The sequence below is a fragment of the Streptomyces sp. NPDC047130 genome (assembly GCF_040643475.1).
GTDB lineage: Bacteria > Actinomycetota > Actinomycetes > Streptomycetales > Streptomycetaceae > Streptomyces.
Genome location: NZ_JBEYUK010000004.1, coordinates 57,672 through 114,885 on the forward strand (window position 1 = coordinate 57,672; position 57,214 = coordinate 114,885).

Here is a 57,214-nt window from a genome sequence, read left to right on the forward strand (position 1 = left end):
GGCAGCAAGTACCTGCTCGAGGAGCCGATCGGACGCGGCGCCACGGGCACCGTCTGGCGAGCCCGCCAGCGCGAGACCGCGGGGGCCGAGGCCGCCGTCCCGGGCCAGCCCGGGGAGACCGTCGCCATCAAGGTCCTCAAGGAGGAGCTGGCGAACGACCCGGACGTGGTGATGCGGTTCCTCCGCGAGCGCTCCGTCCTGCTCCGGCTCACCCACGACAACATCGTCCGGGTCCGCGACCTGGTCGTCGAGGGCGACCTGCTCGCCCTGGTGATGGACCTGATCGAGGGCCCCGACCTGCACCGCTACCTGCGGGAGAACGGCCCGTTCAGCCCGGTCGCCGCCTCGCTGCTGACCGCGCAGATCTCCGACGCGCTGGCCGCCAGCCACGCCGACGGCGTGGTGCACCGCGACCTCAAGCCCGCCAACGTCCTGCTGCGGCAGACCGGCGGCGAGCTGCACCCGATGCTGACCGACTTCGGCATCGCCCGCCTCGCCGACTCCCCGGGCCTCACCCGCACCAGCGAGTTCGTCGGCACGCCGTCCTACGTGGCGCCGGAGTCCGCCGAGGGCCGCCCGCAGACCTCCGCCGTCGACATCTACGGCGCCGGCATCCTGCTCTACGAGCTGGTCACCGGCCGCCCGCCGTTCGGCGGCGGCAGCGCCCTGGAGGTGCTCCAGCAGCACCTCAACGCCGAGCCGCGCCGCCCTTCCACGCTGCCCGAGCCGCTGTGGACGGTCATCGAGCGCTGCCTGCGCAAGAACCCCGACGAGCGCCCCAGCGCCGTCAGCCTGGCCCGCGCGCTGCGCGTGGTCGCCGACGGCGTGGGCCTGCGGGCGAGCTCCGCGCAGATCGTCGCGGCGGAGAACGTCGGCGCGCTGCTCGCGCCCGACCCGGCCCCCGCGCCGGTGCCGGGCTCCCCCGAGGCACCCGGCGCCTCCGAGCCCACCCAGGTCCTCCCGCAGGGCCAGGGCCAGGGGGGCCAGGGCTTCGGCCAGGGCGGCTCCTACGACCCCAACGCGGCCACCACCGTGATGCAGCACCCCCCGGGCGGCCAGGGCGGCCCCGCAGGGCCGGGCGGTCCGGGAGGCGCCGACCCGACCCGGGCGATGCCGCAGGGTGGCGGGCCCGAGCAGCCGCACCCGTGGCAGAACCAGCTCAGCGCCGCCCGCGAGCGCAACGAGCAGACCCAGGTCCACAACTACGTGGACCCCGAGCAGGACCCGCTGCGCCGCCGCCGGCCGCAGCGGCAGGTCGCCCCGCGCCCGCAGCAGCCGCCGCGGCCCCAGCAGGGGCAGGGCTACGGCTACCCGCAGCAGAACCAGCAGCCGGTGCAGCAGCCGGTCCAGCGGCCCGCGCAGCGACCGGTCCAGCGGCCGGTGCAGCGCCCCGTCCAGCCGCCGCCGCAGCACTACGCGCCCCCGCGGCAGCCGCCCGCCGCCCCGCGCGAGCGGCGGCGCGGCGCCAACCCGGTGCGCATCCCGGGCCTGGGGTGCCTCAAGGGCTGCCTGATCGTGGTCCTGGTGTTCTTCGTGGCCGGCTGGATGGTCTGGGAGCTCTCCCCGCTCCAGGAGTGGATCGGCACCACCAAGGGCTGGTGGGACCAGCTCACCACCTGGATCGGCGACATCTCCGACTGGATCACCAGCATCGGCGACACCGCCCAGGACGTGCAGCAGGGCGTCAAGGACGCCCAGGACTCGCTGCCGTCGGGAGGGTGATTTCACCGGCTGCCGTGAGGGAGGGCCCCCGGGGCGCGTAGGTTGGGGCCAACACGCGTTCACAGGAGCTCTCTTGGCACGGAAGATCGGCAGCCGGTACACCGCCCACCAGATCCTCGGACGGGGCAGCGCCGGCACGGTGTGGCTCGGTGAGGGGCCCGAGGGGCCCGTGGCGATCAAGCTCCTGCGCGAGGACCTGTCCTCGGACGAGGAGCTGGTCGGCCGGTTCGTCGGCGAGCGGACCGCGCTGCTCGGACTGGAGCACCCCCGGATCGTCTCGGTCCGCGACCTCGTCGTCGACGGCAACGACCTCGCGCTGGTGATGGACCTGGTGCGCGGCACCGACCTGCGCACCCGCCTCGAGCGGGAGCGCCGCCTCGCGCCGGAGGCCGCGGTCGCCGTGGTCGCGGACGTCGCCGACGCGCTGGCCGCGGCGCACGCGGCGGGCGTCGTCCACCGGGACGTCAAGCCCGAGAACGTGCTGCTCGACATGGACGGCCCGCTGGGACCCGGCAACGCCCACCCGGCGCTGCTGACCGACTTCGGCGTCGCCAAGCTGATCGACGCGCCGCGGCGGAGCCGGGCCACGAAGATCATCGGCACGCCGGACTACCTCGCCCCCGAGATCGTCGAGGGGCTGCCGCCGCGGGCCGCGGTCGACATCTACGCGCTGGCGACGATGCTGTACGAACTGCTCGCCGGATTCACGCCGTTCGGAGGCGGCCACCCGGGCGCGGTGCTGCGGCGGCACGTCACGGAGACGGTGGTGCCGCTGCCGGGGATCCCCGAGGAGCTGTGGCGGCTGATCGTGCAGTGCCTGTCCAAGGCGCCGGCCTCGCGGCTGCGCGCCGCCGAACTGGCCGGGCGGCTGCGGGAGGTGCTGCCGCTGCTGGCCGGGATGCCGGCGCTGGACGTCGAGGACGTCGCGCCGGAGGAGGAGCCGGACGGCGCCGACGGGGCCGACGGCCCGGCCGACCCGGTGCCGCCCGCGCCCGCCTCCGCGCGGCGGGGCGTGGTGCCGCTGGTCCGCGGGTCACGGCCGGACCCGAACCGGGACACCCACACCTCGATGCGGGTGCCGGAGCCGGACGAGCTGGCCGGGGGCGCGCTGGGGACGGCGCGGGCGCCGCGGGCCGCGGGCGCGCGGCGGCCCGGGTCGGCGCGGAACCGGCCGGCGGCGGCGCGGCGGCGGGCCCTCACGGCGGTGGGGCTCGCGGTCGCCGCGGCCGCCGCCGCGACCGCCTGGTGGTTCGCCGCCCCCGAGGCCGCCCCCGCCCCTCTCCTCCCGTCCCCGGCCGCCCCCCGCTGACCCTCGCCGCCCCTCCGCCGCCCCTCCGCGGGGCGGACGGCACGGGCGGGGCCTGACGCCCGGGGGAAGGGGCGTGGCCCTGGCCGGGTGGGCGAGCCGTTACGCTGGAGGGCGTGGCAGTCGTCGACGTATCCGAAGAGCTGAAGTCCCTCTCCTCGACCATGGAGTCGATCGAGGCCGTCCTGGACCTCGACAGGATGAGGGCAGACATCGCCGTGCTCGAGGAGCAGGCGGCAGCGCCCTCCCTCTGGGACAACCCGGAGGAGGCGCAGAAGATCACCAGCAAGCTGTCGCACCTCCAGGCGGAGGTGCGCAAGGCGGAGGCGCTCCGCGGCCGCATCGACGACCTCGCCGTCCTCTTCGAGATGGCCGAGGAGGAGGACGACCCGGACACCAAGGCCGAGGCCGAGGCCGAGCTCGTCGCGGTGAAGAAGGCGCTCGACGAGATGGAGGTCCGTACCCTCCTGTCCGGCGAGTACGACTCCCGCGAGGCGCTGGTCAACATCCGCGCCGAGGCCGGCGGTGTCGACGCCGCGGACTTCGCCGAGCAGCTCCAGCGCATGTACCTGCGCTGGGCCGAGCGCCACGGGTACAAGACCGAGGTCTACGAGACCTCGTACGCGGAGGAGGCCGGCATCAAGTCGACCACCTTCGTCGTCCAGGCCCCGTACGCCTACGGCACCCTCTCCGTCGAGCAGGGCACGCACCGCCTGGTGCGCATCTCGCCCTTCGACAACCAGGGCCGCCGCCAGACCTCCTTCGCGGGCGTCGAGATCCTGCCGGTCGTCGAGCAGACCGACCACATCGAGATCGACGAGTCCGAGCTCCGCGTCGACGTGTACCGCTCCTCCGGCCCCGGCGGCCAGGGCGTCAACACGACCGACTCCGCGGTCCGCCTGACCCACATCCCCACCGGCATCGTGGTGTCCTGCCAGAACGAGCGGTCGCAGATCCAGAACAAGGCGACGGCGATGAACGTCCTCCAGGCCAAGCTGCTCGAGCGGCGCCGCCAGGAGGAGCAGGCCAAGATGGACGCCCTCAAGGGCGACGGCGGCAACAGCTGGGGCAACCAGATGCGGTCCTACGTCCTCCACCCGTACCAGATGGTCAAGGACCTCCGGACGGAGTTCGAGGTCGGCAACCCGCAGGCCGTCCTGGACGGTGAGATCGACGGGTTCCTCGAGGCGGGCATCCGCTGGCGCAAGCAGCAGGAGAAGTAACCGCCGGTCATCCCGGGTTTTCGAACAACTGCCGCCTTTGGGGCGGCAGTTGTCGTTTTGTGCACGTGACGTGAAGCAACTTGACGATGACTTGGTTTGTCGGAAGGGTTGGATCCGGCATGCGTATGACTGGGGCGCATGTGAACCGGGGGGCCAGTCGCACGGCGCCCCTCGTCGATCACCTCCCCCAGGCACGCGGCCTCCCTGACGACAGCTACTGGGGGTAGCAATCACATGACCAAGAGAACACGGGTTCGCATCGCGCGGATCGCCGCGGGTGCGGTGATAGCGGCCGGTGCGTCCCTGACGGCCGCGGGTGTGGCTTCGGCCTTCGACGGCTCCGGGGCCTCCGAGATCAGCACCGCGGAGACCGACGGCGGCACGTCGGACGGCGGCACCGAGGGCGGCAGCGAAGGCAGCACCGACGGCCTCGTCGGTGGCCTGGTCGAGGGCGCGATCGGCGGCGAGACCATCGAGGGCACCTCCGAGGGCGCGATCGGCGGTGACGACTCCGCGGGCACCTCCGAGGGCGCGATCGGGGGCGACGACTCCGCGGGCACCTCCGAGGGCGCGATCGGCGGTGACGACTCCGCGGGCACCTCCGAGGGCGCCATCGGCGGCGACGACTCGGCCGGCTCCTCCGAGGGCAACGGCAACGGCGGCAACGGCAACGGTGGCAACGGCGGCGGCAACGCCGGTGGCGGCAACGGCGGCGGCGACGGCGGCAACGGCAACGGTGGCGGTGGCAACGGTGGCGGCGACGGCGGCCTCGGCCCCGACGGTGGCCAGGCGCCCCAGGGCGGTGACGGCAACCTCGTCGACACCGGCTCGGACTCCACCAGCCCGCAGGGCGGCGGCGACGAGCTCGCCGAGACCGGTGCGGCGGAGACCACGTTCCTGCTGCTCGGCGCCGCGACGATGATCGCCGGCGGCATCGGCTTCCGCGTCCTCCCGCGCCTGATGGAGGGCCGCGGCGGCGCCGCCGCCTGACGGACGGCGACCGCATGACGAAGGGCGGGGCGGGACGGCACCAGCCGTCCCGCCCCGCCCCTTGTCGTCCGCTCCAGGGAATCGCTCCCTCGGTCCCGGTTCCCGCCGGGCGGGCCGCCTACACGCGGCCCCGCGCCCCGGGCGCCCTCGGCCGGCGCCCTCAGCGCACCAGCAGCGCCGCCGCCGTGGCCAGCACCAGCAGGAGCGCCACCAGGGCCGCCGGCGTCAGCCCGCCGAACGGCTGCTGCATCCGCTCGCGGTTCGCGCGGCAGACAGGGCAGCGCCCCTCGGCGACCGGCGCGGCGCAGTTCGCGCACACCAATCGGTCATAGGTCATGCGCCCGCCCTCCTCGCGCCGCTTCCGCCTTGCCCAACGTTCACGGGAACGATGCTGTTCCCTCTTCCACTGTGCCAGGTCCGGCGCGAGGCGGTCGCCCCGTTACCCCCTCATCGCTTCCACAAACTGCCCTCAAAGCGACGACAAAAGGGGCAAGGAGCGCGCAACCAGGTTCGGCGACTGCGGCCAGTACCCGCATTCGCGTATGGTCACGCACATCTACCCCCGGCGACTCGTGGTGTTTCCGTGATCCGATTCGACAACGTCACCAAGGTCTACCCCAAGCAGAACCGCCCCGCCCTGAGGGACATCACCCTCGAGGTCGAGCGCGGCGAGTTCGTGTTCCTGGTGGGCTCCTCAGGCTCCGGAAAGTCCACCTTCCTGAGGCTGATCCTCCGCGAGGAGAGGGCCACCCAGGGACAGGTCCACGTGCTGGGCAAGGACCTCGCACGCCTCTCCAACTGGAAGGTGCCCCAGATGCGCCGCCAGCTGGGGAACGTGTTCCAGGACTTCCGTCTCCTGCCGAACAAGACGGTGGGCGAGAACGTCGCCTTCGCACAGGAGGTGATCGGCAAGTCCCGCGGCGAGATCCGCAAGTCCGTCCCCCAGGTGCTCGACCTGGTCGGTCTGGGCGGCAAGGAGGACCGCATGCCGGGCGAGCTGTCCGGCGGTGAGCAGCAGCGGGTGGCGATCGCCCGGGCCTTCGTCAACCGGCCCAAGCTGCTCATCTGCGACGAGCCCACCGGCAACCTCGACCCGCAGACCTCCGTCGGCATCATGAAGCTGCTCGACCGGATCAACCGGACGGGCACCACCGTGGTGATGGCGACGCACGACCAGAACATCGTGGACCAGATGCGCAAGCGCGTCATCGAGCTGGAGAAGGGCCGCCTCGTCCGCGACCAGGCGCGCGGCGTCTACGGATACCAGCACTGATCCCCGTCCACGGAAAGGCCTGACAAGAGCCATGCGGCTTCAGTTCGTCATGTCGGAGATCCGTGTGGGTCTCCGCCGCAACCTCACGATGACCTTCGCGGTCGTCGTGTCCGTCGCCCTCTCCCTCACCCTCCTCGGCGGCGCCATCCTGCTGCGCGACCAGGTGAGCGCCATGAAGGGCTACTGGTACGACAAGGTCAACGTCTCGATCTTCCTCTGCAACAAGAGCGACGCCGAGTCGGACCCGAACTGCGCCAAGGGGGCCGTCACGGCCGACCAGAAGCAGCAGATCGAGGCCGACCTCAAGGACATGCAGATCGTCGACGACGTGGTGCACGAGACGCAGGACCAGGCGTACAAGCACTACAAGGAGCAGTTCGGCGACTCGCCGCTGGCGGCCACCCTCACCCCGGACCAGATGCAGGAGTCCTACCGCATCAAGCTGTCGGACCCGGAGAAGTACGAGGTGATCGCGACCGCCTTCGACGGCCGTGAGGGCGTCCAGTCGGTGCAGGACCAGAAGGGCATCCTGGACAACCTCTTCTCCCTGCTCGGCATGCTCTCCTCGGCGGCGCTGCTGCTGATGGCGGTCATGCTGGTGGTCGCCATGCTGCTGATCGTCAACACGGTCCGCGTCTCGGCGTTCAGCCGTCGGCGGGAGACCGGGATCATGCGCCTGGTGGGCGCCTCCGGCTTCTACATCCAGGCGCCGTTCATCATGGAGGCCGCGGTCGCCGGCCTGATCGGCGGCGCGCTCGCCTGCGTCTTCCTGGTGCTGGGCCGGTTCTTCACCATCGACAGCGGCATGGCGCTCTCCGAGCGGCTCACGCTGATCAACTTCGTCGGCTGGGACGCCCTCCTGACGAAGCTGCCGCTGATCCTCGCGATCAGCTTCCTGATGCCCGCGCTGGCCGCGTTCTTCGCCCTGCGCAAGTACCTGAAGGTGTGACGCATCCCAAGAGGGCCGCCGGGGCAACTACCCCTGCGGCCCTCTTGCGTTGTCCTAGACTCCCCCTCATGTCAGGCCCCGACCCGTTCTGTCAGACCCGCACCACCCGCCCGATTCGTCGCGGGGCGGCCCTGACGTCGTTGGCCCTCGCCGGTGTCCTGGTGGCGTCCGCCGCCGGCGGAGCCTTCCCCGAGGGGCACGGCGGGACGCAGGCGCCCCTGTCCGGCGAGCGCGGCGGGGCCGCGGACGACGCCGCGGTGGCGGCCCGCGAGGCCGCGGCCGAGGCGCTGATCGACGGCAAGTCCCCCGAGGAGGCCGCCGAGCGCGCCGTCAGCCGCAGCGGCGACCGCTGGGGCGTCGTCTACACGCCGGGGGAGTACCAGGAGTTCGAGGAGGCGCTGGACGGCCGCTACACCGGCGTCGGCGTCTGGGCGGCCCGGCGGGAGGGCGACGTCACCCTCACCCGGGTACGGAGCGGATCGCCCGCCGCCGAGGCCGGGCTGACGGCCGGGGACGTCGTGCTGAGCGTCGACGGGGAGCCCACCGAGGGCGTGCCCGTCACCGAGGTCCTCGCCCGGCTGCGCGGCGCCACGCCCGGGGCGGAGCCGGCGCCCGCCGGCAGCACCGTGCGCGTCGGCCTGGAGCGCGACGGGCGCCGCTGGACCGAGACGCTGCGCCGGGCCCTCCTCTCCACCGACCCGGTGACCGTCCGCCGGACCGCCGGCGGGGCCACCCTGATCAAGGTCAGCGCCTTCACCAAGGGCGCCGGCGACAAGGTCCGCGCCGCCGCCTCCGGGGAGCCGGGCGGCGGGATACTGCTCGACCTGCGGGGCAACTCCGGCGGCCTGGTCACCGAGGCCGTCGAGGCGGCCTCCGCCTTCCTCGACGGCGGCCTGGTCGCCACCTACGACCTGCGGGGCGAGCAGCGCGCGCTGCACGCCGAGCCGGGCGGCAGCACCGTACGGCCGCTGGTGGTGCTGGTCGACTCCGGCACCATGAGCGCGGCGGAACTGGTCACCGGGGCGCTGCAGGACCGCGGCCGCGCGGTGGTCGTCGGCTCCCGCACCTTCGGCAAGGGCGCGGTGCAGATGCCGACCGAGCTGCCCGGCGGCTCGGTGGCCGAGCTCACCGTCGGCCACTACCGCACGCCCTCCGGCCGGAGCGTCGACGGCAAGGGCATCACGCCCGACCTGGTGGCCGAGGAGAACGCCGAGCAGCGGGCCGAGAAGGTATTGACTGGCCTCGGGGGCCCCTCCTAGTGCCAAAATGGTCGGCACTATGGCCAAGGAAAAAGGGCGCAAGCTCATCGCGCAGAACAAGAAGGCGCGGCACGACTACCTCATCATCGACACCTACGAGGCGGGTCTGGTCCTGACCGGCACGGAGGTGAAGTCGCTGCGCCAGGGGCGGGCGTCCCTGGTCGACGGCTTCGTCCAGCTCGACGGCGGCGAGGCGTGGCTGCACAACGTGCACGTGCCGGAGTACAGCCAGGGCACGTGGACCAACCACTCGGCGCGGCGCAAGCGGAAGCTGCTGCTGCACCGGGAGGAGATCGACAAGCTCGCCGCGAAGTCGCAGGAGACGGGGCACACCATCGTTCCGCTCGTCCTGTACTTCAAGGACGGCCGGGCCAAGGTCGAGATCGCGCTGGCGAAGGGCAAGAAGGAGTACGACAAGCGCCAGACGCTGCGGGAGAAGCAGGACCGCCGCGAGACGGAGCGGGCGATCTCGGCGGTGCGCCGCAAGCAGCGGGCGTGACCCCGGCCTGACCTCGCTCTCCTCGCGGCGCCGCGTCGCGGGGAACAAGGTGGCGTCCGGCGGCGTTGCTCAGTACGATGGCACTTGCCTCCCCACGCGGGGGGCGATGATTGAAAAAACAACATGGGGATGATCGGTTTCGACAGCGGCTGTCGAAGCAGGGGAAGCGTGTCGAGGAAGCGGCCATGATCTCGTAAACCACAGGCCGAAAAAAATAATCGCCAATTCCAAGCGCGATCTCTCCCAGAGCCAGCTCGCTCTCGCTGCCTGATCCAGGTAGCGTGACGCAGCTCTCTACTTAAGGGAGTGTCAGCCCGGGGATGTTCCCGACCCGGATCCTGGCATCAGCTAGGGGACTAAACCTCGATCCCGGTCACGGGGTGAAGAGGGAAATCACACAGTGACTGAGCCCGTCGGAGACTTGTCCGCGTGATCTCCGGGGCCGAGAAAAGCGAAGCGGACTGCACACGGAGAAGCCCTGGTTCTGCACCGTTGGACGCGGGTTCGATTCCCGCCATCTCCACCAACCCCATGAGCGAAGCCCTCGACCGTACAGGTCGGGGGCTTTCGTGCGTTCTGTGCCGTGCGCTGCACTGCCCGTGCGGTTCCGGAGAAGAGGGCGGCGCCCCCGCCGAGGTGCCGGGGGCGCCGCCCTGAGCGCCAGGGAGAACAGGGTCAAGACGCCGAAGGCGGGCAGCCACTCCAGGTGCGGGGGAGGTGGTGCAGGTCGGCCATGAGGAGCATGTTCTCCTCGCCGGTGATCAGGCCGTCCACGGCGGAGAACTGGCCCGTGACGCCGATGGCCGCCCGGACGCCCTGCGGTGACGTGGTGACGGTCCTGTCGCCGTAGGACTTCCGCAGGCCGAGTGCCGTGATGGCCGGGCTGGTCGTGTGAGGGGTCCCCTTCGTGGTGGTTGTCGGCGCGAGGCTCAGAGCCCGCGGGCGCTGATGTCGCCGTAGCCGGTGGTGGCGTGGATGTTCAGGGCGGCCGCGGCGCCGTCGGCGTTCCGCAGCGCGTTCTCGACGCGGCCCGCGTCGGTGCCGGCGTCGAGCGTCGCGGAGACGCCCGGGGCGGCGACGATCTCGATGGAGCCCATCCCGGTGCGCAGGGTGACGGTGCCGCGGTGGGCCTCGAAGACCCGGATGGTGCCCTGGTGGGTGCTGATGTCGGCGGGGCCGGTCAGCCGGCCGACGATCACGTTGCCGGCGGAGACGGTCACCCGGGTGTCGGCGCTCTCGTCGAGCTTCACCGTGCCCTGGGCCGCCTCCACGACCACGTCGCCCAGCCGTCCGACGCCGCGGACCTCGCCGACGGCGGCCTTCGCGTCGACGCGCGAGCCAGCGGGCAGCTCGACCGTCACCTTGACGGCGCCGGAGTGACCGAGGCCCCGGTTCTCGGGCTCGGGGGCCACGACCCGCAGGGTGCCGCCCTCGAAGGTGACCTCGACCTGCTCCGCGGCCTTCACGTCGCGGCTCCTGCCGGCGTCCGCGGGGAGGACCCGCACCGTGCTGTCGGCGCGGTCGGCGGCGATCAGCCGGACGGTGCCCGCGGGGATGTCGACGACGGCCGAGACGGGGGCGGGGGTGTCGAACGTGTGCATGGAGCTCTCCTTCGTCCGTTCGCGCCGCTCAGCGTCGGCACGCTGGTGGGTCAACCTCTCATGCACCACGAAGGAGTCCCCCGATGCCGGGAGGCAGGCTCACGCAGCAGGAACGTCAGCAGATTGCCCTGGGACTGGCCGACGGCCTCGCCTACGCGGAGATCGCCCGGCGCCTGCAACGTCCGACCTCGACCGTCACCCGCGAGGTGATGCGCAACGGGGGCCCGACCGCCTACCGTCCCGACCTGGCCCATCGCGCCGCCGAGCGCCGCACGCAGCGCCGCGGGCCGGCCGTGCAGCGGGACGCGGCGCCGCCGCGGGAGGTCGACGGGCGGGACGGCCGGGCGGTGCGCGAGTTCGAGGAGATGTTCACCGACGTCCTGATGCGGGCGGGCCTGCCGAAGATGATGGCCCGGGTCGCGGCCTGCCTCTACACGACGGACGAGGGCAGCCTCTCGGCGGCCGATCTGGCCCGCCGCCTCCAGGTCAGCCCGGCGTCCGTGTCCAAGGCCGTCGCCTACCTGGAGGCAAGGGCCTGCTGCGGCGCGAGCGCGACGAGCGCCGCCGTGAGCGCTACTTCGCCGACGAGGACGTCTGGTACCAGTCGATGCCGGCCGGCGCCCGGGGAACCGCGGCGCTGGGCGACGCCGCGCGCAAGGAGGTCGGCGTCCTCGGCCCCGACACCCCGGCCGGCGGGCGGCTGGAGAACATCGCGCGGTTCGTGGACTTCGTCAGCGAGAGCATCGTCCGGGTCGCCGCGACGCGGACCCGGCCGGTGGAGAGCGCACCGGCCGGGCGGGGGTCGGGTTCGCCGCCCGGCCGGGCGCGGTCGGGGTGCCGCTAGGCGGCGGGCGAGGCCGGGCCGGCCGGGTCCGCGTCGTGGCGGCCGGTCAGGACGGCGTCCGCGGTCTGCCAGGCGGCGGAGGAGAGCAGCGGACGCAACCGCACCAGCAGGGCCATCAGCCGAGGCCCCTGACGGGCGCGGAACTGCGGATCCACCCGGGCGATGTCCAGCTCGTCGGCCGCGGTCAGCTCCGCCAGGTCACGGCGCTGGTCCAGGGTGAGCGAGCGGGTCCGGCCGGTGAAGCGCTCCACGTAGCGGCCGGAGGGGTGGGTGAGGCCGGGGTACGTCGCCGCCCGGTCGCACAGCGCGTAGAGGTGCACCAGCGCCTCCGCCTCCGGGCCGATCACCAGCGCCAGTTCGGCCCTCCGGGCCAGTCCCAGCACGGCCGGGCTGAACGCCTCGGTGCCGTAGGCGGCGTGGCACAGGCCCGCCAGTTGCAGCGCGGGCCGCGCCTCCCAGAGCGCCAGCAGCGCGCGGACGCGCACCAGGTGCTGGAGGAGCGTGCCGCCCGGATGGGCGATCGCGTCGGCGCCGAGGCGGCGTAACAGTACGACGGCCCGGTCGGCCGCCGGCGGGGGAGCGGGCACGGCAACGTGTCCTTTCGGCGGAGGGACGGGTCGGCACCCGCGCGCGTGAGGCTGCCCGCCGGTCGTCGTGAACCGGTCGGGTGCCAAGGAGGTGCGCGGGTTGCCGCCCGGGGCTGCCCTTCCGGACGATCGTGGGGCCTGGAAGGAAGGCAGGTCAATCCTTGGGTTTGCTTCCCAAGTCCCAGCATCTGCTTGGGTGTTGTTAGCGTGTGCGGCGTGACTCTCGACGACCTGCGGGTGTTCGTGGCCGTCTGCCGGGCGGGTTCGCTCAGCGCCGTGGCCCGTGAGCTGGGCTGCACCCAGTCCGCGGTGAGCCAGCACGTGAAGCGGCTGGAGAAGGAGACCCGCGTCAGCCTGCTGGAACGCCAGCCGCGCGGCGTGGTGCCGACCGTGGCCGGACGCATCCTGTGGGACGCGGTCTCCGACGGACTGGCCGGGCTGGACCTCGCCCTGCGCCGCCTCGGCGACCTGGTCGACGGCGAGAGCGGCGCGGTGCGGGTGACCACCGGCGGCACCACCGTGCGGCACTTCATGGCCGAGGCGATCGTGGACTTCCGCCGCCGCTACCCCCGCGTGAGCCTGGAGTTCCAGACCGAGACCTCCAGCCGCCGCTGCTTCGACGCGCTGCTCTCCAGCAACCTCGACCTCGCGTGGATCACCATCGGCGAACCCGTCCGCGGCATCGAGCAGCGTCCGGCGGTCGACCTCCCGTGGGTGCTGGCGGTCCGCGAGGACGACCCGCTGGCCGGCCGGGAGAGCGTCCGCGTCGCCGACCTCGCCGACCTCCGCCTGGTGCGGCTCCCGCCCAACTCGACGTCCGGCGGGCAGCTCGACGTCGCCTTCGCCGGATCCGGCCTGCGGGCCGGGCCGGGCACCAGCGTCGCCGACTGGGACACCGCGCTGCTCCTCGCCGAACTCGGCCTCGGCCACGCGGTGATCCCCGAGCTGCCGGGGCTGCGGGCCCAGGGCGCGGGCGGGCCGCTGCGGCTGGTGCCGATCCCCGAACTGCCGCCGCTGCAGGTCGGCTGGGCGGTACGGCGCTGGGACGCGCTGCCGCCGCTCGCCCGGGTGTTCGCCGACACCGTCGTCCGTGCGTTGACGGCCTGACGGCACCACGGACTGACGGCCTGGCCGGCGCCTGTCCTCACCTCAACGGGTGAGGGGGCGGCAGGCGCGACGTCCTCCCCCTTCGCTGGTGCGGGTGACGGCCGGGACGGGAACGGGGTGCTTTTCCACAGACGAGTTCCGGCCGGATGGCGCGGTTCGAACGCCGGTCGCGTCCGGTCGCCGCCGCGGCTGGAGGTGGGGTGAAGTTCTCCTCACGCACCGTGATCGTGGTGGTGCTCGACCGACCGTGACAGTTGCTGTCGTATGCCGATCGAGACGGCTGAATGCTGCTCCTTTCGAGGGGTGGTTTTCGGACACCGAACGCCGTTCGAGTGGCCGGAGTACCCGCGGTGGTGTCAGTAATCTCCTGGTTCGGGAGCAGTGTGATAGAGGGGCGCGGGTCCGGAGGGGGTCCAATTCCGGCCCGGTCGCATGACGCGCCCGGGGACGTCCGCCCGGCCCGCTGCCCCGTTGGGGGGAAGTGCGTGCAACTCAGGAATCGACGTGAGGACATCCGGGCCGGCGGCTCGGCGTTGTCGGCCCGGCCGTGGGAGACCGCGGACAAGGCCGGCCACAGCCATGACCCGAACGAGGTCACGGTGCAGCTCGACGGTGTGGGCCGGGAGGTCGAGGAGCGACTCGAGGCCGCCGCCGTGCCGGTGGGCCCGGTGGCGGCGCACGGGGAGGGGGCGGACGGCCCCGTCTTCGTCGACGAGTCCGGCCGCCGGAGCCGGCGGTACCGGCGGATCGGCATCGGCGTCGGCGTGGCCTGCGCGGTGTACGCCGTGGTGATCCTGGCGACGCTGCTCTCGGGGAACTCCCACGCGCCGTGGATGCCGGTGCCGGGGCGGCAGCAGGAGCAGGGGCGGGACGCGGACGGCGCGGTCACCGGGCAGGTCCCGGCGGACCGCGCGGGGCCGTCCGGGGCGCCCGCGCGGATGCCGGGGGCGGAGGCCGCCCCGTCCGCGGGGGCGGCCGCGCCGTCCGGGGGCGGCAGCTCCGCGAGGGCGGGGGACCGGCGGGACGCGGCGGGGGACGGGCGGGAGAAGCCGGGGGAGACGGATCCGGCGCCGGGTCCGGGGCCCGAGCCCGGTCCGGCCACGCCGAGTGCGGTGCCGGATCCGGATCCCGGGGGGCGGCCGGAGCCGGGTTCTTCCTCCCCGGCAGCGGAGCCGTCGCCGTCGGTGAGTGTGCCGCCGGGGCCGGACCCCACGGAAACCGCTCCCGCGGACACCACCACGGTCGCCGCCGCCCCCTGACCCACGCCCCCGCACGACCACCCCATACGCCGAACCGGTCCTCGCCCCGCGCGGGCCGCCCCGAACGGGAAACGGACGCCACCCCCCCCCGCGGGCGATCGTGCCGCTCGCCCAGGGGCCCCCATCGCCCCCTGGGCGGCCCAGCCGCCCGCAGAACGGCGGGTGCGGTAAGGAGGCACCCCGCCCGCGCGGCGCACCGGGAGGCCCAGCCGCCCCGCAGGGCGGTGGGTAGGGCGACGCCCGCGCGGGGAAGCGTCGGGCCCGGTGCCGTGTCGGGCCGCGCGTAGGGGAGCCGTTGTGGCGCTGTGCGCCGCGTGGAACCAGACCGCACTCGTCGGAGAGAAAGCCTCACCCAGCCATGGCGACACCCCCCGGCCCCCGCGCCGGCACCGTCAGACCCCGTCGGCTCCCGCTGCGCTACCTGCTGCCCTCGCTGATCCTCGTCGCGCTGTCGGCGATGCTGATGCTCCGCGGCTACGTGAACAGCGAGATCCTCGCCGACCACCGGGTCGGCCCACCCGCGGCCACCGACGAGGTGCCGGAGGAGATCCTCTCCGGCGGCCCGGTCGTCGACACCCGCGGCGGCCGCGTCGAGACGCACACCGTGCCCGACCGGCGCCTGGTCCTCACCTTCGACGACGGCCCCGACCCGGAGTGGACGCCGAAGGTCCTCGACGTGCTCGGCAAGCACGACGCCCACGCCGTCTTCTTCGTCACCGGCACCATGGCCTCCCGCCACCCCGGCCTGGTCGAACGCATCGTGGAGGAGGGGCACGAGATCGGGCTGCACACCTTCAACCACCCCGACCTGTCCCTCCAGTCGCCGGAGCGCATCGACTGGGAGCTGTCCCAGAACCAGACCGCCCTGGCCGGCGCCGCGGGCATCCGCACCTCGCTGTTCCGGCCGCCGTACTCGTCGTTCGCCGACGCCATGGACAACGCCGGCTGGCCGGTGACGCGCCACCTCGGCGACCGCGGCTACCTCACCGTCCTCAACAACACCGACAGCCAGGACTGGAAGCGCCCCGGAGTCGACGAGATCGTCCGGCGGGCGACCCCGCAGCACGGGGCCGGGGCGGTCGTCCTGATGCACGACTCCGGCGGCGACCGCAGCCAGACCGTGGCCGCCCTCGACCGGATGCTCCCCGAGCTCAAGGAGCGGGGCTACGCCTTCCAGAACCTCACCGAGGCCCTGGACTGGCCGAGCGCCCACACCCCCGTCTCCGGCGCCGAGTTGTGGAAGGGCAGGGCGTGGGTGTGGCTGGTGCAGGCGTCCCAGTCGGTCACCACGGTGCTGGTGGCGGGCCTGGTGGTGGTCGGCGCGCTGGTCATCGGACGGTTCGCGCTGATGCTGGCGCTGTCCGCGTTCCACGTCCGCCGGACGCGCCGCCGCGAGGGGCGGTGGGGCGAGCGCCCGGTGACCGAACCCGTGACCGTGCTGGTCCCGGCCTACAACGAGGCCAAGTGCATCGAGAACACGGTCCGTTCGCTGATGCGCGGCGAGCACCCGATCGAGGTGGTCGTCGTCGACGACGGCTCCACCGACGGCACCGCGGACATCGTGGAGGCGATGGGCCTGCCCGGCGTGCGGGTGGTGCGCCAGGCGAACGCCGGCAAGCCCGCCGCGCTCAACCGGGGCATCGCGCACGCCGGCCACGACATCATCGTGATGATGGACGGCGACACCGTCTTCGAGCCCGCCACCGTGCGGGAACTGGTGCAGCCGTTCGCCGACCCCGGCGTCGGGGCGGTGGCCGGCAACGCCAAGGTCGGCAACCGCGACTCGCTGATCGGGGCGTGGCAGCACATCGAGTACGTGATGGGGTTCAACCTGGACCGCCGGATGTACGACGTGCTGCGCTGCATGCCCACCATCCCCGGCGCCGTCGGGGCGTTCCGGCGGACCGCGCTGGAGCGGGTCGGCGGGATGAGCGAGGACACCCTCGCCGAGGACACCGACATCACCATGGCGGTCCACCGCGACGGCTGGCGGGTCGTCTACGCGGAGGACGCGCGGGCGTGGACCGAGGCCCCCGAGTCGGTCCAGCAGCTGTGGTCGCAGCGCTACCGGTGGTCCTACGGCACGATGCAGGCCATCTGGAAGCACCGCGGCGCGTTGCTCGACAAGGGCTCCTCCGGCCGGTTCGGACGGGTCGGGCTGCCGCTGGTCTCCCTCTTCATGGTCCTCGCCCCGCTGCTGGCCCCGCTGTTCGACGTGTTCCTCGTCTACGGCCTGGTCTTCGGGCCGACGGGCGCCACGGTCGGCGCCTGGCTGGGCGTGCTGGCCGTCCAGGCGGTCTGCGCCGCCTACGCGTTCCGCCTCGACAAGGAGCCCCTGCGGCACCTGATCTCGCTGCCGCTGCAGCAGATCCTCTACCGGCAGCTGATGTACGTGGTGCTCCTCCAGTCGTGGATCACCGCGCTGACCGGGGGCCGCCTGCGCTGGCAGAAGCTCCGGCGCACCGGAGCGGTCGGCGCCGCGCCCACGGCAGGCGCCGCGCCCGCCACCGGCAGCAGCGCCCGGGGGGCCGCCGCGTGAGCGCGGGGACGACGAGCGCGACGCCGGTCGCCGCGGCGGGCGACGGCGCGCCCGCGGCGGAGGGCCGCGACCGGTACCTGGACCTGCTGAGGGCCCTCGCCCTGCTGAGGGTGACCGTCTTCCACGTCTTCGGCTGGGCCTGGCTGACGGTGCTGTTCCCGTCCATGGGCGTGATGTTCGCGCTGGCCGGTTCGCTGACCGCCAGGTCCCTGGGCCGGCCGGGCGGCACTCCCCGCACGGTGATCGGCTCCCGGCTGCGGCGCCTGCTGCCACCGCTGTGGGCGTTCTCCGCGGTGATGCTGGGGCTGCTGTTCCTCGGCTTCGACTGGCGGCCGCAGGGCGCGGGGGGCGCCGCCGCGGTGCTCACCTACCTGCTGCCGGTGGGGGCACCGCCGTACCCGGAGAGTTCCGGATTCCCGTCCGGGGTGCTGGAGACCACCTGGGCGGCGGACGGGGCCGGCCCCCTGTGGTACCTGCGGGCGTACCTGTGGTTCGTGGTGGCCTCGCCGCTGCTGCTGCGGCTGTACCGGCGGGCGCCCTGGCCCACCCTGCTCGCGCCGCTCGCCCTCACCGGGGTGTTCGGCACGGGGCTGGTGATGGTGCCGGGGGAGACCGGCGAGGTGGTCAAGGACTTCTGCGGGTACGGGAGTTGCTGGCTGCTGGGGTTCGCCCACCAGGACGGCGCGACGGCGCGGCTGCCGCGGTACGTGTCCGTGTCCTGCGCCACCGCGCTGATGGGGCTCGCCCTGTGGTGGGCCTCCGCGCACCAGGGGGAGCAGCGGTGGAACCTCGACGACGTCCCGCCGGCCCAGGCGCTGTGGTCGTTCGGGTTCGTCGCGGTGCTGCTGGTGTACGCGCCGGCCTGGCGGGAGCTGCCCGGGCGGTGGCGGCGGTGGGACGGCCTGGTCACCCTGGCCAACAACCGGGCGGTGACGGTCTACCTGTGGCACAACCTGCTGATCGCGCTGACGTTCCCGGTGCTGGCGGCGGCCGGCGTCGGCGGCACGGCGACGCAGCCGGCCGCGTTCCTGCTGCTGTGGCCGATGCTCGCACCGGTGGTCCTCGTGCTCGGCCCGCTCGAGGACCTCGCGGCGGGCCGCCGCGTGCGGATGTGGCCCACGCGGCGGTGAGCTCCCGGGGCGGTGGGCCCCCGCGCCCCCGCGCCCCCGCGGGCCCGCCGGGACCTCTCAGCCCGGGTCGCCCGCGGGTGAGAGCAACGTTCCACCGTGGTCACCGGCCCGCACCCGGCACGGAAACGCACGCTCCCTAGCGTCGGGGCCGTCAGTCGGTGACCCACCGTGGAGGCGTCATGAGCACAGCCCCCGTTCCCGTCGAGAGCAAGAGGTCCGGCCGCTGGATCGAGCACTGGGACCCGGAGGACGAGACGTTCTGGAGGGAGAAGGGCGAGAAGGTCGCCCGCCGGAACCTCTTCTTCTCCGTGCTCTCCGAGCACATCGGGTTCTCGGTGTGGACGCTCTGGTCCGTGCTGGTCCTCTTCATGGGCCCGGAGTACGGCCTGACCCCCGCGGACAAGTTCCTGCTGACCTCGATGGTCACCCTGGTCGGCGCCGTCGTCCGGGTGCCGTACACCTTCGCCGTGGCGGTCTTCGGCGGACGAAACTGGACGGTGATCTCCGCGAGCCTGCTGCTGGTGCCGACCGTCGCCGCGTTCTGGGTGATGGAGCCGGGGACCTCGTTCACCACCTTCCTGCTGGTCGGCCTGCTGGCCGGCGTCGGCGGCGGCAACTTCGCCTCCAGCATGACCAACATCAACGCCTTCTTCCCGCTCCGCAAGAAGGGCTGGGCGCTCGGCCTCAACGCGGGCGGCGGGAACATCGGGGTGCCGGTGATCCAGCTCGTCGCGCTCGCCGTCATCGGCGCGGGCGGCGGCCCCCGGCTGCTGCTGGGCGTCTACATCCCGCTGATCGTGGTCGCCGCCGCCCTCTCCTGGGCGTACATGGACAACATCGCCTCCGTGCGCAACGACACCGGCGCGGCCGTCGACGCGGCCAAGGACCGCCACACCTGGATCATGGCCGTCCTCTACATCGGCACCTTCGGCTCGTTCATCGGCTACAGCTTCGCCTTCGGCATGGTGCTGCAGACCCAGTTCGGCCGGACCCCGCTGGAGGCGGCCGGCGTCACCTTCATCGGGCCGCTGCTCGGCTCGCTGATCCGCCCCGTCGGCGGGCGGCTCGCCGACCGGTTCGGCGGAGCCCGGATCACCCTCTACAACTTCGTCGCCATGGCCGTCGCCACCGTGGTGCTCGTCCTGGCCGGCCGGGCGGGCTCCCTCACCCCGTTCACCTGCGCCTTCGTGGTGCTGTTCGTGCTCACGGGCCTCGGCAACGGGTCGACGTTCAAGATGATCCCGGGCATCTTCCACCGCAAGGCGCTGGCCCGCGGACTGCGCGGCGAGGCGGCGGACGCCTACGGCCGGCGGCTCTCCGGCGCCTCCATGGGCCTGATCGGCGCGGTCGGCGCGCTCGGCGGCGTGGGCATCAACCTGGCGTTCCGGCAGTCCTTCATGACCACCGCCTCCGGCACCGCCGCCTTCCTCGCGTTCCTCGCCGTGTACGCGGTGTGCATCCTGGTCACCTGGGCGGTATACCTTCGCCGCCCGGCCGCCGCCGCGGACGAGCGGGGCGGCAGCCGGGCCGACGGCGACGCGAAGCCGCAGCTCAGCTACGCCGAGGTGTGACGTAACGGCCTGGAAATCAGGAAGATCCGAGTCTGTCACGCGCCGTTGACAGGCTCGGTTCCCCTGCGGGGCCTGTCACCCGGCGCCGCACGACGCGACAGCCGGACGACAGCGGGACGAGAGCGGGACGAGAGCCGGATGGAAGACCAGGAACTGCAGCGACCGCAGGACGCCCACGGCCCGCTGGCCGGTTTCACCGTGGGAGTGACCGCCGCCCGCCGGGCCGAGGAACTCGGCGCGCTCCTCCAGCGGCGCGGGGCCAACGTCGTCCACGCCCCCGCACTGCGGATCGTGCCGCTCTCCGACGACGGCGAACTGCTCGCCGCCACCGAGGAACTGATCCGCCGCGCCCCCGACATGGCGGTCGCCACCACCGCCATCGGCTTCCGCGGCTGGGTGGAGGCGGCCGAGGGCTGGGGGCTCGGCGGCGACCTGCTGCGCGTCCTCGGCGAGGTCCGCATCCTGGCCCGCGGACCCAAGGTCAAGGGCGCGGTGCGGGCCGCCGGGCTCACCGAGGAGTGGTCGCCCGCCTCCGAGTCGATGGCCGAGGTGCTGGACCGGATGCTGTCCGAGGGCGTCGAGGGCCGCCGGGTCGCCGTCCAGCTCCACGGCGAACCCCTGCCCGGGTTCGTGGAGGCGCTGCGCGAGGCGGGGGCCGAGGTCGTCGGGGTGCCCGTCTACCGGTGGATGCCGCCGGAGGACATCGCCCCCGTCGACCGGCTGCTGGACGCCGTCCTGGCCCGCGGCGTCGACGCCGTCACCTTCACCAGCGCCCCCGCCGCCGCCTCCTTCCTCTCCCGCGCCGAGACCCGCGGACAGCTCCCCGCGCTCCTCGCCGCCCTCGCCCACGACGTGCTGCCCGCCTGCGTCGGCCCGGTCACCGCCCTGCCGCTGCACGCGCACGGCGTGGAGACCGTGCAGCCCGAGCGGTTCCGGCTCGGCCCCCTGGTCCAGGTCCTGTGCCAGGAACTCCCGGCCCGCGCCCGCGCCCTGCCGCTGGCCGGCCACACCGTGGAGATCCGCGGCCACGCGGTGCTGGTCGACCACCAGCTGCGCCCCGTCCCGCCGGCCGGGATGGCGCTGCTGCGCGCCCTGGCCCGCCGCCCCGGCTGGGTGGTGTCCCGCGCCGACCTGCTGCGCGCCCTGCCCGGCGCGGGCCGCGACGAGCACGCCGTGGAGACCGCCATGGCCCGGCTGCGCGGCGCGCTGGGCGCCCCCAAACTGATCCAGACCGTCGTCAAGCGCGGCTACCGGCTCGCCCTGGACCCCGCGGCGGACGCCAAGTACGCGAATTGACCCAGGTCGCGTACTGTTGACGGCCGCCCAGTACGCAAGAAGGGGACACCGGTGGCCGCTCAGGCACAAAACGGAACCGCCCTCGGGTCGGCGCGTGACACCGCGCGCGACACCGACGGCGGGGCGGCGGGGGAGTCCGCCAGAGAGCGCGAGATCGCCCTCGAGCAGGAACACCTCGACCGCGTCTACGTCCGCCTCGAGGAGAAGATCTCCGAGGCGGAGTTCCTGATGCGGGACGCCGCCCGGAAGGGCCACGTCGGCACGCCCGGAGCGCTCGCCGAACGCGACGCGCAGGTCTTCCGGGCCGGCATCCACCTCAACCGGCTCAACAACGAGTACGAGGACTTCCTCTTCGGCCGCATCGACATGCTCCGGGGCAAGGACGGCAAGAAGGGCCCCGACGGCGCCTACACCGCCGTCGAGCCCGCCGAGGGAGCCGTCCGCGAGGACGACACGGCGGACATCGCGGAGACCCTGCACATCGGCCGGATCGGCGTCCTCGACGAGGACTACTCGCCGCTGGTCATCGACTGGCGCGCCCCCGCCGCCGCCCCGTTCTACCGCGCCACCCCCGTCGACCCCGGCCGGGTGGTGCGCCGCCGCGTGATCCGCTCCCGCAACCGCACGGTGCTCGGCGTCGAGGACGACCTGATGCGCCCGCGGCTCACCGCCTACCTGGACGGCGAGGAACTCGCCGTCATCGGCGACGGCGCGCTGATGGCCGCGCTGGGCCGCTCCCGCGGACACACCATGCGGGACATCGTCTCCTCCATCCAGGCCGAGCAGGACCAGGTGATCCGCGCCCCCGCCGCCTCGGTCACCTACGTCGAGGGCGGGCCGGGCACCGGCAAGACCGCCGTCGCCCTGCACCGCGCCGCCTACCTGCTCTACCAGGACCGGCGGCGCTACGCGGGCGGCATCCTGATCGTCTCCCCGACGCCGCTCCTGGTCGCCTACACCGAGGGCGTGCTCCCCTCGCTGGGCGAGGAGGGCCAGGTCGCCATCCGCGCCATCGGCTCCCTGGTCGACGGCGCCGAGGCCACCCTGCACGACTCCCCGGCCACCGCCCGGATCAAGGGCTCCCACCGGATGCTCAAGGTGCTGCGGAAGGCCGCCCGGGGCGCCCTCGAGCTCGGCCCCGGCGGCCGGGGCGACACCCCGTCCCCCGAACGGCTGCGGGTGGTCGCCTTCGGCCGCCGCCTGGAGCTGGAGGCCGGTGAGCTGGAACAGATCCGCCGCACCGCCCTCGGCGGCACCGCCCCCGTGAACCTGCTGCGCCCGCGCGCCCGCAAGCTGCTGCTGGACGCCCTGTGGCGCAGGTCCGGCGCCGGCTCCCGGCACACCGACCCCGAGCTCGCCGCCGAACTGCGCTCCTCCTTCGACGAGGACGTCACGACCGAGGACCCGTTCATCGAGTTCCTCGACGCCTGGTGGCCCGAGCTCGCCCCCCGCACGGTGCTGACCGCGATGGCCGACGAACGGCGGCTGGGCCGCTGGGCGCGCCGCGTCCTCAACCCCGGCGAGGTGCGCAAGGTCGCCAGGTCGCTGCGCCGCGACGGCCTCACCGTCCACGACATCGCCCTGCTCGACGAGCTGGAGGCCGTCCTCGGCACGCCCGTCCGCCCCCGCCGCAAGCGGGAACTGGACCCGCTGGACCAGCTCACCGGCCTGGAGGAGCTGATGCCGCACCGCGAGGAGACCCAGCGCGAGCGGGCCGAACGGCTGGCGAAGGAGCGGGTGGAGTACGCGCACGTCATCGTCGACGAGGCGCAGGACCTGACGCCGCTGCAGTGGCGGATGGTCGGACGGCGCGGCCGGCACGCCACCTGGACGGTGGTCGGCGACCCGGCCCAGTCCTCCTGGTCCGACCCGGACGAGGCCGCCCAAGCCCGCGACGAGGCCCTGGGCAGCCGCCCCCGGCGCCGGTTCACCCTGACCGTGAACTACCGGAACCCGTCGGAGATCGCCGACCTGGCCGCCAAGGTCCTGGCGCTGGCCATGCCGGGCTCCGAGGCGCCGACCGCGGTGCGCTCCACGGGCGTGCGCCCGCGGTTCGCCGTCGCCGCGGACGGCCTGGGCGCCACCGTGCGGGCCGAGGCGGAGCGGCTGCTGGGGCTGGTCGACGGCACGGTCGGCGTGGTCGTCGCCATGAACCGCCGCGACGAGGCGGCCCGCTGGGTGGACGGGCTGGGCGACCGGGTGGTCGCCCTGGGCAGCCTGGAGGCCAAGGGCCTGGAGTACGACGCCACGGTGGTCGTCTCCCCGGCCGAGATCGCCGACGAGTCACCGGCCGGCCTGCGGGTGCTGTACGTGGCCCTCACCCGGGCCACGCAGCAGCTCACCGTGGTCTCCGGGGAGCGGGACGACCCGGACGCCGACGGCGTCCCCGACCTGCTGCGGGACTGAACGCGGACCCTCAGCCCCCGGCGCCGCCCTTGCGGTCGCGGACCGCGATCGCGCCGCCGGTGGCCACCAGCAGCGCCGCGGCGAAGACCAGGCCGGTCACCGAGCCGGCGCCGGTCTCCGGCAGGTCGTCCGCGGCGGCGACCGCCGAGACGGCCGTCGCCGTGACCTGCTCGTCGACGCCCCGCGTGGGCCCGTCGCCCTCGCCGCCCGCGGCCGCGCCCACCGTGGCGGGGCAGGTGTGGGAGAGGCCGACGTACTCGATGTCCGCGCCCTCCGTCTCGGCTACGGCCCCGACCAGCCGAGCGCCGGGCGCGGAGGCGACGTAGGCGTGCCGGTCGTCCGGCGGGCCGAAGGCGGTGACGACCTGGCGGCCGCCGGGCTCGAAGGTGACGGTGAGCCGGGTGAGGACCGTGCTGCCGCCCGGCAGGGCGAAGTGCCAGCCGTCCCGGTCGGCCGGAACCAGTTCGGCGGGGCAGTCGCCGTGCTCGAACTCCGCGGCGGTGAGCGGGAGTTCCTGGCGGATCCGCTCGACGTGGGCACCACCGCCGGCGGCCGCGGAGAACGCCGCGCCGGCGAGGAGGAGGGCCGCAGCGAGGGGCAGCACGGCGGCCCGGCGGGGAACAGAGGAGGGGGACATGGGGGGACCTCTGGCTCGGAAGCGGTGAGTTGGGGCCGAAAGGCGAGCTTCCTGTTCCGCGGTGATCAAGGTCAAGGCGCGAAAGGATCGCTTGGCGGAGACTGCCCGGCTTTGCTCCGGGTAACGATTCGGCAACGGCGGGTTTACCGGGTGCGCGGGATCGTCCGGCGTCCGCGAGGAAAACGTCCGCGAGGGAATGGCGTGGCCGGAACCGTTTGTTAGCCTGGACGTGACACCGGCCCGATCCAAGCCCCCGGGCCCAACCTTCGTCGCTACGAGCGACCACTTGCCGCGAGGCGAGCATGGCGGGTCGGTGTCACCCTTCACTTCCAGGGAATCCGAGACCCATGTCACCGGCGCGGCGGCATGGGTCTTCGCGTTCCCCGCAGCGGTCAGGGGTTCGAGGCCGGTTCCCGGCTGCCCGGGCATGTGACGTAAACAATCCCGACTAACGCCTACTCGTCAGTAGGTGCGACGATCGGACGGCAGATTCGATTCCGCCACCGCCCTGCGGCCTGCCCTCGCCCTCCGGCGTCGTACGGCAGCGGCGGTCACGGTCGCACAGCAGTACACAGCAGTACACGGAAAGCAGAGGAACTCCGCCATGGCTACGGCGCCCAGCGTCTCCTACTCGATGACCATCCGGCTGGAGGTGCCCGCCAGCGGAACCGCGGTGTCGCAGCTCACCACCGCCGTGGAGTCCTCCGGAGGCTCGGTGACCGGCCTCGACGTCACCGCCTCGGGCCACGAGAAGCTCCGGATCGACGTCACCATCGCCGCCACCTCGACCGCGCACGCCGACGAGATCGTCGAGAACCTGCGCACCATCGAGGGCGTCACGCTGGGCAAGGTCTCCGACCGCACCTTCCTGATGCACCTCGGCGGCAAGATCGAGATGGCGTCCAAGCACCCCATTCGCAACCGTGACGACCTCTCCATGGTCTACACGCCGGGCGTGGCCCGCGTGTGCATGGCCATCGCGGAGAACCCCGAGGACGCGCGCCGCCTGACCATCAAGCGCAACTCCGTCGCCGTGGTCACCGACGGCTCCGCCGTGCTGGGCCTCGGCAACATCGGCCCCAAGGCCGCCCTGCCGGTGATGGAGGGCAAGGCCGCCCTCTTCAAGCGGTTCGCCGGCATCGACGCCTGGCCGATCTGCCTGGACACCCAGGACTCCGACGCGATCGTCGAGATCGTCAAGGCGATCGCCCCGGGCTTCGCCGGCATCAACCTCGAGGACATCTCCGCCCCGCGCTGCTTCGAGATCGAGGCCCGCCTGCGCGAGGCCCTGGACATCCCCGTCTTCCACGACGACCAGCACGGCACCGCCATCGTGGTGCTGGCGGCGCTCACCAACGCGCTGCGGGTGGTCGGCAAGAACATCGGCGACGTCCGGGTGGTCATGTCCGGCGCCGGCGCGGCCGGCACCGCCATCCTCAAGCTGCTGCTGGCGGCCGGTGTGAAGAACGCCGTGGTCGCCGACATCCACGGCGTGGTGCACGCCGGGCGGCACGACCTGGTCGACGCCACGCCGGACTCCGCGCTGCACTGGATCGCCGACAACACCAACCCGGAGAACCTCACCGGCACCCTCAAGGAGGCCGTGCGCGGCGCGGACGTCTTCATCGGCGTCTCCGCCCCGAACGTCCTGGACGGCGACGACGTGGCCGCCATGGCCGACGACGCCATCGTCTTCGCGCTCGCGAACCCGGACCCGGAGGTCGACCCGGCCGTCGCCCGGCAGACCGCCGCGGTGGTCGCCACCGGCCGCTCGGACTTCCCGAACCAGATCAACAACGTGCTGGTCTTCCCCGGTGTCTTCCGCGGCCTGCTGGACGCGCAGTCGCGGACCGTCGACACCGGCATGATGCTGGCCGCCGCCACCGCCCTGGCCGACGTGGTCACCGAGGACGAGCTGAACGCGAACTACATCATCCCGTCCGTCTTCAACGACAAGGTCGCCGGCGCGGTCGCCGGGGCCGTCCGCCGGGCCGCCGAGGCCACCCAGGGCTGAGCCGCGCCCCCCGCGGCGCACGGCCCGCGACACACCCACCCGGACCCCGTCCCGCCTCCTCCGGCGGGGCGGGGCGAGCGCTGTCGGTGGCAGGACGTACCGTGGTGGGGCACCGCGGCAGGAGCCGCCGTGCGTGGTGGCCACGCCACGCGTACGTGTGACTCCCCGCCGTGTTCGCCGGTGCCGGATTGGCTTTAGCGCCGCAGGTGGGGGCAGGATGCCTCTCTGGGCGCGAGGGTCCGACCACGGACCCGGGTGCGGGGGACTCTCCGGTGACCCTGGCAGCATCGGCTTCGCTGTGCCCGACATGCGGCTCCGCCGCGTGGCACGCCTCAACGGCAAGAAGAAACACGGGAGTAAGAACATGAACCGCAGTGAGCTGGTGGCCGCGCTGGCCGACCGCGCCGAGGTGACCCGCAAGGACGCCGACGCCGTTCTGGCCGCGTTCGCCGAGGTTGTCGGCGACATCGTCTCCAAGGGCGACGAGAAGGTCACCATCCCCGGCTTCCTGACCTTCGAGCGCACCCACCGTGCCGCTCGCACCGCCCGCAACCCGCAGACCGGCGAGCCGATCCAGATTCCGGCCGGCTACAGCGTGAAGGTCTCCGCGGGCAGCAAGCTGAAGGAAGCCGCCAAGGGCAAGTGACCCGGCTGCTCCGGGCAGCGTGAAGGGCGGCCGTTCCCCCAGGGGAACGGCCGCCCTTCGGTATGCCCGCCCCCGAGGGGGCGGGCGGTGAGGCGTCAGCCCAGCGGCTTGCCGGGCAGCTCCACCTTGGCGCCGAGGTCGGCGAGCTTGTCCATGAAGTTCTCGTAGCCCCGGTTGATGAGCTCGATGCCGTGGACCTTCGACGTGCCCTCCGCGGCCAGCGCCGCGATCAGGTACGAGAACCCGCCGCGCAGGTCGGGGATGACCAGGTCCGCGCCCTGCAGCCGCGTCGGGCCCGACACCACCGCGGAGTGCAGGAAGTTGCGCTGCCCGAACCGGCAGTGCGAGCCGCCCAGGCACTCGCGGTAGAGCTGGATGTGGGCGCCCATCTGGTTGAGCGCGGAGGTGAAGCCCAGCCGCGACTCGTAGACCGTCTCGTGGATGATCGACAGGCCCGTCGCCTGCGTCAGCGCGACGACCAGCGGCTGCTGCCAGTCGGTCTGGAAACCGGGGTGGACGTCCGTCTCCAGCGCGATCGACTTCAGCTCGCCGCCCGGGTGCCAGAAGCGGATGCCCTCGTCGTCGATCTCGAAGGCGCCGCCGACCTTCCGGTAGGTGTTCAGGAAGGTCATCATCGAGCGCTGCTGGGCGCCTCGGACGTAGATGTTGCCGTGCGTGGCCAGCGCCGCGGACGCCCAGGAGGCGGCCTCCAGGCGGTCCGGCAGCGCACGGTGGGTGTAGCCGTCGAGCTTGTCGACACCGGTCACCCGGATGGTCCGGTCGGTGTCCATGGCGATGATCGCGCCCATCTTCTGCAGCACGCAGATGAGGTCCTCGATCTCCGGCTCGACCGCCGCGTTGGAGAGCTCCGTCACACCCTCGGCCAGCACGGCCGTCAGCAGCACCTGCTCGGTGGCGCCCACCGACGGGTAGGGCAGCCGGATCTTGGTGCCGCGCAGCCGCTGCGGGGCCTCCAGGTACTGGCCGTCGGCCCGCTTCTCGATGCGCGCGCCGAACTGCCGCAGCACCTCGAAGTGGAAGTCGATCGGACGGCCGCCGATGTCGCAGCCGCCCAGACCCGGGATGAACGCGTGGCCCAGCCGGTGCAGCAGCGGGCCGCACAGCAGGATCGGGATCCGGGACGAGCCGGCGTGGGCGTCGATGTCGGCGACGTTGGCGCTCTCCACGTGCGAGGGGTCCATGACCAGCTCGCCCGGTTCCTCGCCGGGGCGCACCGTCACGCCGTGCAGCTGCAGCAGGCCCCGCACGACGCGGACGTCGCGGATGTCGGGCACGTTGCGCAGCCGGCTCGGTCCGGAACCGAGGAGGGCGGCGACCATGGCCTTCGGCACGAGGTTCTTCGCACCGCGGACACGGATCTCGCCCTCGAGCGGGGTTCCGCCATGAACAAGGAGTACGTCGTCGTCAGAGCCGTTGACGGTCATGAATCTCGCGTTCCGATCGGATGGGCAGTGAGCCGGATGGCCGTTTATGGGGCGCGTCCGGACAGCTAGCGTAATGGCCGCCCACCGCCTTGGAGGAAGTCCGGAGGCGGGAGCGGGTGCCGGGCCCCCACCCGAAGATCACCCAGGTGAACGGTGGGGAACGACGTGCGTACGGGGCGTCACCGGAGCGTGACGTTCACCCTGGTACCCGCATCGGGGCCTCCCAGTGCGCCCCGATGCGGAATCATGAGGGACATGACCGAGGTGTCCTCGCTCACAGGGCGGTTGCTGGTGGCCACGCCGGCCCTGTCGGACCCGAACTTCGACCGCGCCGTGGTGCTCCTGCTGGACCACGACCGCGACGGCTCCCTGGGTGTCGTCCTCAACCGGCCCACGCCGGTCGGGGTGGCCGACGTCCTCGACGGCTGGGCGGACCACACCGGCGAGCCGGCCGTCGTCTTCCAGGGCGGGCCCGTCTCGCCGGCCTCCGCCCTGGGCGTGGCGGTGGTGCCCGGCGACGAGGGCCCGGCGGGCTGGCGGCGGGTGCACGGCGCCATCGGCCTGGTCGACCTGGAGTCGCCGCCCGGACCGCTGGGCGCGGCGCTGGGCTCGCTGCGGATCTTCGCCGGGTACGCCGGGTGGGGCGCGGGCCAGCTCGAGGGCGAACTCACCGAGGGCGCCTGGTACGTGGTCGAGTCCGAGCCGGGCGACGTCTCCTCGCCCACCCCCGAACGCCTCTGGCGGGACGTCCTGCGCCGCCAGCGCGGCGAGCTGGCGATGCTCGCCACCTATCCCGACGACCCGTCGCTGAACTGACCCCCGCGGGCGGCGTTCGGCCCTGACGGCACCGGGGGGCGTCCCGGTACGCTTGGCACCCATGAGCACTCTCGAGCCCGAGCGCGGCACCGGCACCGGCACGCTGGTCGAACCGACCCCGAAGACGTCGCACGGCGACGGCGACCACGAGCGCTTCGCCCACTACGTCCAGAAGGACAAGATCATGGCGAGCGCGCTGGACGGCACGCCCGTCGTGGCGCTCTGCGGCAAGGTCTGGGTGCCGGGGCGCGACCCGAAGAAGTACCCGGTCTGCCCCATGTGCAAGGAGATCTACGAGTCCATGGGCTCCGGCGGCGACGACAAGAACGGCAAGGGCGGCAAGGGCGGCAAGTGACGCCCCCTGGCCGCCGCGCGGGGGAGGCGCTAGCTTCCCCCGCGTGATCGACGTCATCCCCCTGCCCCGTTCCGCCGAGGCCCCCGGCCCCTCCTCCGTCCCGCTCACCGCGCGGACCACCCTGTGGGCGGCCCCCGGCACCGAGGACACCGCCCTCTGGCTGCGCACCGCCCTGGGCGCCGCGTACGGCCTGCCCCTGCCGCCCGGCACGGGCGACCCGGACCCCGCGGCCGTCCGCCTGCTCCTCGACGACGCGCTGGAGCCGGAGGAGTACCGGCTCCACGCCGACGCCGCGACCGGCGTGGAGATCCGCGGCGGCGGCCCGGCCGGCGTCCTGTGGGGCGCGCAGACCCTCCGTCAGCTCCTCGGCCCGGACGCCTTCCGGCGCGCGCCGGTCCGGCCGGACGCCACCCCCGCCGTCCCGTCCACGCGGATCGAGGACGCCCCCCGCTTCCGCTGGCGCGGGCTCCTGCTGGACGTCGCCCGGCACTTCATGCCGAAGGACGGCGTGCTGCGCGTCATCGACCTGATGGCCGCGCACAAGCTGAACGTCCTCCACCTCCACCTCACCGACGACCAGGGCTGGCGCGTCGAGATCCACCGCCACCCGCGGCTCACCGAGGTCGGCGCGTGGCGCCCGCGGACCAAGCTGGGCCACCGGGCCTCCCCGCTGTGGGACGACCGGCCGCACGGCGGCTTCTACACCCAGGACGACCTGCGCGAGATCGTCGCCTACGCGGCGGCCCGGCACATCACGGTCGTCCCCGAGATCGACATCCCCGGCCACTCCCAGGCCGCGATCGCCGCCTACCCCGAGCTCGGCAACACCGACGTGATCGACACCGCCGCGCTCGGGGTGTGGGACACCTGGGGCGTCAACCCGAACGTCCTCGCGCCCACCGAGCGGGTGCTGCGCTTCTACGAGGAGGTGCTGGAGGAGGTCCTGGACGTCTTCCCCGCGCCCTTCGTGCACCTCGGCGGCGACGAGTGCCCCAAGGAGCAGTGGCGGGCCTCGGCGTCCGCGCAGGCGCGGATCCGGGAACTCGGCGTCGGCGACGAGGACGGCCTCCAGGCCTGGTTCACCGGCCACTTCGCGCGGTGGCTGGCCGAGCGGGGGCGGCGGCTGGTGGGGTGGGACGAGATCCTCGACGGCGGCCGTCCGCTGCCGGACGGGGCGGTGGTGTCCTCCTGGCGCGGCTTCGAGGGCGGCATCGCCGCGGCGCGGGCCGGGCACGACGTGGTGCTCTGCCCCGAGCAGCACGTCTACCTCGACCACCGGCAGGCGCCGGGGGCCGGGGAGCCGGTGCCGATCGGGTACGTCCGCACGGTCGAGGACGTCCACGCGTTCGACCCGCTGCCGGCGGAGCTGGCGGCTCACCGGGAGCGGGTGCTCGGGGTCCAGGCCAACCTGTGGACCGAGGTCGTGGAGGACGGGCGGCGGGCGGACTACCAGCTGTTCCCGCGGCTCGCCGCGTTCGCGGAGGTCGCGTGGTCGGCGGAGCGGGGGGAGTTCGCGGGGCGGCTCGACGCGCACCTGGAGCGCCTCGCCGCCCTCGGCGTCGAGTACCGCCCCCTCACCGGCCCCCACCCCTGGCAACAACGCCCCGGCCTCCCCGGCCGTCCCCTCCCCCACCTCTGACCCCGAGCCCGCCACCCTGCGGGCCGCACGCGGTCGGCCCGCACGGGAGGCGGACGTCGCCCCCCTGCGGAGGGCGGGCGCCGCAGGCCGGTGCGTCCGCACGCTGCGGCTCGCTCCACCGGGGCTCGGTCCCTCCGGGAAGGGGCGGGCCGGGGTGCCGTACGTGGCGCGGGGGAGTCGGTGTGCGGCCTTCGCGCGGGGCGGGGTGCTCGGATGCCGGGGGGTGGCGACAGGTGGGCGGGATGATGTGCCAGAGTTGCCACGTCCGCCCTGTCAGCACGTACCGTACGGTCACAACGCGCGGAACAGGCACAAGGCGGTTCCGGGCCGGGGGAAGCGGGAAGGGGCAAGCCGGTTTGACCACGCACACGCCGCACGTGCCGCACACGCACGCACCGGCGCCGCAGGCGCCGCAGGCCGTCGCCCTGCCCACGACCCTGGACGAGGCCGTCGACGCGCTCGCCGCCACGCCCACCGCCGTCCCCGTGGCCGGCGGCACCGACCTGATGGCCGCCGTCAACTCCGGTCGCCTCCGCCCCTCCGCGCTCGTCGGCCTCGGCCGCATCGCCGAGATCCGCGGCTGGCAGTACCAGGACGGCCACGCCCTCCTCGGCGCCGGTCTCACCCACGCCCGGATGGGCCGCCCGGACTTCGCCGCCCTGATCCCCGGCCTCGCCGCCGCCGCCCGCACCGCGGGCCCGCCGCAGATCCGCAACGCCGGCACCCTCGGCGGCAACATCGCCTCCGCCGCGCCCACCGGCGACGCCCTGCCGGTGCTGGCCGCGCTGGAGGCCACCGTGATCGTGGCCGGCCCCGGCGGCGCCCGCCGCGAGGTCCCCGTCTCGCACCTGCTGGCCGGCGTGGAGATGCTCCGCGGCGGCGAACTGATCGGCTACGTGCGGGTCCCGCTGCTGCACGCCCCGCAGGTGTTCCTGAAGGCGACCGGACGCACCGGCCCGGGCCGGGCCACCGCCTCCGTCGCCCTGGTCCTCGACCCGGGCCGCCGCTCGGTGCGCTGCGCGGTCGGGGCGGTCGCCCCGATGCCGCTGCGGCCGCTGGAGGCCGAGCAGTGGATCGCCGGCCTGATCGACTGGGACAACAGCCGGGCCCTGGTCCCGGACGCCGTCACCGCCTTCGGCGACTACGTGGCCGCCGCCTGCATCCCCGACCCGGCGCCCGCCGCGGACGGAACCGTGCAGAAGCTGCCGCCCGCCGTCCTGCACCTGCGGCGCACCGTCGCCGCGCTGGCCCGACGAGCACTGGGGAGGGCTCTGTCGTGACCGACGAACAGCACGAGGGGAACGGAGCCCCGGGCGGCCCGAGCCGCTGGGACCCGCTGCCCCAGGGCGAGTACGACGACGGCGCGACCGCCTTCGTCGAACTGCCCGAGGGCGGCATCGACGCCCTGCTGGCCGCCCCCGGCCACGGCTTCGTGCCGCCGCGCATAACGGCGGTCCCGCACGCCGCGGAGACCGCCGACCCGGCCGCGCCGACGACGCCCGCCGCCTGGCACCAGCCGGAAGCGGCGGCCGCGGCCCCGCCCGAGGCGCCCCCCGTCCCGGAGACCCAGGACACCGGCCAGTGGTCCGACGCCGCGGGCTACCCGGATGCCGGGTACCAGTGGGGACTCACGGAACGGCCCTACGACAGCGGCCAGTGGGGCACCGCCCACTCCACCGGCACCTGGGAGTCCGACCACGCCCAGGCGTGGGTCCCCGAGCAGCACCAGGGCGACACCGGCACGCCCGCCGACCACCGGCCCGCGCCCGAGCCCGCGGCGGACCCCGCCGGGCAGCCGGACCCGGCTGCCGGCCCCGCCGCCGAGGCCCCCGCCGAGGCCCCCGTCGAGGCGCCCGCCGAGCCCGACGCCGGCGCGGAGGAGCCCGAGGCCGACCCGTCGCTGCCGCACGCCCCGCTGCAGGACGACCACCCCCTCGCCTCCTACGTGCTCCGCGTCAACGGCGTGGACCGCCCCGTCACCGACGCGTGGCTCGGCGAGTCGCTGCTGTACGTGCTGCGCGAGCGGCTCGGCCTGGCCGGCGCCAAGGACGGCTGCTCGCAGGGCGAGTGCGGCGCGTGCAACGTGCAGGTGGACGGCCGGCTGGTCGCCTCCTGCCTGGTGCCCGCCGTCACCACGGCCGGCAGCGAGGTGCGCACCGTGGAGGGCCTGCCGGACGAGACCGGGCAGCCCTCCGACGTGCAGCGCGCGCTGGCCCGCTGCGGGGCCGTGCAGTGCGGCTTCTGCATCCCCGGCATGGCGATGACCGTGCACGACCTGCTGGAACGCAACCCGGAGCCGAGCCGCCTGGACGCCCGCACCGCGCTCAGCGGCAACCTCTGCCGCTGCTCCGGCTACGGCGGCGTGCTGGACGCCGTGGAACAGGTCGTGGCCGAGCGCCGCGCGCTGAGCGAGGCGGAGGCGTACGACGAGTACGACGAGGGCGGCCACCAGGACGCCCGGAGCGCCGACGACGCCGAGGACGGAGGCCCCGCGTGAGCATCGACACCGTCGCCGTTCCCGAGGACGGGACCGGGCCGCTGCACGGCATCGGCGCGTCCGTGCCGCGTGACGACATCGACGCCAAGACCGCCGGCACCTTCGCCTACGCGGCGGACCTGTGGGCCGAAGGCCTGCTCTGGGCCGCCGTGCTCCGCTCCCCGCACCCGCACGCGCGGATCCTGTCCGTGGACACCAAGCACGCCCGCGAGATGCCCGGCGTGCACGCCGTGATCACCGCCGAGGACGTGCCCGGAGAGGCCCTGCACGGGCGCGGCGGCCGGCCGGTCCTCGCCTCCGAGGTGGTCCGCCACCACGGCGAGGCGATCGCCGTGGTCGCCGCCGACCACCCCGACACGGCGCGGATGGCCGCCGCCGCGGTGATCGTCGAGTACGAGGTCCTCGAGCCGGTCACCGACCCCGAACTCGCCTTCGAGGCCGAGCCGCTGCACCCCGACGGCAACCTGTTCCGCCACATCCCGCTGCGCCACGGCGACCCGGAGGCCACGGGCGAGGTCGTCGTCGAGGGCACCTACCGGATCGGCCGTCAGGACCCCGCCCCGATCGGCGCGGAGGCCGGGCTGGCCGTGCCGCGCCCGGACGGCGGCGTCGAGTTCTACGTCGGCTCCACCGACCCGCACGCCCAGCGGGAGGCGGCCGCCGCCTGCTACGGCCTGGAGCCCGAGCGGGTCAGGGTCGTCGTCACCGGCGTGCCCGGCGCGGACGCCGACCGCGAGGACCCCGGCTACCTGCTGCCGCTCGGACTGCTCGCGCTGCGCACCGGCTGCCCGGTGAAGCTGGCGGCGAGCCGCGAGGACTCCTTCCTCGGCCACACCCACCGCCACCCGACCCTGCTGCGCTACCGGCACCACGCCGACGCGCAGGGGCGGCTGGTCAAGGTGGAGGCGCAGATCCTGCTGGACGGCGGCGCCTACACGCAGTACTCCACCGAGGCGCTGGCCGCCGCGGTCTCCTTCGCCTGCGGGCCGTACGTGGTGCCCAACGCGTTCGTCGAGGGCTGGGCGGTGCGCACCAACAACCCGCCGACCGGGTACGTGCGCGGCGAGGGCGCGATGCAGGTCTGCGCGGCGTACGAGGCGCAGATGGACAAGCTGGCCCGGAAGCTGGACCTCGACCCGGCCGAGCTGCGCGCCCGCAACGTGCTCGCCACCGGGGACGTGCTGCCCACCGGACAGACCGTCACCTGCCCCGCGCCGGTCGCCGAGCTGCTGGCGGCCGTGCGGGAGGCGCCGATGCCGGAGCTGCCCAAGGACACCCCCGTCGAGGAGTGGCTGCTGCCCGGCGGCCCGGAGGGCCCCGGCGACCCGTCCGCGGTGCGGCGCGGCGTCGGCTACGGGCTGGGCATGGTGCACGTGCTGGGCGCGGAGGGCGCCGACGAGGTCGCCACGGCCACGGTGAAGGTCAAGGACGGCGTCGGCACGGTGCTGTGCGCCGCGGTCGAGTCCGGGCAGGGCTTCACCACGCTGGCCCGCCAGATCGTCCAGGAGGTCCTGGGCCTGGAGGAGGTGGTCGTCGCCCCCGTGGACACCGACCAGCCCTCCGCCGGCCCCGGCAGCCGGGGCCGGCACACCTGGGTGTCCGCCGGGGCGGTGGAGCGGGCCGCGAAGATGGTCCGCACGCAGCTGCTGCAGCCGCTCGCCGACAAGTTCGGCATGTCCACCGAGCTGCTGTCGATCGCCGAGGGGAAGATCACCTCGTACGACGGGCTGCTGTCGACCACGGTCGTGGAGGCGCTGGAGGGCAAGGAGCTCTGGGCCACCGCCCAGTGCCGCCCCCACCCCACCGAGCCGCTGGACGCGGACGGGCAGGGCGACGCCTACGTCGGCCTCGCCTTCTGCGCGGTGCGGGCGGTCGTCGACGTGGACGTCGAGATCGGCGCCGTGCGGGTGGTCGAGCTGGCGGTGGCGCAGGACGTGGGGCGGGTCCTCAACCCCGCGCAGGTGCGCGCCCGCATCGAGTCCGGCCTCACGCAGGGCGTGGGCATCGCGCTCACCGAGAACCTCCGCACCCAGCGGGGTGTGGTCCGCCACCCCGACCTCGGCGGCTACGCGCTGCCCACCGCGCTCGACGCCCCGGACGTGCGGCTGGTCCGCCTGGTCGAGGAACGCGACGTGGTCGCCCCCTTCGGCGCCAAGTCCGTCTCCACGGTCCCGGTGGTCACCGCGCCCGCGGCCGTCGCCTCCGCCGTCCGGGCCGCCACCGGGCGCCTCGTCAACCGCCTGCCCATCCGGCCGCAGGCCGCCGTCGTCACGGCGAAGTGAGGCCGGCCCGCCGACCCACGCACGACACCGCGCCCCGCCGGACGACGGTCCGGCGGGGCGCGGTGGTGTCGAGACCGCGGCGGGAATCGAACCCGCGTAACCGGATTTGCAATCCGGCCCCTCGGCCACTCGGGCACGCGGTCCGGTGGCGACGTCCATGACGCTACGGTCCCGCCGGCCCGCCGCTCAAGGGATCCGGAAGGCCCGCAACACGACTGCCATGCGGCGTTCACACCCGCCTGCCCCGGGCGGCGGGAAAAGACAGGAGCCACTGTCCGTCTCGGCCCTTACAGTTGCCGCATGACCAGCCGTCCCCGCCCGCTCGGCGCCTCGCGCGACGAAGACGTCGCCCCCGACCCGCTCGCCGTCCAGCCCGAGGAGTCGGTCCTCGGCCGCTCCCACCGCGCGCTCAGCATCGGCATCGTCTCCGTCGTCCTGCTGATCGCGTTCGAGGCCACCGCCGTCGGCACCGCGATGCCCGTCGCGGCACGCGAGCTGAACGGCGTCGAGCTGTACGCCTTCGCCTTCTCCGCGTACTTCACCACCAGCCTCTTCGGCATGGTGGTCGCCGGGCAGTGGGCGGACCGGCGCGGCCCGCTCGGCCCGGTGACCCTCGGCATCGCCTCCTTCGGCGCGGGCCTGGTGCTCTCGGGACTGGCCGGCACGATGTGGGTGTTCGTGCTCGGCCGCGCGGTGCAGGGCCTCGGCGGCGGACTGGTGATCGTCGCCCTCTACGTCGTCATCGGGCGGGCCTACCCGGAACGGCTGCGGCCCGCGATCATGGCGGCGTTCGCGGCGAGCTGGGTGGTGCCGTCGGTGGTCGGTCCGCTGGCCGCCGGCACGGTCACCGAACAGCTCGGCTGGCGGTGGGTGTTCCTCGGCATCCCGGTGATCGTGCTGCTCCCGCTGGCGCTGGCGCTGCCGGAGATCCGCCGCCGCGCGTCCGGCCCCACCGAGGACGCCTCCACCGCGGCCGACCCGCGCCGCATCCGCCTCGCCCTCGCCGTGTCGGTCGGCGCGGGCCTCTTCCAGTACGCCGCCCAGGACCTGCGGTGGCTCTCGCTGATCGCCGGCGTCCTCGGCCTGACCCTGCTGGTGCCCGCCGTGCTCGGGCTGCTGCCGCCCGGCACCTGGCGCTCGGCGCGCGGCCTGCCCTCCGTGGTGCTGCTGCGCGGTGTGGCGTCCGGCGCGTTCATCGGGGCCGAATCGTTCATCCCGCTGATGCTGGTCACCCAGCGGGACATGTCGCCGACCTGGGCCGGGTTCTCGCTCGCGGCGGGCGGCCTGACCTGGGCCGCCGGTTCCTGGATACAGTCCCGCCCCCGCCTGGAGCCCCACCGCGAACGGCTCGTGACCCTCGGCATGACGCTGGTCGTCCTGTCCATCGCCGCCGTCCCGGCCGTGCTGATCGACGCGGTGCCGGCCTGGTGGGTGGCCCTGGTCTGGGCGTTCGGCTGCTTCGGCATGGGCCTGGTCATCGCCTCCACCAGCGTCCTGCTGCTGAAGCTCTCCCCGCCGCACGAGGCCGGCACCAACTCCGCCGCCCTGCAGATCTCCGACGGCCTCGCCAACGTGCTGCTCCTCGCCGTGGCCGGCGCCGCCTTCGCCACCCTCGGCGGCGGCACCGTCGCCCACACCGCCACCGCCGCGGCCACCGACGGCTCCCACCCGCTGGCCTTCACCGCCGTCTTCGCCCTCGCCACCCTGGTCGCACTCGGCGGCATCCAGGTCACCCGGCGCCTGCGGCCCCAGCAGTAGCGGCCCCCGCGCCGTCACCGGGCACCCCGCCGGGACGGCGCAGCGCGGATCCGCCACCCCTTCGGGAGCAGCGTGGGGGTGCCACGGGAAAATCGGCTGACGCGGGGGAGGCGGCGGCCTAGGGTCGCGGCATGAACGCCCTCACCCTCAACCTCACCGACCAGCGGCTTCGTGAGCTCGCCGAGCGCGCGGACGCCGAGGGGAGCGAGCCGGAGCGGTTCGCGGCACAGGCGGTGGCGGCCGTGCTGGAGGAGCGCGCGGCGGAGGTCCGTGAGGTGGGCGCGGCGTACGCGGCGGCCCACGCCGAGCTGCTGCGCAGGCTGGGGGAGTAGCGGTGCGGCACCTGATCACCGGGGACGTCCTCGCCCTCGCCGCCCTCGGCTGCGGAGGCCAGGCGATCGCCGTCCGAGACGCGAACGTGCTCGGTTCCGCCGTGCAGCGGCCGCGGTCGCGGATGTTCGGCACCGAGGCCTGTCCGGGGCTGTGGGAGAAGGCCGCGGCGCTGCTGCACGGGCTCGCCCGCAACCACCCGCTGGTGGACGGCAACAAGCGCCAGGCGTGGATGGCCACCGCCGTGTTCCTGCACCTCAACGGCGCTCCGATGCTCGACGTCGACCAGGACGCGGCGTACACCCTCGTCGTCGACGTGGCCTCCGGGGCGGCGGACGACGTCGACGTGATCGCGGAGCGGCTGCGCGCGCTGCACGGCGCGGTGTGAGGTCGGTCCCATCGCGGGCGGACGCGGTGTGGTAGCGGCGGAGAGGCGGCCGGGCCGCCGATAAGGTTGCCCGGTCGTCCTCGCGTAACCGATCCCCCGAACCGGAGACCGTGACTACTTCCGCCGGATACAGCGTCCCCGCCCCTTCCACGCACCTGTCGCCCGCCTTCCCCGGCCGCGCCCCCTGGGGCACCGCCGGGAAGCTGCGCGCCTGGCAGCAGGGGGCGATGCAGAAGTACATCGAGGAGCAGCCCCGCGACTTCCTCGCCGTGGCGACGCCCGGCGCCGGCAAGACGACCTTCGCGCTCACCCTCGCCTCGTGGCTGCTGCACCACCACGTCGTCCAGCAGGTCACCGTGGTCGCGCCCACCGAGCACCTGAAGAAGCAGTGGGCGGAGGCCGCCGCCCGCATAGGCATCAAGCTGGACCCCGAGTACAGCGCGGGCCCGCTCGGGCGCGAGTACGACGGCGTGGCCGTCACCTACGCCGGTGTCGGTGTGCGCCCCATGCTGCACCGCAACCGCGTCGAGCAGCGCAAGACCCTGGTGATCCTCGACGAGATCCACCACGCCGGCGACTCCAAGTCCTGGGGCGAGGCCTGCCTGGAGGCGTTCGAGCCGGCCACCCGCCGGCTCGCGCTGACCGGTACGCCGTTCCGGTCGGACACCAACCCGATCCCCTTCGTGACGTACGAGGAGGGCAACGACGGCATCCGCCGTTCCTCCGCCGACTACACCTACGGCTACGGCTCCGCCCTCGGGGACGGCGTCGTCCGTCCGGTGATCTTCCTGTCGTACAGCGGCAACATGCGCTGGCGCACCAAGGCCGGGGACGAGATCGCCGCCCGGCTCGGCGAGCCGATGACCAAGGACGCGGTCAGCCAGGCCTGGCGCACCGCCCTCGACCCCAAGGGCGAGTGGATCCCCGCGGTGCTGCGCGCCGCCGACCAGCGGCTCACCGAGGTCCGCAAGGGCATTCCCGACGCGGGCGCCCTGGTGATCGCCTCCGACCAGGAGTCGGCCCGCGCCTACGCCAAGCTGATCCGCGAGATCACCGGCGAGAAGGCCACCCTCGTCCTCTCCGACGACACCGGCGCGTCCCGGCGGATCGACGAGTTCAGCGCGAGTGAGGACCGCTGGATGGTCGCGGTCCGCATGGTGTCCGAGGGCGTCGACGTCCCGCGCCTCGCGGTCGGCGTGTACGCCACCACGATCTCCACGCCGCTGTTCTTCGCCCAGGCCGTCGGCCGCTTCGTGCGGTCACGGCGCCGCGGCGAGACCGCCTCCGTCTTCCTGCCGACCGTCCCGGACCTGCTGACCTTCGCCAACGAGATGGAGGTGGAACGGGACCACGCCCTCGACCGGCCGAAGAAGCAGGGGGAGGACGACGACCCGTACGCCGAGTCCGAGAAGGAGATGGCGGAGGCCAACAAGGAGCAGGACGAGGACACCGGCGAGCAGGACATGCTCCCCTTCGAGGCGCTGGAGTCGGACGCGGTGTTCGACCGGGTGCTGTACGACGGCGCCGAGTTCGGGATGCAGGCGCACCCGGGCAGCGAGGAGGAGCAGGACTACCTCGGCATCCCCGGGCTGCTGGAGCCGGACCAGGTGCAGCTGCTGCTGCAGAAGCGGCAGCAGCGGCAGATCGCGCACAGCAGGCGGAAGCCGTCGGAGGAGGCCGACCTGCTGGAACTGCCGGCGGAGCGGCGGCCGGTGGTCAGCCACAAGGAGATGATGGAGCTGCGGCGGCAGCTCAACAACCTGGTCGGCGCGTACGTCCACCAGAGCGGCAAGCCGCACGGGGTCATCCACACCGAGCTGCGGCGGGTCTGCGGCGGACCCCCGGCCGCCGAGGCCACGGCCGGGCAGCTCCAGGCCCGCATCGCCAAGGTCCAGGAGTGGGCCACCCGCATGCGGTAGGCGTCGTCGGACGGACCGGGGACCACCGCCGGCGGCAGCCGGCGACCGGGATGGCGACCCGGACCGGCGACCGGACCGCCGACCGGACCTGCGACCGAGCCGGCGACCGGGATGGGGACCGGAGCGGCGGCCGGACCGGCGGCCGGGTCGGCGTCAGCCGAGCGCCTCGGCCACCTCGCGGGCCGCCTCGACGACCCGCGGGCCCACCCGCTCCGGCACCGCGTCGGAGAGCATGATGACCCCGACGCTGCCCTCGAGACCGGTCACCCCCAGCAGCGGGGCGGCCGCCGCGCACGCCCCGCTGTCGCCCTCGCCGCGGACCAGCGTGAACCCGGGGTCGGCCTGGTGGCGGGCGGCGAGGATGGCCCGCCCGGCCGCGCCCTGCTCCAGCCCGTGCCGGTGGCCCGGGCGGTGCGCCACGTGGAAGTCCGTCCACGTCGGCTCCGCCACCGCCACGGTCAGCGCCTCCGCGCCGTCGACCAGCGTGAGGTGGGCGGTCGCCCCGATGTCCTCCGCCAGCGACCGCAGCGCCGGCAGCGCCGCCTCCCGCACCAGCGGGTGCACCTGGCGCCCCAGGCGCAGCACGCCCAGCCCCACCCGGGCCCGTCCGCCCAGGTCACGGCGTATCAGCGAGTGCTGCTCCAGCGTGGCGAGGAGCCGGTAGACCACGGTCCGGTTCACCCCGAGCCGCTGGGACAGCTCGGTGACGGTCAGGCCGTGGTCGGTGTCGGCGAGCAGCTTGAGGACACGCAGTCCCCGGTCGAGCGTCTGGGAGGTCTCCGCGGTCACGACGCCCACTCCTTCGTCGGTGAGGTCGGCGGCCGGCGCCGGCAGGCGGGAAATCACGCGCCGGGGCGACGCTGCCACGGGCCGTGTTCGTGGGCGCGAGAGTAGCGAAGCGGGTCCGCTGAGCGGAAGATGCCGTCCAGAATCCGGGCAGGAGCGGTGATCCACCGGCCGCGCGAGGGTTCCCCCGTCGCCCGCCCCCTGCCACCCTGACCCCATGAGCCGTGACCTGATCACCCGACTCCTGGACGGCCTTCCCGAGGACGCCGTCCTGACCGACCCCGACGTCACCGCCTCCTACGCCCACGACATGGCCGGCTTCTGCCCGGCCGGAAGCCCCGCCGTGGTCGTCCTCCCGCGCACCACCGAACAGGTCCAGCACGTGATGCGCACCGCCACCGCCCTGCGTGTCCCGGTGGTCCCCCAGGGCGCCCGGTCCGGGCTCTCCGGCGCGGCCAACGCCACCGACGGGTGCATCGTGCTCTCGCTGATCAGGATGGACGGCATCCTGGAGATCAACACCGTCGACCGGTACGCGGTCGTCGAGCCCGGCGTCATCAACGCCACCCTCTCCCGCGCCGTCGAGGAGCGGGGCCTCTCCTACCCGCCGGATCCCTCCAGTTGGGAGATGTGCACGATCGGCGGCAACATCGGCACCGCCTCCGGCGGCCTGTGCTGCGTCAAGTACGGGGTGACCGCCGAGTACGTCCTCGGGCTGGAGGTCGTCCTCGCCGACGGCCGGCTGCTGACCACCGGCCGCCGCACCGCGAAGGGCGTCGCCGGGTACGACCTGACGCGGCTGTTCGTCGGCTCGGAGGGGTCGCTGGGCGTGGTGGTCAAGGCGGTCCTCGCGCTCAGGCCGAAGCCGCCCCAACCGCTCGTGCTGGCAGCCGAGTTCAGCTCCGCGGCCGCCGCCTGCGACGCCGTCTGCCGGATCATGGAGGGCGGTCACGTGCCCTCGCTGCTGGAACTGATGGACCGGACCACCGTCAGGGCGGTCAACGACCTGGCGAGGATGGGGCTCCCGGAGGAGACGGAGGCGCTGCTGCTCGCCGCCTTCGACACCGCCGACCCGTCCGCCGACCTGGCGGCCGTCGGCGCCCTCTGCGAGGCGGCCGGCGCCACCCAGGTGGTCCCGGCGGACACCCCGGCGGAGTCCGAACTGCTGCTCAAGGCGCGGCGGTCGAGCCTGGTGGCGCTGGAGGCGGTGAAGGGCACGACGATGATCGACGACGTGTGCGTGCCCCGCTCCCGGCTCGCGGAGATGCTCGAGGGGATCGAGCGGATCGCCGCCAAGTTCCAGCTGACCATCGGCGTCTGCGCCCACGCGGGCGACGGCAACACCCACCCCACCGTCTGCTTCGACGCCGCCGACCCGGACGAGTCGCGGCGGGCCCGGGAGTCGTTCGACGAGATCATGGCGCTGGGCCTGGAACTGGGCGGCACCATCACCGGCGAACACGGCGTCGGCGTGCTCAAGAAGGAATGGCTGGCCCGCGAGGCGGGACCGGTCAGCATGGAGATCCAGCGCTCCCTCAAGGACGTCTTCGACCCGCACGGACTGCTGAACCCCGGAAAGCTCTTCTGAGGCCGGGACGGCGTTCACTCCAGGGCGAGCAGTTCGGCCAGCGGGCCGTCCAGGTCGAGCAGCTCGCCCTCCCGGCCCCGCGGCACCATGCGCAGGGTGTGCGCCAGCCAGCCCGACACCTCGTCGGCCGGCGCCTCCAGCAGCGCGTCCCCGCCCGGGGAGGAGAGCGCCAGCAGCACCACCGGCAGGCCCCTCTCCACCCCGAGACCCGGCCACACCCGCACGTCGCCCAGCCCGCAGCCCCGGAACCGGCCCTCCATCAGCAGGTCCCGGGCGAACGACCAGTGCACCGGCCGGTCCGTGCCGGGGTGGAAGGCGACGTGCACGGCGTACGGGTCGTCGGTGGAGTACCGCAGCCGGGCCGCGACCGGCGCGTGCAGGTCCGCCGACACGATCATCCGCATGGTCAGCTCTCGTTCCACCACTGTCCGCATGTGGGGCTCCTCTCCCAACGGCTGTGCGTCTTCGTGGAAGGAGAGGGCCATGTCCCCCGGGCATTACGCGACTCGCGGAAACTTTCTCCGCGGCGCCCGTGCGCCCGATGCCGTGCCCCCTTCACGTCCTTCACGTCCTTCATGTCCCAAGGGACCACCGATCCGGGTGAACCCGCAGCGAAGATCAACCCGTTCGGGGCTCGTACGGCCGGACGGGCAGTGCCGGGTGCGCCGTTCTGGTATGTGTGGGTAACCCCGATTCGAATCCCGAGCAGATACCGGACACGACGGACATGAGTGCGCCCACCCCGGCCCCCGGTGACGACACGCCCCGCGAGGGTTACTACCCGGACCCGTCCATCCCCGGATACGTCCGGTACTGGAACGGCTCGGCCTGGGTGCCGGGCACCAGCCGCCCGGCCCCGACGGACGGCCGGCCGCTGCCCCCGCCGCCGGGGGTGGTGCCCGCGGCGTCCGCCCGGCCCACCCCCTCGGCCCCGGCGCCCGCGCGCTCCCCTTCCGCCGACCCGGTGCCGTCCGCCGGGCCGGGCCGGCCGGTGCCGCAGGCGCGGGCGGTGGAGGAGACGGGGCCCCAGTTCCTCGACGGGAGCAGCGAGATCGTCACCGAGATGGCGCCGGAGACCGGGCGCACGCCGGTGGTCCCGTCGCCGTCGTCGGCCGCGCCCGTGTCCGCGCCCGTGTCCTCCGCCGCGCCGGTGCCGGCGCCGGAGGCCGCCGACTCCGCCTCCGCGGCGGCCGGTTCGGGGTGGGACGCGGTGCGGACCGGGGCGGCGGACCGGTCCCGGCCGGTGTCCTGGGGCGCGGAGGCGCCGGACCCGCGGGTGGCCGCGGAGGAGGTGCCGGAGCAGCGGCCCGCCCAGGAGGGCACGATGGTCTTCCGGACCCGCCCGACGGCGGGGCAGGCGCCCGCCGGACCGCAGGGCCCGCAGCAGGCGGCGGCCCCCGCCCCCGCTCCGGCGCCTGCCCCCGTGCCCGCCCCGGCCCCGGCTCCCGCGCCTGCCCCCGCTCCCGCTCCCGCCCAGGCTCCGGTGACCACGCCGTGGCCGCAGCGGATCGGGCACCTGGCGGGTGAGCAGGCCGCCGTGCCGGGGCCCGTCGCCCCCGCCCCCGGTGCGCAGGTGCCCGCGCCCGCGCCGTGGAAGCCCGTGGCGGAGGACCCGTTCACGGCGGCCGCCCGCCGCCAGGCCTCGGCCCGCCCGGCGGGTCCGGGCCGCCGCGTCGCCGCGCGGCTGGTCGACACCCTGCTGGTCGGCGCGATCACCTCGGCGGCCGCGATCCCGCTGGGCATGCGCTCCGTCGAACACGTCCGGGCCAAGCTGGAGGCCGCCCGGCTCTCCGGGGAGAAGGTCACCGTCTGGCTGGTGGACGGCACCACCGGCGTGCACCTGGCCGTCGTCCTGGCGGTGCTGGTGCTGGCGGGCCTGCTCCTGGAGGTCCTGCCGACCTCGCGGACCGGGCGGACCCCGGGCAAGAAGATGCTCGGGCTCCAGGTCCGCGACATCGAGGGCCACGAACCGCCGTCCTTCGGCACGGCGTTCCTGCGGTGGGCGGTGGCGACCCTGCCCACGCTGCTGCTGATCGGCGTGGTCGGGCACCTGTGGGCGCTGGTCGACCGGCCCTGGCGGCAGGCCTGGCACGACAAGGCGGCCCACACCTTCGTGGCCGCCGACTGAGACGCCGAGGGGGCGCCCCGCCGTGCCGGCGGGGCGCCCCCGTGCTGTCGGTCCCTCAGCGGGGTGCCGTCGGCGTCACAGGTTGCCGCGACGCGCCTGCTCCCGCTCGATGGCCTCGAAGAGCGCCTTGAAGTTGCCCTTGCCGAAGCCCATCGAGCCGTGCCGCTCGATCATCTCGAAGAAGACGGTCGGCCGGTCCTGGACCGGCTTGGTGAAGATCTGCAGCAGGTAGCCGTCCTCGTCGCGGTCCACCAGGATCTTCAGTTCGCGCAGCGTCTCCACCGGAACCCGGGTCTCGCCCGCCCACTCGCCGAGGGTGTCGTAGTACGAGTCCGGGGTGTCGAGGAACTCGACGCCGGCCGCGCGCATGGTCCGCACCGTCCGCACGATGTCGTTGGTGTTCAGCGCGATGTGCTGGACGCCCGGGCCGCCGTAGAACTCGAGGTACTCGTCGATCTGCGACTTCTTCTTCGCGATCGCCGGCTCGTTGATCGGGAACTTCACCTTGAGGGTGCCGTCCGCGACGACCTTGGACATCAGCGCGGAGTACTCGGTGGCGATGTCGTCGCCGATGAACTCCTTCATGTTGGTGAAGCCCATGACCCGGCGGTAGAACTCGGTCCACTCGTCCATCCGGCCGAGCTCCACGTTGCCCACGCAGTGGTCGATCGCCTGGAAGGTGCGCTCGGCCGGGGGCTCCACCATCGGCTTCGCGGCCTGGTAGCCCGGCAGGTAGGGGCCCGAGTAGCCGCTGCGCTCGACCAGGGTGTGGCGGGTCTCGCCGTAGGTGGCGACGGCGGCGATGACGACGGTGCCGTGCTCGTCCTTCACCTCGTACGGCTCGGCGACCGAACGGGCGCCGTGCTCGACCGCGTAGGCGTACGCGGCGCGCGCGTCCGGGACCTCCAGCGCGAGGTCGACGACGCCGTCGCCGTGCTCGGCGACGTGGGCGGCGAGGAAGCGGCCCCAGTCGGTGGCCGGCTTGATGACCGAGGTGAACACGAACCGGGCCGAGCCGTTCTCCAGCACGTAGCTGGCGGTCTCCCGGGAGCCGTTCTCCGGACCGGCGTAGGCCACCAGGCGCATGCCGAAGGCGGTCGAGTAGTAGTGGGCGGCCTGCTTGGCGTTCCCCACGGCGAAGACGACCGCGTCCATTCCCTTGACCGGGAAGGGGTCGGCCTGCCGAGCGGTGTCGGGAGCGGAGTGGTGTGTGGTCTGCGTCATGTGGGCAGGGTCACCCCGAACCGCAAGGTGCGCAATCCATGGCTTTTTCGGTGGTCAGGTTGCACAGTCGTAGGGCCGCCATGACGGCGGATCTGTACAGGATGACCATCGGCGGGGGCGGCATGGGGATCGACGGGCTGGACGGGCGGATCATCGCGCTCCTCGCGCGGGAGCCGCGGCTGGGCGTGCTGGAGATGTCGCGGCGGCTCGGCGTGGCCCGGGGCACGGTCCAGGCGCGGCTGGACCGGCTGCAGGAACGCGGCGTCATCCGCGGTTTCGGGCCCGACGTCGACCCGGCGGCGCTGGGCTATCCGGTCACCGCGTTCGCCACGCTGCAGATCCGGCAGGGCAGCGGGGCGGCCGTCCGGGCGCACCTCGCCTCCGTGCCGGAGGTGCTGGAACTGCACACCACCACGGGGAGCGGGGACATGCTCTGCCGGCTGGTCGCCCGGTCCAACGCCGACCTCCAGCGGGTCATCGACCTCGTCGTCGGCTTCGACGGGATCGTCCGCGCCTCCACCACCATCGTGATGGAGAACCCCGTCCCGCTGCGCCTCATACCCCTCGTCGAGCAGGCCGCCCGGCTCCCCCGGCAGGCCACGGCCCCGCGGTCCCCGGCCTAGGGCCCGCCCGGCGGGTATCACGCGGCGGGCGCGCGCCCCGGCGGGGTCAGCAGGAGGGGACGTCGCCCTTGCCGGTGCGGAGGGCGGTGAGGGAGGTGACGGCGGACCTCAGGGAGGTGACCGGGATCAGGCGCAGCCCCTGCGGGCGCTCGGCGAGGGCGTCGCCGCACTCCGCCTCGGGCACCAGGAACACCGTCGCCCCGTCCCGCACCGCGGCCCGCGTCTTCAGCGCCACCCCGCCGACCGGCCCGACCACCCCGTCCGGCGAGATCGTGCCGGTGCCCGCGACGACCCTGTCGCCCGCCAGGTCCGTGCCGAGCTTCTCGATGATCCCGAGGGAGAACAGCAGCCCGGCACTCGGCCCGCCCACGTCCGCGAGGCGCAGCGTCACCTTGACGTCGTCCGGGTTCCTGCCCAGGTAGGAGAGCGCCGCCGCCGTCGCGTCGTCCTGCGAGGCGCGCATCTGCTCGGCGTTGTACCGCTCGATCTCCCGGACGTCGTCCCCGCTCGGGTACACCGCGTCCGACGGCATCACGGCCCGGTCCGTGCGGAACCAGCCGTCGACGACGTCGGCGAGCCGCACGTCGGCGTCCGGCCCGGTCGCCTCGATGGTGGTCATCCGCAGCTGCCCGTCCACGGCGGCCGTGCGCGCGCCCTGGACGGAGATCACCGGACGGCCGTCCCGCTCGCCGAGGACGTCCGCGGTCATGCCCGGCCGCGCCACCGTGAACGGCAGCGGCGCGAGCGCCGCGACCGCGATCAGCGCGGCGGCGGGCAGGGCGCAGAGGGCGACGGCCCGGGGACGCGACAGGTGGCGAAGGCGAGAGAGCACGGGCCCAATCTAACGGCCCCGCCCCGCCCGCCCGACGCGGCCACCTCCCCCGGACGGCCCCCCGCCGGATGCGCGCGCCGCGCGGGCGCGGTCGACTCGGGCCATGAGCAGCGAAGTCCCGCCCCCGCCGCCCCCGGACGACGACGACCCGTTCCGCAAGCGCCCGCCCTCGGGCGACGCGACCGGAGACACGGGCGGCGCGGGCGGCACCGGCACGGGTGGAGCGGCGGGCCCGGCCGGCGGACCGTCCGGCGGCGGGTCCGGCTCCGGCGGTCCCTCCGGCTCCGGCGGTCCCTCCGGCAGTCCTTACGACAGTCCCGGCGGCACCACGGACGGCACCCCCGGCGGCACCCACCCCCAGGGCAACGCAGGACCCGGCGGTCCGTACGACGCCGGCGGTCCCGCGTCCCCCGGCGGCCCACACGGCCCCTACGGCCCCACCGGCGACTACGGCCCCGGCGGCCCCTACGGAGGCGGCGGCACCGCGCCCGACCCCCTCGCCGGGATGCCGCCGCTCGCGGACAGCATGCGCCGGGTGCTGGCCCGGCTCGTCGACATGGTGCTGGTCGGCCTGGTCGTCGGCCTGATCGCCTGGGCGCTGAACGTCGACGAGTACGAGTTCAGCGCGGACCGCGTGGACGCCGCCAAGTTCTGGATCCGCGACATCGTCATCGCGGTCCTGTACGTCGCCTACGACACGATCATGACCGCGCGCACCGGCCAGACCCTCGGCAAGAAGCTCTTCAAGCTGCGCGTCGCCAACCTCGACGACGGCAGCACGCCCTCGATGGTCACCTCGCTGCTGCGCGCGGCGGTGCTCTGGGTGCCGTTCGCCTTCTGCTGCGCCTGCCTGTGGATCGCGGTCGCCGGCGGCTGGAGCTTCTTCGACAAGCCCTACAAGCAGGGCCTGCACGACAAGGCGGCCAAGACCGTGGTGGTCAGCACCGAGAACGGCTGACGGAGCGGGGGGACCTCAACGCCGCGCGGGCTCACGGTGCCGCGCGGCGTCCGCCGTGCTCCGCCCGGTGGCCGGAACACGACCCTGACCGCCGCGTCCGCCCTGCCCGGGGGCCAGGGCGGCGAGCACGCCGAGCGCGAGCGCCACCACCGCGACCAGCGCGACCGCCGGTGGCGAGCCGGCTCCGGTCAGCGCCAGCAGCGCGATCGTGCCCAGCACGGCCACACCGGTCCCACGGACCAGTTGGACGGCGGACGGGGTCACGGGGCGAGTCATGGACGGACGGGCCATGGCAATCGTGTCCTCGGGACGGGGGCGGCCGGCGGCTTGCCCGGGGGGAGACAACCTCTGCGAGGCGACAACCTCTGCGAGGCGACAACCTCTGCGAGGCACATGCCCGAGCCACCTGCCGGGCAAGCGCGGCACACCCCGACGGGCCGGTGCACCGGGGGGCGCACGCAGGCACACGCCTGCACGGAAGGCGCACACACGCCCGACCGAGCGGCCGGTTACACGAGGTGAACACGTCAAGTCAAGGTCTGGTTTTTCCCTCGAACCTCCGGTCAAATGTTCTCACTTGACACACGCGTATCACCGCGCGCGACTCCTGCCTGCCCAGAACCGCAGGTCTCGGTACTCCGTACTCAGGACGTCTCTCTACGCGCGTCGCGGGACGCGGGGGAGGAATTCAAGTGGCATCCAGATGGGCGCTTCGAGCGGCCGCGACGACCGTTGCCCTGGCAACGGCCACCGCGGGCCTCTCGGCGATCGCCGTGGCCGTGCCCGACGAGGGCGTCGCCACCACGGTGAAGGCCGACTCGCACCACGAGGGCGAGCACAGGGAGCACAACTTCGACGGCCCGCTGACCAAGAGTCAGGAGGCCAAGAAGGAGGAGGCCCTCAACAAGGTCCTGGCCGGCGAGGCCTCTGTCGAGAAGAAGGGCGACTCCAAGGTCGTCAAGCTCGACAGCAAGAAGGGCAAGAGCAAGTACGTCGAGCTGGGCCGGGAGAAGACCGACAAGATCTTCACCGTCCTGGTCGAGTTCGGCGACCAGATCCACCCCACGTACGGCGGCACCCCGGGGCCGCTGCACAACGAGATCGCCCAGCCGGACCGGTCGAAGGACAACTCGACCGACTGGAAGGCCGATTACAACCAGAAGCACTTCGAGGACCTGTACTTCGGCGAGGGCGAGTCCCTCAAGACGTACTACGAGAAGCAGTCGTCCGGCCGTTACTCGGTCGACGGCGAGGTCTCCGACTGGGTCAAGGTGCCCTACAACGAGGCCCGTTACGGCTCGAACCTGTGCGACCCCTGCGCCTGGAACGCGGTGCAGGACGGTCTGAACGCCTGGTTCGACGCCGAGTCCGCGAAGGGCGCGAGCACCGCCGAGCTCAAGGCCCGACTGGCCGAGTACGACCAGTGGGACCGCTACGACCACGACGGTGACGGCGACTTCAACGAGGCCGACGGCTACATCGACCACTTCCAGGTCGTGCACGCCGGGGAGGACGAGTCCGCCGGTGGCGGCGCGCAGGGCGAGGACGCCATCTGGGCGCACCGCTGGTACGCGTTCGGCACCGACGCCGGCCGCACCGGCCCGGAGTTCAACAAGCTCGGCGGCACCCAGATCGGTGACACCGGCATCTGGGTCGGCGACTACACCATCCAGCCGGAGAACGGCGGCCTCGGTGTCTTCGCCCACGAGTACGGGCACGACCTCGGTCTCCCGGACCACTACGACACCAACGGCGGCGAGAACTCCACCGGGTTCTGGACGCTGATGTCGTCCGGTTCCTGGCTCGGCACCGGTGACGGCCAGATCGGCAACCTCCCCGGCGACATGAACGCCTGGGACAAGCTGCAGCTGGGCTGGCTGGACTACAAGCTGGTCGACTCGAAGTCCGTCTCGAAGACCAAGCTGGGCGTCCAGGCGTACAACACCAAGGACGACCAGGCGCTGATCGTCGAGCTTCCGGAGAAGGAAGTCACCACCGAGGTCTTCCCGCCCGCCCAGGGCGAGAAGCAGTGGTGGAGCGGCAAGGGCGACGACCTGCGCAACACGCTCACCCGCACCGTGGACCTGACCGGCCGGACGTCGGCGTCCCTCACCTTCGAGGGCCAGTACGACATCGAGCAGGACTACGACTACGCCTACGTCGAGGTCTCGACGGACGGCGGAGCCAACTTCAAGCCGATCGACGGCACCATGGAGGGCCAGCCGGTCCCGCGTGACGGCAGCGGCGCCCCGGCGCTGCACGGTGTGGTCCCGACGTCGTCGTTCGCCTACCCGCTCGACGCGTACGCCGGCAAGAGCATCCAGCTCCGGTTCCGCTACGCCACCGACGGTGGCCTGACCCGCCCGGGTCTGGCCGTCGACAGCATCGCGATCACCGCGGACGGGGCGTCGCTCTTCACCGACGACGCCGAGACCGAGGCGGCCGGCTGGACCGCCAACGGGTTCTCCCGGGTGGGTGGCAGCTTCACCGACTCGTACCCGCAGTACTACATCGTCGAGAACCGCCAGCACGTCTCGTACGACAAGACCCTCAAGGTCGGCCCGTACAACTTCGGCTTCTCGAACACCCGTCCCGACTGGGTGGAGCACTACGCGTACCAGACCGGCATGCTGATCTGGAAGTGGGACACCTCCCAGGGCGACAACAACCTCAGCCAGCACGCGGGCACGGGCCTGATCCTTCCGGTCGACGCCCACCCCGAGCCGCTGCGCTGGGCGGACGGCACCCTCATGCGCAACCGGATCCAGGCCTACGACTCTCCGTTCAGCCTGAAGCCGACCACCGGCATGACCCTGCACAAGGCCGGCGTCCCGGTCCGGGTTCCGTCGCTGCGCGGCGTGCCCGTCTTCGACGACTCGAAGAACGACTACTACGACGAGGCCAACCCGCAGGCCGGTGTCAAGATCACCGACACCAACACCCGGATCGAGCTCGTGAAGCAGGCCAAGGACGGCTCCACGATCACGGTCAAGGTGGGCCCCGCCTCGAAGTAACCGACCGACTCACCTCGGTCACAGCTGCGTAGTCGCAGGTCACAGCATGTTCGGCGGCGTTCCCCTGGCGGGGGCGCCGCCGGACGTGTTGAGATGCCTCCCATCGAAAGTTTCGTCCGTCGACGGGAGGCATCGTCATGTCCTCAGGATTCGTCCGGCTGCCGAGCGGCAGCGTGGTGGTCGCCCTGACGCTGCCCCGCCCCGACGCGCGGGGCGTGCGGGTCCGGGTGCTGGTGCACGCCGGAAACCGGGCGCGGGCGCTCACCCGGCTCCGGAACCTGGGGCTGCGGGCGGTGTACCTGCGCGGGAACGCCGCGCCGCCCACGCCGGACGAGGTCACGGCGGTGCTGCACCACCCCGACGGCCTCATATGGCGCGAGGCACCCGCCGCCCCGGACGCCGCCTACCACCCGTGGCACCCGATCCGCACCCTCCTCGGCCGCCCGCCGGCCTGGGCCTGAGACGCCGCCGCGGGCCTGAGGGCGCGGCCGGGCCTGCGGCCTGCGCGGGGCGGGACCGGGCCTCAGGACGAGGCTGGGCCCGCGGGGCCTGCTCGGGGCGGGACCGGGGTCTGAGAGCGACGCCGGGCCTGCGGGGAGGCGAGGCTGGACCTTGCGGGGTGCTCGCGGGGCCCGCGCGGGCTGGACCGGGGGCGTGAGAGCGACGCCGGGCCTGAGAGGGTGCTCGCGGGGCCCGCGCGGGGCTGGACCGGGGCCTGAAGGCGAGGCTGGGCCTGCGCGGGGGCTGGACCAGGGCTGAAGGCGGGGCTGGGCCCGCGGGAGGCGAAGCCGGGCCCGCGTGGGGCTGGACCGGGGCCTGAGGACGACGCCGGGCCTGCCGGAGGCGAGGCGGGGCCTTGCGGGCCGCGGCGGCTGGGCCCCCGGGGCGCGGCCGGGCCCGGGAAGCGCGCTCCGGCCGCGCGGGGGTGCGGGCGGCGGCGGGATCAGCCGCCGGCGACCACCGGCTCGCCCGTGAGGTCGACACCCGCCTCACGGAGCTCGGCCAGCGCCCGGTCCGTGGTCTCCCGCGCGACCCCCGCCGTGAGCGGCAGCAGGACCTTGGCCCGCAGCCCGGCCTTCACCGCGTCCAGGGCCGTCGCCCGCACGCAGTGGTCCGTGGCGATGCCCACCACGTCGACCTCCTCGACCTCCCGCGAGCGCAGCCACTCCGCGAGACCCACCCCGTTCTCGTCGGCCCCCTCGAACCCGCTGTACGCCGCCGTGTACGCGCCCTTGTCGAAGACGGCGTCCACCGCCCCCGAGGTGACCGCGGGCGCGAAGTTCGGGTGGAACCCGACGCCCTCGGTCCCCGCCACGCAGTGCGCCGGCCAGGAGTCCACGAAGTCCGGGTCGTCCGCGAAGTGACCACCCGGCGCGATGTGGTGGTCACGCGTGGCCACCACGTGCTGGTACGCCCCGGCCTGCGCGGCCTGCCCGATCAGCTCGGTGATCGCCGCGGCGACGTCCGCGCCGCCCTGCACCGCCAGGCTGCCCCCCTCGCAGAAGTCGTTCTGCACGTCCACCACGATCAACGCTCGACGCATGACCCCGCACCAACCCTTCGATCCTCATCCTCGGAACAGTGAAAAGACGATGAACACCCACCGGCGACGGCGTCGACCGACGACGGCTGCATACCCCGCGTCCGTGCCCGCCGCACCCCGTCACGCCAGGTACTCGGTGGCGAGGACCGGCTCCCCGCGGGAGAGCTGGGTGGCGGACATCGGCAGCGAGCCCCGCGCCGCCGCGTGGCGGTCACGCGCCGCCTCCAGCGGTTCACGGCCCACGACCTCGCCCCCGCGGACCAGCTCCACCAGCAGCTGGTGGCCGGCCAGCTCCCCGGGAACCTCGCCCGTACCGATCACCTCCGCCTCCGCGACGCCGTACGCGTCGAACCGGCGTGCGGCCCACTTCCGTCCGCCCACGGTCTGCTTGCCGCCGCTCGACCGCTTGGCCACCGGCTCCATCGGGGCCCTGGGGTCGTCGGAGGTGGCACGGGCGACCAGCTTGTAGACCATCGAGGCGGTCGGGTGGCCGGAACCGGTGACCAGCTGGGTACCCACGCCGTAGGCGTCCACCGGCGCGGCGGCCAGCGAGGCGATGGCGTACTCGTCGAGGTCGGAGGTCACCACGATCCGGGTCTTCTCCGCGCCCAGCTCGTCGAGCTGCTGGCGCACCCGGTGGGCGACCAGCAGCAGGTCGCCGGAGTCGATGCGCACCGCGCCCAGCTCCGGCCCGGCCACCTCCACGGCCAGGGCGACCGCCTCGGCGACGTCGTAGGTGTCCACCAGGAGCGTGGTGCCCCGGCCCAGCGAGTCGACCTGGGCGGTGAAGGCGTCGCGCTCGGTGTCGTGGACCAGGGTGAAGGCGTGCGCGCTGGTGCCGATGGTGGGGATGCCGTAGCGGAACCCGGCGGCCAGGTCCGAGGTGGAGGAGAAGCCCCCGACATAGGCGGCCCGCGAGGCGGCCACCGCGGCCAGCTCGTGGGTGCGGCGGGCGCCCATCTCCATCAGCGGGCGGTCGCCGGCCGCCGAGGCCATCCGGGAGGCCGCGGCCGCGATCGCGGAGTCGTGGTTGAGGATGGACAGGATCACCGTCTCCAGCAGCACGCACTCCGCGAAGGTGCCCTCGACGCGCAGCACCGGGGAGCCCGGGAAGTAGACCTCGCCCTCCGGATAGCCCCAGATGTCGCCGGAGAACCGGTACCGCGACAGCCACTCCAGCGTCGGCCCGTCGACGACGCCGCGCTCCCGGAGGAAGGCGAGCTGGCTCTCGTCGAACCGGAAGTTCTTCACCGCGTCCAGCACCCGTCCGGTGCCGCAGACCACGCCGTACCGGCGGCCCGCCGGCAGACGCCGGGTGAAGACCTCGAAGACCGAACGCCGCCCGGCCGTTCCGCCCTGGAGGGCGGCCTGCAGCATGGTCAACTCGTAGTGGTCGGTGAAAAGCGCCGTCGACGGCACGTCCACCGGCAGCCCAAGCTCCGCTGTGTTCATGACCCCGATGCTACCCCCATTTCGTCAATTTGACGATTACTGTCCGGCGGAGGCTCCACGCCGACCCCGGGACCCGGTCCGTGCGGGTACCCACCGGTGGTGGCAGCATGGTTGTTGTGACGTCACCCGCTCCCGCGCCCATGGAAACCGAACGCACCGAGTCGGCCGAGGATGCCTACGCCGTGCCCGAGCCGGACGTCCCCTGGGTCACCATCGTGCACAACGATCCGGTCAACCTCATGAGCTACGTGACCTACGTCTTCCAGACGTACTTCGGGTACTCGAAGGACAAGGCCACCAAGCTCATGCTCGACGTCCACCACAAGGGCCGGGCGGTGGTCTCCAGCGGTAGCCGCGAGGAGATGGAACGCGACGTGCAGGCCATGCACGGCTACGGTCTGTGGGCCACCCTCCAGCAGGACCGGAAGTAGTCCGGACCCGACCGCCCGCCGAGCCGAAAAGATCTGCCACCCATGCCCGGAACCTTCGAACCGCTTCCCGGCGGCGGCGCGGCCGTCGCGCTCGACGACGTCGAGATCTCGATCATCCGGTCGCTGGCCGCCCAGCTCCTGGAGCTGATCGGCCCCGGCCCCGCCGAGGACGCCTCCGCCGACCCGCTCGCCGAGCTCTTCGCCGAGGGCCCCAGCGAGCCGCCCTCCGACCCGGTGCTGCGGAGGCTCTTCCCGGACGCCTACACCGACCCGTCGGAGTTCCCCGACACCGCCGAGCAGGCCGAGGAGGCGCGCGCCTACTCCTCCGAGTTCCGCCGCTACACCGAGAACGACCTGCGGGCCGGCAAGCGCGACAACGCCCTGGCGGTGATCCGCAGCCTCGACGAGCTGACGATCGAGTCCGGCGGCGACGGCGTGGGCGGGGGAGTCCTCAAGCTCACCCCCGAGCGGTCCGTCCTGTGGCTGAAGGCGCTCAACGACATCCGCCTGGCCATCGCCGCCCGGCTGGACATCACCGACGAGGAGGACAGCGAGATCCTGTACCGCCTCCCCGACACCGACGAGCGCAAGCCGCTGGTGATGGCCTACCTGTGGATCGGAGGGCTCCAGGAGAGCCTCGTCGAGACCCTCTCCGACTGACCGGGGCCCGCCCCGCGTCCGATTGCCGGACGGGTCTGTCCGCATAACGATCACGTCACACGCCCCCGCCTTTCGTCCGGTGGGGGCGTTTTGCGGTACCCCCCTGTGGTCTGGGTCACATTCTCTGATCGGCATCTGTGTTAAAAACTGCCAACTCCTGGCCATGGCACCACCCCTCGCCGGCCCGGAGACCTGGCCGTACCCGCCAGGAGCGCACCACCTTTGCTCCATCGCGAACGGGCATCGACGCTCACGCACGCTCCCCAGCACGTCCGCCGGTTCCCGACCCCGGGTCCACGGCGGCTCCGCGCCAACCGAGGTACCCAGATGTCATTCGAGTCCTTCACGTCCACCATCGAGGACGGCGTCAACAGCGTCGTCTCTCCGCTGGCCACCTGGCTGGGCGAAGTCGTCTTCTACTCCGTCCCGGTGGCCGGGGCGGAGCTTCCGCTGATCGTCGCCTGGCTGGTCGTCGCGGGGCTGGTCTTCACCGGCTGGTTCGGCCTGATCCAGGTCAGAAAGTTCAAGCTGGCGCTGCGCGTGGTGCGCGGCAAGTACGACGACGCGGACGCCGAGGGCGAGGTCAGCCACTTCGGGGCGCTGACCGCCGCCGTGTCGGCCACCGTGGGTCTCGGCAACATCGCCGGTGTCGCGGTCGCCGTCACCATCGGTGGCGCGGGCGCCGCCTTCTGGATGATGGTCTGCGGCCTGCTCGGCATGGCCACCAAGTTCGTCGAGGTCACGCTCGGTGTGAAGTACCGGGTGATCCACGAGGACGGCACCGTCTCCGGCGGCCCGATGCAGTACCTGCCGCGCGGCCTCGCCGACCGGTTCGGCGCGGGCTCCTTCGGGGCGAGGCTGGGCAAGGTCCTCGGCGTGCTCGCCGCGGTCATGGTCCTGTTCTTCGGCTTCTTCGGCGGCAACCTGCTCCAGGTCAACCAGGCGCACAGCCAGATCGCCAACGTCACCGGCGGCGAGGACGGCTTCATGGCCTCCCCGGGCGGCGCCCTGCTCTTCGGCGTGGTCATCGCCGGGCTGATCGCGCTGGTGCTGCTGGGCGGCGTGAAGTCCCTGGCCAACGTCACCACCAAGCTGGTCCCCGCCATGGCGATCCTCTACATCGTCGGCTGCCTCGCGGTCCTGGCCGTGAACGCCGGCGCGGTGCCGGGCGCGGTCGTCGAGATCGTCTCCTCCGCGTTCAGCGCCGAGGGCGTCGTCGGTGGCGTGATCGGCGCGCTGATCGCCGGCTTCAAGCGGGCCGCGTTCTCCAACGAGGCCGGTCTGGGCACCGCCCCGATCGCCCACTCCGCGGTCAAGACCAAGCACCCCGCCAGCGAGGGCCTGGTCGCCCTGCTGGAGCCGTTCGTGGACACCGTGATCATCTGTGCCATGACCGCCCTGACCATCGTGGTCGCCAACCCGAAGTCGTGGGCCGCGGCGCAGGCCGGCGAGGGCGAGGGCGGCGTGGTCATCACCTCGGACGCGTTCGCGACCGTCATGCCGTGGTTCCCGTACGTGCTGACCGTGGCCGTGGTCCTGTTCGCGCTCTCCACCGCGCTGACCTACGGCTACTACGGCGAGAAGGCCTGGGTCCACCTCTTCGGCCGCTCCCAGGCCAGCCGCACGGTCTTCCGGGCCATCTACGCGGTCCTCGCGGCCGCGGGCTCGCTGCTGACCCTGCAGGCCCT

The 57,214-nt window shown here is 73.6% G+C and carries 48 protein-coding genes, 1 tRNA gene, 1 other RNA gene and 2 pseudogenes (2 of these 52 only partly in view); 38 read left to right on the top strand and 14 right to left on the bottom strand.

What is annotated here, in order from left to right:
* The 4 genes from ABZ836_RS07590 to ABZ836_RS07605 form a co-directional block, all read left to right on the top strand.
* A protein-coding gene (locus ABZ836_RS07590) for a serine/threonine-protein kinase (protein WP_361140386.1) crosses the window boundary here: on the top strand, positions 1-1,722 show its 3' portion. Its footprint begins 12 nt before the window's first position; 1,722 of the gene's 1,734 nt are visible here — the last part of the coding sequence; its start codon lies beyond the left edge, outside the window; the stop codon is at positions 1,720-1,722.
* 73 nt (positions 1,723-1,795) lie between these two features.
* Positions 1,796-3,031: a serine/threonine-protein kinase gene (locus ABZ836_RS07595; protein ID WP_356134175.1), complete on the top strand. Its 1,236-nt coding sequence runs from the start codon at positions 1,796-1,798 to the stop codon at positions 3,029-3,031.
* 113 nt (positions 3,032-3,144) lie between these two features.
* Positions 3,145-4,251, top strand: a complete 1,107-nt coding sequence (prfB, locus tag ABZ836_RS07600; protein ID WP_356134177.1) for a peptide chain release factor 2 — start codon at positions 3,145-3,147, stop codon at positions 4,249-4,251.
* Positions 4,252-4,485: 234 nt separating this feature from the next.
* Entirely contained in the window at positions 4,486-5,241 is a 756-nt protein-coding gene (locus ABZ836_RS07605; protein WP_361140390.1) for a hypothetical protein, read from the top strand.
* 160 nt (positions 5,242-5,401) lie between these two features.
* On the opposite strand, the gene ABZ836_RS07610 is transcribed toward ABZ836_RS07605, so the two are convergent.
* The gene (locus ABZ836_RS07610) at positions 5,402-5,578 is read right to left on the bottom strand and encodes a hypothetical protein (protein WP_356134181.1); all 177 of its coding nucleotides are present in this window, start codon (positions 5,576-5,578) and stop codon (positions 5,402-5,404) included.
* A 246-nt stretch (positions 5,579-5,824) separates the two neighbouring features.
* Here ABZ836_RS07610 and ftsE point away from each other — a divergent pair, with 246 nt between their 5' ends.
* From ftsE to ssrA, 5 genes are all read left to right on the top strand, one after another.
* Entirely contained in the window at positions 5,825-6,514 is a 690-nt protein-coding gene (gene ftsE / locus ABZ836_RS07615; RefSeq protein ID WP_108955109.1) for a cell division ATP-binding protein FtsE, read from the top strand.
* Between the two features lie 31 nt (positions 6,515-6,545).
* Positions 6,546-7,463: a permease-like cell division protein FtsX gene (gene ftsX / locus ABZ836_RS07620; RefSeq protein ID WP_356134183.1), complete on the top strand. Its 918-nt coding sequence runs from the start codon at positions 6,546-6,548 to the stop codon at positions 7,461-7,463.
* Positions 7,464-7,531: 68 nt separating this feature from the next.
* Complete coding sequence (locus ABZ836_RS07625; protein WP_356134185.1) at positions 7,532-8,722, top strand: S41 family peptidase; 1,191 nt, start codon at positions 7,532-7,534, stop codon at positions 8,720-8,722.
* 19 nt (positions 8,723-8,741) lie between these two features.
* A complete protein-coding gene (smpB, locus tag ABZ836_RS07630; protein ID WP_356134187.1) occupies positions 8,742-9,221 on the top strand; it encodes an SsrA-binding protein SmpB in 480 nt (159 codons plus the stop codon).
* A gap of 125 nt (positions 9,222-9,346) precedes the next feature.
* Positions 9,347-9,747: a transfer-messenger RNA gene (gene ssrA / locus ABZ836_RS07635) on the top strand.
* A gap of 182 nt (positions 9,748-9,929) precedes the next feature.
* Here ssrA and ABZ836_RS07640 read toward each other — a convergent pair.
* Positions 9,930-10,154: pseudogene (locus ABZ836_RS07640) on the bottom strand (ABC transporter); the annotation flags it as partial.
* The gene (locus tag ABZ836_RS07645) at positions 10,151-10,822 is read right to left on the bottom strand and encodes a DUF4097 family beta strand repeat-containing protein (protein ID WP_361140396.1); all 672 of its coding nucleotides are present in this window, start codon (positions 10,820-10,822) and stop codon (positions 10,151-10,153) included. The pseudogene ABZ836_RS07640 and the gene ABZ836_RS07645, both read right to left, overlap by 4 nt.
* Positions 10,823-10,905: 83 nt before the next feature.
* Here ABZ836_RS07645 and ABZ836_RS07650 point away from each other — a divergent pair.
* A pseudogene (locus tag ABZ836_RS07650) lies at positions 10,906-11,666 on the top strand (helix-turn-helix domain-containing protein).
* Here ABZ836_RS07650 and ABZ836_RS07655 read toward each other — a convergent pair.
* The gene (locus ABZ836_RS07655; RefSeq protein ID WP_361140399.1) at positions 11,663-12,253 is read right to left on the bottom strand and encodes a DUF6817 domain-containing protein; all 591 of its coding nucleotides are present in this window, start codon (positions 12,251-12,253) and stop codon (positions 11,663-11,665) included. The pseudogene ABZ836_RS07650 and the gene ABZ836_RS07655 overlap by 4 nt on opposite strands.
* A 216-nt stretch (positions 12,254-12,469) precedes the next feature.
* On the opposite strand from ABZ836_RS07655, the gene ABZ836_RS07660 reads away from it, so the two are divergent.
* The 7 genes from ABZ836_RS07660 (at position 12,470) to ABZ836_RS07690 (ending at position 23,561) form a co-directional block, all read left to right on the top strand.
* Positions 12,470-13,360, top strand: coding sequence for a LysR family transcriptional regulator (locus tag ABZ836_RS07660; RefSeq protein WP_356134193.1), 891 nt, complete (start codon positions 12,470-12,472; stop codon positions 13,358-13,360).
* Positions 13,361-13,845: 485 nt separating this feature from the next.
* Positions 13,846-14,619, top strand: a complete 774-nt coding sequence (locus ABZ836_RS07665) for a hypothetical protein (protein ID WP_361140402.1) — start codon at positions 13,846-13,848, stop codon at positions 14,617-14,619.
* 358 nt (positions 14,620-14,977) lie between these two features.
* Complete coding sequence (locus tag ABZ836_RS07670; RefSeq protein ID WP_361140405.1) at positions 14,978-17,158, top strand: glycosyltransferase; 2,181 nt, start codon at positions 14,978-14,980, stop codon at positions 17,156-17,158.
* Positions 17,155-18,288: an acyltransferase gene (locus tag ABZ836_RS07675; RefSeq protein ID WP_361140408.1), complete on the top strand. Its 1,134-nt coding sequence runs from the start codon at positions 17,155-17,157 to the stop codon at positions 18,286-18,288. Before ABZ836_RS07670 ends, ABZ836_RS07675 begins: the two co-directional genes overlap by 4 nt.
* Before the next feature lie 179 nt (positions 18,289-18,467).
* Positions 18,468-19,859, top strand: coding sequence for a nitrate/nitrite transporter (locus tag ABZ836_RS07680; RefSeq protein WP_356134199.1), 1,392 nt, complete (start codon positions 18,468-18,470; stop codon positions 19,857-19,859).
* 138 nt (positions 19,860-19,997) lie between these two features.
* Complete coding sequence (locus ABZ836_RS07685; protein WP_356134201.1) at positions 19,998-21,155, top strand: uroporphyrinogen-III synthase; 1,158 nt, start codon at positions 19,998-20,000, stop codon at positions 21,153-21,155.
* A gap of 51 nt (positions 21,156-21,206) precedes the next feature.
* The gene (locus tag ABZ836_RS07690) at positions 21,207-23,561 is read left to right on the top strand and encodes a UvrD-helicase domain-containing protein (RefSeq protein ID WP_361140413.1); all 2,355 of its coding nucleotides are present in this window, start codon (positions 21,207-21,209) and stop codon (positions 23,559-23,561) included.
* Between the two features lie 10 nt (positions 23,562-23,571).
* Here the strand turns inward: ABZ836_RS07690 and ABZ836_RS07695 are convergent, their stop codons facing one another.
* Entirely contained in the window at positions 23,572-24,198 is a 627-nt protein-coding gene (locus ABZ836_RS07695; RefSeq protein ID WP_361140416.1) for an LPXTG cell wall anchor domain-containing protein, read from the bottom strand.
* 604 nt (positions 24,199-24,802) lie between these two features.
* Here ABZ836_RS07695 and ABZ836_RS07700 point away from each other — a divergent pair.
* Together ABZ836_RS07700 and ABZ836_RS07705 are read left to right on the top strand one after the other, a co-directional pair.
* Complete coding sequence (locus tag ABZ836_RS07700) at positions 24,803-26,212, top strand: NAD-dependent malic enzyme (RefSeq protein WP_356134206.1); 1,410 nt, start codon at positions 24,803-24,805, stop codon at positions 26,210-26,212.
* Positions 26,213-26,576: 364 nt separating this feature from the next.
* Positions 26,577-26,858, top strand: coding sequence for an HU family DNA-binding protein (locus tag ABZ836_RS07705; RefSeq protein WP_003950507.1), 282 nt, complete (start codon positions 26,577-26,579; stop codon positions 26,856-26,858).
* Between the two features lie 95 nt (positions 26,859-26,953).
* Here ABZ836_RS07705 and murA read toward each other — a convergent pair whose 3' ends face one another.
* Complete coding sequence (gene murA / locus ABZ836_RS07710) at positions 26,954-28,303, bottom strand: UDP-N-acetylglucosamine 1-carboxyvinyltransferase (protein ID WP_356134209.1); 1,350 nt, start codon at positions 28,301-28,303, stop codon at positions 26,954-26,956.
* Positions 28,304-28,558: 255 nt separating this feature from the next.
* On the opposite strand from murA, the gene ABZ836_RS07715 reads away from it, so the two are divergent.
* The 6 genes from ABZ836_RS07715 (at position 28,559) to ABZ836_RS07740 (ending at position 35,892) form a co-directional block, all read left to right on the top strand.
* Positions 28,559-29,119 (top strand): YqgE/AlgH family protein, encoded by a 561-nt coding sequence (locus ABZ836_RS07715; RefSeq protein ID WP_356134211.1) that lies wholly within the window; start codon positions 28,559-28,561, stop codon positions 29,117-29,119.
* Positions 29,120-29,180: 61 nt separating this feature from the next.
* Positions 29,181-29,474 carry a DUF3039 domain-containing protein gene (locus ABZ836_RS07720; protein WP_356134212.1) on the top strand — a complete coding sequence of 98 codons (294 nt, stop codon included), beginning with the start codon at positions 29,181-29,183 and terminating at the stop codon, positions 29,472-29,474.
* 46 nt (positions 29,475-29,520) lie between these two features.
* On the top strand, positions 29,521-31,113 hold the full coding sequence (locus ABZ836_RS07725) for a beta-N-acetylhexosaminidase (RefSeq protein WP_361140858.1): 1,593 nt from the start codon (positions 29,521-29,523) through the stop codon (positions 31,111-31,113).
* Between the two features lie 245 nt (positions 31,114-31,358).
* Positions 31,359-32,393 (top strand): FAD binding domain-containing protein, encoded by a 1,035-nt coding sequence (locus tag ABZ836_RS07730; protein WP_356134420.1) that lies wholly within the window; start codon positions 31,359-31,361, stop codon positions 32,391-32,393.
* On the top strand, positions 32,390-33,610 hold the full coding sequence (locus ABZ836_RS07735; protein WP_361140423.1) for a (2Fe-2S)-binding protein: 1,221 nt from the start codon (positions 32,390-32,392) through the stop codon (positions 33,608-33,610). Before ABZ836_RS07730 ends, ABZ836_RS07735 begins: the two co-directional genes overlap by 4 nt.
* Entirely contained in the window at positions 33,607-35,892 is a 2,286-nt protein-coding gene (locus ABZ836_RS07740; RefSeq protein WP_356134216.1) for a molybdopterin cofactor-binding domain-containing protein, read from the top strand. Before ABZ836_RS07735 ends, ABZ836_RS07740 begins: the two co-directional genes overlap by 4 nt.
* A 71-nt stretch (positions 35,893-35,963) precedes the next feature.
* Here the strand turns inward: ABZ836_RS07740 and ABZ836_RS07745 are convergent.
* A tRNA-Cys gene (locus ABZ836_RS07745) sits at positions 35,964-36,035 on the bottom strand.
* A gap of 157 nt (positions 36,036-36,192) precedes the next feature.
* On the opposite strand from ABZ836_RS07745, the gene ABZ836_RS07750 reads away from it, so the two are divergent.
* The 4 genes from ABZ836_RS07750 (at position 36,193) to ABZ836_RS07765 (ending at position 40,287) form a co-directional block, all read left to right on the top strand.
* Positions 36,193-37,650, top strand: a complete 1,458-nt coding sequence (locus tag ABZ836_RS07750; RefSeq protein WP_361140426.1) for an MFS transporter — start codon at positions 36,193-36,195, stop codon at positions 37,648-37,650.
* Between the two features lie 131 nt (positions 37,651-37,781).
* Positions 37,782-37,982 (top strand): CopG family transcriptional regulator, encoded by a 201-nt coding sequence (locus ABZ836_RS07755; RefSeq protein WP_356134220.1) that lies wholly within the window; start codon positions 37,782-37,784, stop codon positions 37,980-37,982.
* 2 nt (positions 37,983-37,984) lie between these two features.
* Complete coding sequence (locus tag ABZ836_RS07760; protein ID WP_356134222.1) at positions 37,985-38,368, top strand: type II toxin-antitoxin system death-on-curing family toxin; 384 nt, start codon at positions 37,985-37,987, stop codon at positions 38,366-38,368.
* 110 nt (positions 38,369-38,478) lie between these two features.
* Positions 38,479-40,287: a DEAD/DEAH box helicase gene (locus ABZ836_RS07765; protein ID WP_361140431.1), complete on the top strand. Its 1,809-nt coding sequence runs from the start codon at positions 38,479-38,481 to the stop codon at positions 40,285-40,287.
* 153 nt (positions 40,288-40,440) lie between these two features.
* Here ABZ836_RS07765 and ABZ836_RS07770 read toward each other — a convergent pair whose 3' ends face one another.
* Positions 40,441-41,076 (bottom strand): helix-turn-helix domain-containing protein, encoded by a 636-nt coding sequence (locus ABZ836_RS07770; RefSeq protein WP_356134226.1) that lies wholly within the window; start codon positions 41,074-41,076, stop codon positions 40,441-40,443.
* A 214-nt stretch (positions 41,077-41,290) separates the two neighbouring features.
* Between ABZ836_RS07770 and ABZ836_RS07775 the strand changes: the two genes are divergently transcribed.
* Complete coding sequence (locus tag ABZ836_RS07775; protein ID WP_356134228.1) at positions 41,291-42,661, top strand: FAD-linked oxidase C-terminal domain-containing protein; 1,371 nt, start codon at positions 41,291-41,293, stop codon at positions 42,659-42,661.
* Between the two features lie 14 nt (positions 42,662-42,675).
* Here the strand turns inward: ABZ836_RS07775 and ABZ836_RS07780 are convergent, their stop codons facing one another.
* Positions 42,676-43,095, bottom strand: coding sequence for an SsgA family sporulation/cell division regulator (locus ABZ836_RS07780; RefSeq protein ID WP_356134230.1), 420 nt, complete (start codon positions 43,093-43,095; stop codon positions 42,676-42,678).
* 293 nt (positions 43,096-43,388) lie between these two features.
* Between ABZ836_RS07780 and ABZ836_RS07785 the strand changes: the two genes are divergently transcribed.
* Positions 43,389-44,789 carry an RDD family protein gene (locus ABZ836_RS07785; RefSeq protein ID WP_361140436.1) on the top strand — a complete coding sequence of 467 codons (1,401 nt, stop codon included), beginning with the start codon at positions 43,389-43,391 and terminating at the stop codon, positions 44,787-44,789.
* A 75-nt stretch (positions 44,790-44,864) separates the two neighbouring features.
* Here the strand turns inward: ABZ836_RS07785 and hppD are convergent, their stop codons facing one another.
* Positions 44,865-46,013: a 4-hydroxyphenylpyruvate dioxygenase gene (hppD, locus tag ABZ836_RS07790; protein ID WP_356134234.1), complete on the bottom strand. Its 1,149-nt coding sequence runs from the start codon at positions 46,011-46,013 to the stop codon at positions 44,865-44,867.
* A 122-nt stretch (positions 46,014-46,135) separates the two neighbouring features.
* Between hppD and ABZ836_RS07795 the strand changes: the two genes are divergently transcribed.
* Positions 46,136-46,636 carry an Lrp/AsnC family transcriptional regulator gene (locus ABZ836_RS07795; protein WP_361140860.1) on the top strand — a complete coding sequence of 167 codons (501 nt, stop codon included), beginning with the start codon at positions 46,136-46,138 and terminating at the stop codon, positions 46,634-46,636.
* 46 nt (positions 46,637-46,682) lie between these two features.
* On the opposite strand, the gene ABZ836_RS07800 is transcribed toward ABZ836_RS07795, so the two are convergent.
* Positions 46,683-47,468: a S16 family serine protease gene (locus ABZ836_RS07800; protein WP_361140440.1), complete on the bottom strand. Its 786-nt coding sequence runs from the start codon at positions 47,466-47,468 to the stop codon at positions 46,683-46,685.
* Positions 47,469-47,571: 103 nt separating this feature from the next.
* Between ABZ836_RS07800 and ABZ836_RS07805 the strand changes: the two genes are divergently transcribed.
* Positions 47,572-48,426: an RDD family protein gene (locus ABZ836_RS07805; RefSeq protein ID WP_356134238.1), complete on the top strand. Its 855-nt coding sequence runs from the start codon at positions 47,572-47,574 to the stop codon at positions 48,424-48,426.
* Positions 48,427-48,441: 15 nt separating this feature from the next.
* Here the strand turns inward: ABZ836_RS07805 and ABZ836_RS07810 are convergent, their stop codons facing one another.
* Positions 48,442-48,702 carry a hypothetical protein gene (locus tag ABZ836_RS07810; RefSeq protein WP_356134240.1) on the bottom strand — a complete coding sequence of 87 codons (261 nt, stop codon included), beginning with the start codon at positions 48,700-48,702 and terminating at the stop codon, positions 48,442-48,444.
* Positions 48,703-49,118: 416 nt separating this feature from the next.
* Between ABZ836_RS07810 and ABZ836_RS07815 the strand changes: the two genes are divergently transcribed.
* Positions 49,119-51,440: an immune inhibitor A domain-containing protein gene (locus ABZ836_RS07815; protein WP_356134242.1), complete on the top strand. Its 2,322-nt coding sequence runs from the start codon at positions 49,119-49,121 to the stop codon at positions 51,438-51,440.
* A gap of 137 nt (positions 51,441-51,577) precedes the next feature.
* On the top strand, positions 51,578-51,901 hold the full coding sequence (locus tag ABZ836_RS07820; RefSeq protein WP_356134244.1) for a hypothetical protein: 324 nt from the start codon (positions 51,578-51,580) through the stop codon (positions 51,899-51,901).
* Positions 51,902-52,383: 482 nt separating this feature from the next.
* Here ABZ836_RS07820 and ABZ836_RS07825 read toward each other — a convergent pair whose 3' ends face one another.
* Both ABZ836_RS07825 and ABZ836_RS07830 read right to left on the bottom strand, forming a co-directional pair.
* Positions 52,384-52,983: an isochorismatase family protein gene (locus tag ABZ836_RS07825; RefSeq protein ID WP_356134246.1), complete on the bottom strand. Its 600-nt coding sequence runs from the start codon at positions 52,981-52,983 to the stop codon at positions 52,384-52,386.
* 120 nt (positions 52,984-53,103) lie between these two features.
* Positions 53,104-54,435 (bottom strand): nicotinate phosphoribosyltransferase, encoded by a 1,332-nt coding sequence (locus ABZ836_RS07830; RefSeq protein WP_361140446.1) that lies wholly within the window; start codon positions 54,433-54,435, stop codon positions 53,104-53,106.
* 107 nt (positions 54,436-54,542) lie between these two features.
* On the opposite strand from ABZ836_RS07830, the gene clpS reads away from it, so the two are divergent.
* The 3 genes from clpS to ABZ836_RS07845 all read left to right on the top strand — a co-directional run.
* Positions 54,543-54,866 (top strand): ATP-dependent Clp protease adapter ClpS, encoded by a 324-nt coding sequence (gene clpS / locus ABZ836_RS07835; RefSeq protein ID WP_356134250.1) that lies wholly within the window; start codon positions 54,543-54,545, stop codon positions 54,864-54,866.
* A gap of 42 nt (positions 54,867-54,908) precedes the next feature.
* A complete protein-coding gene (locus tag ABZ836_RS07840) occupies positions 54,909-55,526 on the top strand; it encodes a DUF2017 domain-containing protein (RefSeq protein WP_361140449.1) in 618 nt (205 codons plus the stop codon).
* A gap of 327 nt (positions 55,527-55,853) precedes the next feature.
* Positions 55,854-57,214, top strand: the 5' portion of a protein-coding gene (locus ABZ836_RS07845) for an alanine/glycine:cation symporter family protein (RefSeq protein WP_361140452.1). The gene runs 184 nt beyond the window's last position; only the first 1,361 of its 1,545 coding nucleotides appear in the window; the start codon lies at positions 55,854-55,856; the stop codon falls past the right edge of the window.

Excerpts from the sequence above, each read along its gene's own strand:
- hppD (WP_356134234.1), bottom strand. The coding sequence starts at position 46,013 with ATGACGCAGACCACACACCACTCCGCTCCCGACACCGCTCGGCAGGCC.
- ABZ836_RS07830 (WP_361140446.1), bottom strand. The coding sequence starts at position 54,435 with ATGAACACAGCGGAGCTTGGGCTGCCGGTGGACGTGCCGTCGACGGCG.
- ABZ836_RS07610 (WP_356134181.1), bottom strand. The coding sequence starts at position 5,578 with ATGACCTATGACCGATTGGTGTGCGCGAACTGCGCCGCGCCGGTCGCC.
- ABZ836_RS07750 (WP_361140426.1), top strand. The coding sequence starts at position 36,193 with ATGACCAGCCGTCCCCGCCCGCTCGGCGCCTCGCGCGACGAAGACGTC.
- ABZ836_RS07795 (WP_361140860.1), top strand. The coding sequence starts at position 46,136 with ATGGGGATCGACGGGCTGGACGGGCGGATCATCGCGCTCCTCGCGCGG.
- ABZ836_RS07805 (WP_356134238.1), top strand. The coding sequence starts at position 47,572 with ATGAGCAGCGAAGTCCCGCCCCCGCCGCCCCCGGACGACGACGACCCG.
- ABZ836_RS07645 (WP_361140396.1), bottom strand. The coding sequence starts at position 10,822 with ATGCACACGTTCGACACCCCCGCCCCCGTCTCGGCCGTCGTCGACATC.
- clpS (WP_356134250.1), top strand. The coding sequence starts at position 54,543 with ATGGTTGTTGTGACGTCACCCGCTCCCGCGCCCATGGAAACCGAACGC.
- ABZ836_RS07700 (WP_356134206.1), top strand. The coding sequence starts at position 24,803 with ATGGCTACGGCGCCCAGCGTCTCCTACTCGATGACCATCCGGCTGGAG.
- ftsX (WP_356134183.1), top strand. The coding sequence starts at position 6,546 with ATGCGGCTTCAGTTCGTCATGTCGGAGATCCGTGTGGGTCTCCGCCGC.
- ABZ836_RS07840 (WP_361140449.1), top strand. The coding sequence starts at position 54,909 with ATGCCCGGAACCTTCGAACCGCTTCCCGGCGGCGGCGCGGCCGTCGCG.
- ABZ836_RS07780 (WP_356134230.1), bottom strand. The coding sequence starts at position 43,095 with ATGCGGACAGTGGTGGAACGAGAGCTGACCATGCGGATGATCGTGTCG.
- ABZ836_RS07810 (WP_356134240.1), bottom strand. The coding sequence starts at position 48,702 with ATGACTCGCCCCGTGACCCCGTCCGCCGTCCAACTGGTCCGTGGGACC.
- ABZ836_RS07625 (WP_356134185.1), top strand. The coding sequence starts at position 7,532 with ATGTCAGGCCCCGACCCGTTCTGTCAGACCCGCACCACCCGCCCGATT.
- ABZ836_RS07695 (WP_361140416.1), bottom strand. The coding sequence starts at position 24,198 with ATGTCCCCCTCCTCTGTTCCCCGCCGGGCCGCCGTGCTGCCCCTCGCT.
- ABZ836_RS07670 (WP_361140405.1), top strand. The coding sequence starts at position 14,978 with ATGGCGACACCCCCCGGCCCCCGCGCCGGCACCGTCAGACCCCGTCGG.
- ABZ836_RS07825 (WP_356134246.1), bottom strand. The coding sequence starts at position 52,983 with ATGCGTCGAGCGTTGATCGTGGTGGACGTGCAGAACGACTTCTGCGAG.
- ABZ836_RS07730 (WP_356134420.1), top strand. The coding sequence starts at position 31,359 with ATGTGCCAGAGTTGCCACGTCCGCCCTGTCAGCACGTACCGTACGGTC.
- ABZ836_RS07705 (WP_003950507.1), top strand. The coding sequence starts at position 26,577 with ATGAACCGCAGTGAGCTGGTGGCCGCGCTGGCCGACCGCGCCGAGGTG.
- ABZ836_RS07820 (WP_356134244.1), top strand. The coding sequence starts at position 51,578 with ATGTCCTCAGGATTCGTCCGGCTGCCGAGCGGCAGCGTGGTGGTCGCC.
- ABZ836_RS07685 (WP_356134201.1), top strand. The coding sequence starts at position 19,998 with ATGGAAGACCAGGAACTGCAGCGACCGCAGGACGCCCACGGCCCGCTG.
- ABZ836_RS07605 (WP_361140390.1), top strand. The coding sequence starts at position 4,486 with ATGACCAAGAGAACACGGGTTCGCATCGCGCGGATCGCCGCGGGTGCG.
- smpB (WP_356134187.1), top strand. The coding sequence starts at position 8,742 with ATGGCCAAGGAAAAAGGGCGCAAGCTCATCGCGCAGAACAAGAAGGCG.
- ABZ836_RS07715 (WP_356134211.1), top strand. The coding sequence starts at position 28,559 with ATGACCGAGGTGTCCTCGCTCACAGGGCGGTTGCTGGTGGCCACGCCG.
- ABZ836_RS07720 (WP_356134212.1), top strand. The coding sequence starts at position 29,181 with ATGAGCACTCTCGAGCCCGAGCGCGGCACCGGCACCGGCACGCTGGTC.
- ABZ836_RS07755 (WP_356134220.1), top strand. The coding sequence starts at position 37,782 with ATGAACGCCCTCACCCTCAACCTCACCGACCAGCGGCTTCGTGAGCTC.
- ABZ836_RS07775 (WP_356134228.1), top strand. The coding sequence starts at position 41,291 with ATGAGCCGTGACCTGATCACCCGACTCCTGGACGGCCTTCCCGAGGAC.
- ABZ836_RS07680 (WP_356134199.1), top strand. The coding sequence starts at position 18,468 with ATGAGCACAGCCCCCGTTCCCGTCGAGAGCAAGAGGTCCGGCCGCTGG.
- ABZ836_RS07785 (WP_361140436.1), top strand. The coding sequence starts at position 43,389 with ATGAGTGCGCCCACCCCGGCCCCCGGTGACGACACGCCCCGCGAGGGT.
- murA (WP_356134209.1), bottom strand. The coding sequence starts at position 28,303 with ATGACCGTCAACGGCTCTGACGACGACGTACTCCTTGTTCATGGCGGA.